Origin of the sequence: Halioglobus maricola, assembly GCF_009388985.1 — a bacterium.
GTDB lineage: Bacteria > Pseudomonadota > Gammaproteobacteria > Pseudomonadales > Halieaceae > Halioglobus > Halioglobus maricola.
The window spans coordinates 1,340,392-1,398,062 of sequence record NZ_CP036422.1; the positions used below are offsets into that span (position 1 = coordinate 1,340,392).

The window sequence follows — 57,671 nt, forward strand, 5'->3', positions numbered from 1 at the left end:
TCACGCCTGAGCGTTTCGCAGCCGCGGCCATATTGTTGGGCGTGGAGGGACGCAATGCCTGGGTAGTGGACGCCAATGGTTCCGCGCAACGACTCGCATTGGCTGAGTTAGCCCCGCTTTGGAATGGCGGCTATCGCTTTTTGTGGCGTGCTCCCACGGCGTTCGAACGCCCAATCGCTGAAGGTGACGCGAGCGATGCGGTCGCTGAGGTCGCGCTACTGTTCGCCCGCCTCGATGGGCAGGCGCGCCCGTTAACTGAGCGTCGATTTAATGCCGCGTTGAAGCAGCGGGTGGTGATGTTTCAGCGGGCGCAGGGGCTGGAGGCAGATGGTGTCGTGGGCGTACAGACTCTGCAACAGTTAAATTCTGCGCTGGGCATCGACCCGTCAGCGAGCACGCTGCGACAGCAACTGGCGGACATGTCCGCCGCGCAATGAGGTAAACCGCTTGTCTCTGATTCTGGATGCACTGAACCGCTCTCGCACGGAGCAGGGCGATGTGCCAAGCATCGCAACCCAGCACAGCGGTGAACTGGAGCACGATGCTGGCCAGCGTTGGGCGCTGTGGGTAGCGCTGGCGGTGGCGCTGCTCATCATCGTGGTATTGCTATTGGATCGTATTGGTGAGGACGCTCCAGTAGCGGTGCACGACATAAGCGAAGCGCCAATGGCGGCAAAGCCCGCACCCGTGTCGGAACCTAAGCCCGAACCTAAGCCCGAGCCCGGAGCACAGCCCAAATCCGAGCCTCAGCCTAAAACCTTGCCCAGGCCTGAGCTGCGTCTGCCAACTGCTCCCGCGCGAACCGGGCCCGCAGTGCCAGCCCTGGCACAACAACCGCAGGCGGAGGTCAGTGCGCTCTACGCCCAGCGGGAATCCGCCCCCAACGCGCCGACTGTCGCGGCCGCAGCTGAGCCAGCGCCAGCAGTCGACCCCGTCGTGTCTGACAGTGTACGTGAGGATGTTATCGATCTAGAGGCGATGCTGGAGCTGGCGGAAGATGAGTTAGAGAATGCGCGCCTGGAGGAGCATCCGGCGCCTTTTCTGGAAGCCCTGTCCCAACAGGTCAAGGACGACATACCTACGCTCTATTATCATCGCCACGATTATTCCGGCAAGCCGGCCCAGTCGCGGGTAACGCTTAATGGCAAATCAATAGCCACCGGGGGTAAGACTAACGGTTTTAAAGTTGAAGAGATTCTTGCCGATTCGGTGGTGCTCACCTATGGCGGCACCACCTTTCGCCTGAGGGCGCTCAATAGCTGGGTCAATCTCTGATCAGAGACCCAGATAGGCTTTCATGATGCCGAAGATTTCTGGCTGGCGCAGATAGGGCGGCACCAAACCTTCTCCCTCCTCGTTTGCATACAGGGGTACAGCCGCTCCAGTGTGTTCTTCCATTATAAAATTGCTGGTGGCGTAGTTCACCATCATGGCACCGCCTTCGGGTGTCTCGATCACTGACACGTGGCCGGGGCTGTAGATGGGGATGGGATACTTGGCGAACATGCTCGGAAAGGCCAGTAACTGCGCCGCTTGGGAATGATCCGCCGTGACAATGATGAGGGTGCGCGGGTTTTTGTCAGCAAATGCCAAGGCGCTGGCCAGTGCTTCGTCCAATTGCTCCACTTCTCCGATCGAACCACAGGGCTTGCGCTCGTGTGACTGTTTGTCGATCGAGGCGGATTCGATGGTGAGGAAGAAACCTCTGTCGTTATCCTGTGCGAGGTGGGTCAGAGCGGCATCTGTCATCTGCTTGAGCGTGGGAACAGCGGCGAACTCCGGGTTGGGCTCGCACTCCATGCTCTCGGGCAAGGTCACGTCTCCCAGGTAGTCGTGAACGTAGTTAAGCAGGCTGGGCTCTGGCTGTTCTGATATCCGGCCGCCTTCGCCCTGGAGGCGCACCGGCATGGTGCTGGGAGAGAACAGGCCAAGCAATGGCTTTCCGGGGCGGGCGGCAGTGAGCTCATCCGCATTTTGCAGGATCTGGTATCCCTCGTCCTGGGCAACTTCCAGCACGGTTTTGTTCTGGCCTTCGGCCATTGGCGTGAAGTGCTGGCTGCCACCGCCGAGCAGAACGTCCACACCAGAAACCGCAAGCTGCTCTGAGATTGAGCCTGGCCCACCATTCTTTTTCATGTCCTGTGGGCAGCCGCCAAGATCAATACCTTTGTATTCGACTTTCTCGATCTGGTCCGGGTTTTCACAGAATCGCAGAGCGACATGAGCCGCGAAGGACGAAGGTGTTGCGTCGGTAATACTGGCCGTGGACACAATGCCAGTGCGATAGCCTGCCGTCTGTGCCAATTCGATAATGGTGGGAATATCCTGATCACTTCCGGCGGTGGTGCCAATCCGCGCCGGGCTGGTTACAACCCCGGTTGCCATGCTGGTGGCGGTGTTGGCGGAGTCGGCGACATAGAGCGGCTTGCCGTTAACCTTGTCCTCCACGGTCAGGATCTGGGAGGCCCCCCTAACGGGCATTTTATCCAGCAGCAGTTCGCCGGTTGCACCCTTGAGATAGTTGCGTGCGATGGTGACCTGCTGCTCGTCCATGCCATCGCCTATGATCAGAATGACGTGGCGCGGCTCGCTGACGGCCGGAGCATCCTGGGCGAGACTGAGGGTGGAGCTAAGGGCCAGGGCGGCCGCAGTGGCAAAGACAGTTTTGTGCATGTTCGATCCTTAGAAGGCAGCGACATTTACTCGGTTAGCAGAGTGATATCAGGCGGAGGCTATTGATACCACAAAGTCTGTGTTACTGCCTCATTATGGCACTGGAAACGGGCCGTGGTCGCGATATCCAACCGCTGATGCCTGATAGTGGTGCCTGTGCACCAAAATGCATGCAGTGACGCTTAAATTTCGCCCTGTTATGTGGCAGGATCAGACCTCCGCTGGAACGGCCGCCGCAGGCCAGGTGGATGGAGAGGCGCGCAGCGCCGCAACAAAAATAAAGCAAAGGTGATTTTCATGAAGATGATGACTGCCATCATCAAGCCCTTCAAGCTGGATGATGTTCGCGAGGCACTACACCAGATCGGCATAGCCGGAATGACGGTGGAAGAAGTTAAAGGTTACGGCCGCCAGAAAGGCCATACAGAACTCTATCGAGGCGCCGAGTACCTGGTGGAATTTCAGCCCAAGGTCAAAATCCAGATTGCGATTGCTGATGCTCAGGTCGATGCGGCTATCGATGCAGTTTGTGAGGCCGCTAGCACCGGTAAAATTGGCGACGGCAAGATATTTGTCGCACCGCTGGAACAAAGTATTCGTATTCGTACCGGTGAAACCGGCGAAGAAGCACTCTGAGGACAATAACAATGCGTACCATGAACAAGCTGGCGTTGCTCGCTGGCACTGCGCTGTTCGCCAATGCGGCCAGCGCCAGTGAAATCAACCAGGCTGACACCGCCTGGATTTTGACCGCCACCGCCCTGGTCCTCTTTATGACCATTCCGGGCCTTTCGCTGTTTTACGGCGGCCTTGTGCGGGTCAAGAACGTTTTGTCGGTGCTCATGCAGTGTTTTGCACTAACTTGCCTGATGTCGCTGCTCTGGTTTGCTTTGGGCTATACCATCGCTTTCGGCTCTGATGGGGTAGAGCAGGGCGCCTTTATCGGCGACTTCGGCAATATTTTCCTGATGGGCATATCAATCGACAGTGTGAATGGCAGCATTCCATCAACCCTGTTTGCCACCTTCCAGATGACGTTTGCCATCATTACCCCAGCGTTGATTGTGGGCGCGTTCGCTGAGCGCATGCGTTTTTCCGCGATGCTGATTTTCAGCTCTATCTGGCTGCTGGTAGTTTACGCTCCCGTGTGTCACTGGGTGTGGGGTGGCGGCTGGCTCGGCAATATGGGCCTGCAGGATTTCGCTGGCGGCACTGTGGTGCATATCACCGCGGCCGTGGCAGCTTTGGTGGCAGCGATGATGATGGGGCCACGCAAGGGCTATGGCAAAGTGGCCATGCCTCCGCATAACCTGACTCTGACAGTCGCCGGTGCCGGCATGCTGTGGGTGGGCTGGTTCGGCTTTAACGCCGGCTCCGCCGTTGCAGCAGATAATAGCGCAGCCATGGCCATGCTCGTCACTCACCTTTCTGCGTCAGCCGGAGCGCTGGCCTGGATGGCGATGGAGTGGATCCGTCATGGTAAGCCTTCTGTGCTGGGTATTGTCACCGGTATGGTCGCAGGCCTGGGTACAATCACCCCGGCATCCGGTTCTGTCGGTCCTGCTGCGGCTGTAGTCATCGGCCTTTCTGCGGGCGTTGTGTGTTATTTCGCTACTAACTGGATCAAGAACACTCTCAAAATCGACGACAGCCTCGATGTGTTCCCGGTCCACGGTGTCGGTGGCATCCTCGGTACACTGTTGGCCGGTGTGTTTGCTTCACAGCAACTGGGCATTTTCAGTGGCAACGGTTTCTCCGATGGTATCGAAAGCATCGGTGGCCAGATGATGGTGCAGGCCACTGGCGTGGTCGCGACCTTTGTGTATACCGCTGTCGCCTCCTGGATCATCCTCAAGTTTGTAGATGTGATCGTTGGTTTGCGCATCGATGAGGAAGAGGAGACCCAGGGTCTCGACCTGGTGCTTCACGATGAGCGCGGCTACGACTTGTAGTCCGCAGCCATGTTGCAAAGTAGGGCGGCCCCAGGGTCGCCCTTTTTTATGTCACACAGTATGCCGGACGATAAAGCTCCATAGCACCATGGTGGTAGATATATAGAGCGCAGCACCGAGGTCGTACCAGCGTTTGCAAACGAAGACTCCAACCAAGGCCACAAGGGCGTAGTGGCCCACGAAGACGAGGTAGAAGGTGTCTGGCAAGCGGCCATCTCTGAGTCCACTGATGAGCATGTCCAGCAGGCACATGACCACGAAGCTGATCAGGAACCAGCTTCGGTTTTGCTCGAAAACATCGCGATAATTGGCATCATCCGGTAGATTGGGTGGGTACAAGATAATGGTGAGCATGTACATCGCGGTGGTCCAGATCACGACCAGGAAGAAGGTGGCGAAATTCCAGTTGTCGAACTCGCGCCACAGCAGGAACACCCACCAGTTCAGTACCAGAATAAAAAAGATGGTCACTGTCCACGCTATGTGTGCGGCGTCCATTCTGTTCAGCGTTTTGCTGTAGAAGGCGCTCCCAAAGCTGGCAAGCAGGTGAGTGAGCCCGAGACCGATAACAATGGACACGAGCACCGACAAGAATTCGAAGTCAGACACGACAAGAGGCCCCCTATTTCACGTTCAGTAAGTATAGACACGATCAAAAGCTGTGCTGCAGCGGTTCTCACTATCATGGCAATGCTTGCCGCCGGCGGATGTCATCGTGTGGAAGATCCGACGCTCTCGTTTGCCGATGTCGAGTTGTCTCCGCCGATGCCGTCAGATGCGGTGTCTGCTGATCCCTTGCGGCAGGTGTTTTTCGGTGATCTTCATATCCATTCCAGCTATTCCTTCGACGCATATACCATGGGTGTGCGGGCCTATCCGAAAGATGCTTATGTCTACGCCCGCGGTGGCAAGATACTTCATGGGGTGGGTTACCCGGTGCAGATAGACAGGCCACTGGATTTTGCAGCGGTCAGTGATCACGCTGAGTATCTGGGTATTGCACGCCGTAAAGCCGAACTCGAAGAACCGGCAAAGGCAACGGAATCTCACGACACAGCTCTGCGCGCGGCGCTGCAAGGTTATGCCTACGAGTACCTCTGGCGTTTTATGAGAGAAGGTATGCGATCTTCATCGGGTGAAGCGCGTGCACGTAATTTCGGGGTGCCAGAACTTGCCGGTGCAAGTCGAGACGCGTGGGAGGATATTGCCCGTGCTGCATCAGAACACAATGTGCCGGGTAGCTTTTCGACGTTCATCGCTTACGAGTGGTCGTCGATGCCGGAGGATCAGCACCTGCACAGGGTGGTGTTATATGGTGACGAGAAAGTGCTTGCAATGCCGTGGTCGTCGCTGGAGTCTGAAAACCCGGAGGACCTCTGGCGAGAGCTTGAACGGCAGCGAGGTTCTGGTCACTCGGTGATCGCGATACCCCACAACAGTAATCTCAGTAATGGGCTTATGTTTTCCGATCGAAAGTATGACGGTACACCCTTGAGTCGTGAGCTTGCCGAACTCCGCTCTCGGATAGAGCCAGTAAGCGAAATATTTCAGGTGAAGGGGCAGTCCGAGACTCACCCTGATCTGAGCCCCTCCGACGAATTCGCTGACTTTGAGCTGGTAGAGCAACCTGTAATGGCGGACGCGCCACAACGCGAAGTTAAAGGTAGCTATGTTCGCGATGCCCTGCGACTGGGAATGGAGTTGCAGCACGCACAAGGCTTTAACCCCTACCGCTTCGGTGTCATTGGCAGCACCGACAGCCATAATGCTACCAGCCCGGCCAATGAAGCGGATTACCATGGCAAGTTGCCGCTACTCGACGGAACGCCCGGCCTTCGGTTGGGGGCGTACTCCCCTCAGGTGCATGAGCGCACCACGATGCATCGCTGGAGTGCAATGGGGTTGGCGGCGGTATGGGCGCAAGAGAATACCCGCGCTTCACTGTTTGCAGCGATTCTTCGTAAAGAGACTTACGCTACGAGCGGATCGCGTCTTCGTCTGCGGTTCTTCGCGGGCTGGGACTATCCAGAGGGGATGGCGCAAAGTGCGAGGGCTATCGATGTGGCTTATGCTCAGGGTGTCCCGATGGGCGGGGTACTAAATGGAGGTACGGGCCAATCACCGGATTTTTTCATCTGGGCAGCAAAAGATCCCGAGGGTGCGAACCTGGACCGGGTTCAAGTGATCAAGGGATGGGTAGATTCAAGCGGCAACAGTCATGAGAAAGTGTATGACGTTGCCGCGTCAGGTTTACGCGAGCGGGATGCCAGCGGGGGGCGGCTCGCCGCTGTCGGAAATACAGTCGACGTGGTGCGCGGCCGTTATACTAATAGTATTGGCGATGCCGAATTGCGCACAATCTGGCGGGACCCGGACTACAGGCCAGAGCAGCAGGCATTCTACTATGCACGTGCGTTGGAAATTCCGACGCCTCGCTGGTCGACATATGACGCGGTAAAGTTGGGGATGCCTGTGCCTGATCCGGCCTGGATACAAGAGCGGGCCGTCAGTTCCGCCATTTGGATTAAGTCATTGCAGTAAGCATGCGATTTTTAGAGGACTCGTCGCGTTGGTTTTATCGTTGAAAGTGCAGGCAGGCCCTTACGGCACGATTCTAGAGGAAGGTCTGTCGCCTAGTTATACTTCGGAAGAAGGTCTCGAGAAAATGATCGGTGGCAATAAGATGCGCGCTCTCCAGCAACTCTGGGATGGTGTACCGGAAAGTCAGCGGGAAAGGCAGTACGCAGAGCGGATGCAACGGCTCAAGAAGTTACTTGAGCGGTGCCCGTCGTGATGAACTGGAACCACCACCATGCCGAGATCAACGGCATTCGAATGCACTATGTGGATCAGGGTGAGGGCCCGCCTGTAGTGCTTTGCCACGGCTTCCCGCACATCTGGTTCAGCTGGCATCGGCAGATGGAGGCCTTGGTGGCGGCAGGTCACCGGGTCATCGCACCGGATATGCGGGGCATGGGGCAGACGGACGCGCCCGCTGCGCCCGACGCCTACGACGTGGATACGATCACGGCTGACCTGGTTTGCTTGTTGGACCATTTAGGGATACCGAGCGCAGTGTTCGCGGGGCTGGATTTCGGGGCTTTTGCGATTTACGACCTGGCTTTGCGCCATCCTGAACGAGTCACAGCTGTTATTGGTCTGGAAAATCCTGCAGCGCCGCACAATCCTGATGAACCGCCGTTGGCCGAGTACAAGCGCATGGGTCAACAACACTTTCTGCACATCGAATACTTCCGGGAGCCACCTCGGGCCGATGAAGAGCTCGCAGCCCAGCCACGGCGTTTTCTGCACAAGGTATTTCATACCTTGAGTGGCGCCGGAAATTACTTTGACTGCTTTAAGCATCCACCCGGCACATCCTATATTGATGCGATGGCGGAGCCGCCACCCTTGCCCTGGCCGTGGCTCTCCGAGCAGGAAATGGATGTGTTTGTGAGTGAGTACAGCCGCTCAGGTTTTACCGGCGGGCTGAACTGGTATCGCTCGATGGATTTGAAATGGGAGCAGCGCAGACCTTACGAAGGCGTGCAGAGTGCAGTTCCAGCCTATTTCATTGGCAGCGAGCACGACGTTGACCTGGAAGGATTCCATGGCGACGACCCCATTTCCTTGATGCGGGCGATCTTTCCTCACTTGCGCCGGGTGGAGATGATTCCTGGTGCCGGGCACATGGTGCAATTGGAAGCGTCCAGCGAGGTCAACGCGTTCTTGCTGTCGTTTCTTGGGGATATTGGGGAAGAGAGTTGAAACTCAGCTCAGTGAGAGGCTGAACTCCAGCTTCCCCAGGGCTGAGCACTCCTGCTCCAATTCGCTGGCGGTAAGCGGGTGGCTTTCCAGCCAACCTTCTGGAAAACCAAGTGCCAATGTCATCTTTTCTGCAACGATACCGAACGCGGGTAGTTCTTCCAGAAATTCTACGTGCTTTAGACGCATTGCCAGGCGCAGTATTACCAGCAAGTACAGTGCCCTGCGGCGTTCCTGTTTGGGAAGTTCATCGATCAACTCCGTGGGTACTTTGCCACGTTGGCCCTGGGTTAGCACCGCAAGGCTTTCCTGTTCCTCCTGTGAGAAACCCGGCAAGTCGGCATTGCGCAGCAGGTAGGCGGTGTGTCGATTGAAGTGCTTGTGTGAGATCGCCATGCCAATCTCGTGGGTGCGCGCGGCCCAAAGGAGTAGCTCCCAATCTTCATCGGCCAACTTCCATGGGCCGCGGCACGCTGCAAACAGGATCTGGCAACGTCTTTCCACAAGTTCGGCCACGTCTTGATCGACACTGTAGCGCTGCATCAGGGCGTTGACTGTCCGTTCGCGCACATCCTCATGGCTGAGCCGGCCCATCAGGTCGTAGATTACCCCTTCGCGCAAGGCGCCTTTAGAGGTGCGCATGTGCTCGACGCCGAGAATGTCGAACAGTGCAGTGGTAATGGCTACACCGGCTACGATCACGTTGCGACGATTGTCTGTGAGACCGTCCAGTTTGATCTCATCAAATTGTTCGAACTTGAGTAGTTTTTTCTCGAGTTTATCGAGAGATTTACGGGTGATTCCTCCTTCGCTCCAGCCGTGTTCGGCGACGATCGCATTGATAGCATTGAGCGTGCCGGATGATCCCACTGCTTCGGCCCAGTGTTTTGAGCGATAGTGGCGGCGAATATGGGAGACTTCCACCCGCGCCTGGTCGTAGGCCTTGCGGTAGTTTTTCGCGCTGATATGGCCGTTGGGGAAAAAGTCTCGGCTGTATGACACGCAGCCCATCTGCAGGCTTTCGAGTCGCTTGGGTTCGAAGCGTTCGCCGATGATAAATTCGGTGCTGCCACCGCCGATGTCCACCACTAACCTCGATTGAGCGTCGTCAGCCAGTGTATGGGCGACTCCGAGGTACACGAGTCGCGCCTCCTCGTGGCCGTAAATCACATCTATTCGGCAGCCTAGAATGTCTGCGGCGGGGAGGGTAAAGTCCAGGCGATTCCGCGCCTGGCGCAGCGCGTTAGTGCCGACGGCGCGGATACGGGTCGGTTCGACACTCGAGAGCAACTGAGCAAAGCGTGCGAGACAGGCGAGGCCGCGTTCGACGGCTTCCTCGGAGAGTTGGTGATTTTCCAGGCCGGCGCCCAGCTGTACTTTCTCTGCCAGCACTTCCTGGGTGCGAATCTCACCGTGCTCAATCTTGGCGATAATCAGATGAAAGGAGTTGCTGCCAATATCGATTGCGGCCAGCAGGCTGCCATCGGGAACGGTGTCTTTATGTTCTTCAGCCAAGTGGGTTCGGCCCTTGCTTGCGGTCCATCCCACTATGGTAATGGATTAGGGCGCTATGATCACCCGTGGTGTGCGCTCGGGCATGCGGGTAGTCAGTTCGTAGCCGATGGTCTGGGCATGTGTGGCCACCTCGCCTGCGGTCAGCTCAGGGCCCCAGAGCACAACCTCATCACCGATGCTCACGTCGTCGAGGTCTGTAACATCGATGGTAATCATATCCATGGAGACGCGACCTGCCAGCGGTGCGCGTCGCCCATTCACCAGCACGGGAGTGCCATTGGTCGCCAGACGCGGATAGCCATCGCCGTAGCCGATACACACCGTGGCGATTTTTGAGGGCCGCTCCGCGGTCCAGGAGGCGGCGTAGCCCACCGCTTCTCCCGCTTCCACATCGCGTATCGAGATGACTGCAGAGGCGAGTGTCATCACTGGGAGCAGAGCCTCGGTATTGGGGTGCGGTTTGGGAAAGGGGGAGTTGCCGTAGAGCATATAGCCGGGGCGAATCCACTCGTAGTGAGCATCTGGCCAGCCCAGTACGCCTGGTGAGTTCGCGGCGCTGCGGGGGCCGGAAAAATCGGCAGTAATTTTATTGAACAAGCTTATCTGTCTTTCAGTCTGGTTGTTGTCGAGTTCGTCTGCGGAGGCAAAGTGGGTGCAGGTGACCAATTCGCCGGTGCGGTTGGCGCATGCCATGAGGCGCTCGTGAAACTCAGCGGCATCTTCTGCTACCACGCCCAGCCGGTGCATACCGGTGTCGATCTTCAGCCAGCATGTTACCGGCGTCGCCAGCTCGGCCTGCTCCAGCCATTCGAGCTGCTGTCGATTGTCGATCATCAGCCAGAAGTTCTGCTCTGATGCCAGTGGCAACTCATTGGCCTCGAACACGCCTTCCAATAGCAGAATGGGGCATGTGATACCGCCGCTGCGCAGTTCCAGTGCTTCTTCGATGCAGGCGACGGCCAGTGCATCGGTGAGCGGCTCAAGCGCGCGGGCAATCGTGAGAGCGCCGTGGCCATAGCCATTGGCTTTGACCACGCACATGGCTTTTGCTGCAGGCGCCAGTGAACGCGCGTGGGCCAGATTGTGGCGCAACGCGTCCAGGTCCAGCCTGGCCTGGTTAGCCCGCATCAGAAATCAAATTTCTGCGCGGAGTAAAGGCTCTGGGCTGCAAGCCAAACATCGCCCACCTGGCCGTCGGCAACCGGCTTGCCATCAATTTCAATTACGGGTGCGATCTCCTTGGAAGAGCTGGTGATCCATACCTCGTCAGCGTCTTCCAGTTCTTCCCGGTTAATGACACGCTCCTGCACCGGGATGCTGCCGTCTTTGCGCAAAATCGCTAGTAGCATAAGGCGCGTAATTCCCGGTAGTTTCTGGTGATCCAGCAATGGCGTTGAGACAATGCCGTTCTTGATGACGAACACATTGCAGGCAGCGGCCTCGGTAAGCTCACCGTGTTGGTTGAAAAGGATGGTTTCGGAGTGGCCTGCGGCGTGGCTCTGCTGGTAGTGCATCACGTTGCCCAACAGGGCCGTAGACTTGATGTTGCAGCGTTTCCAGCGCAGGTCCTCTGCGGTGGTAACCGTGTAGGGTGTCGCGGCACTCTTGTTCGCGATCGGAGCCGGTGGTATCTCGAATGCGAAGGCGAACAGAGTCGGTTCAATATCTTCCGGGTAGGCGTGCGAACGCTTTGTATCTGCGCCTCGGCTCACGTGAAAGTATATCCCCAGATTGCCGCTACCGTTGCGCTTGATCAGCTGGTCGGCTATTTCGCGCCATTGGTCCTGATCGACCGTCAGTTTGATCTCGATGGCGTCCAGGCCATCCTGCATTCGCTCCAGGTGCGGTTTGAAACCCACGAGCTTGCCGCTATAGGAGGGCACCACTTCGTAGATGCCATCGCCAAACAGGAAGCCGCGATCCATGGGCGAGATGCGGGCTTCGTCCATCGGCATGTAACTGCCATCCAGGTAAACAATGCTCATTTAAATTACTCCTACGCAAATCCACTGAGTTCGCGTAATTCGCGAATTATATTTTGACCTTCTTCGGCCTCGAGGCCGTCCTCGGTAAGCGTATTTTCGCGGGTGACCCCGTCTACGCTGCCATGGCCGGACAAGTAATTGAGAATGGCCAACGGCGAAATTTCAGCGAGCAGGTCGCGTTCACTCCAGCGCCCAAGCAGGGCAATAATGCCGTAGGCACCCCAGTTTGAAACGTCGGCCACCAGTAGTTCATCACAGGTGGTGGCAGAGGCCTTGATATCCAATGTAGCGATGGCTTCGCGGATATTGCCCATGCCGATCTCATTACCGCCGTCGCCAATCGCGATGGTGGGGCAGTCTGAGAGGTCCATGTAGGCATCAAAGAATGCGCTGCGAGGCGTGATGTCTTCGCCGCGCATATTGTAGTAGCGGCCGTCATCGCTAAGGCCGGGGCGCTCTATTGAAACTATTGCTGCGGGCGCGAGTTCTTGCAGGCGTTCGCGTGCCTCTTGGCGGGACGAGGGTACGTCACGCGCATTCAGTTCTAACACGGTGTAGTCATTTTTCAGGCAGTGCGCCAGAGGGTTGCCGCAAGCAAAGACCGGCGTTGCTCCCAGAGCGAGCAACGCGTTGTAAAGTGCGATAGCGCCGACCGGGCCGTCTGTCTCGAAGGTGTCGGTGACTGGAAAACCGGTGCCAATTATCACCGTCCCATCGATGCCCTGCAGTCGCCGTGCGGCGCGCAGGTAGTAGCCCGGCTCCAGCGCCGCCTGGGCCGTTTTCATATTGCGAAGGTTGCGTGCCACCAGTGCGTTTTCGATGGCGATGCTGAGTTCGAGATCGCTCACTGGCGGCGCTCCTTGAAGGTGAGGCGCTGCTGAAAGCTTTGCGCAAGATGCAGGGCATTGTGCGCCGCGTGAGGCGTAATAGCTGCGAAATGTACATCGCCACCAGGGCGCAGTTGTGCCAGGTGGGCGCAGTCCAGTGACAAGGCAGAACCAATTTTCGGATAGCCGCCGATTGTCTGGCGGTCGTTCAACAGGACGATAGGCTGACCGTCAGCTGGAATCTGAATTGCGCCGAAGCAAATGCCCTCGGAGAGTATGCCCTCAATGTCGCATTCGATAGCGGGGCCTTCAAGCCGGTAGCCCATGCGGTCGCAGCGGTCGCTCACGGTGAAGCCATGCGAAAAGAAGCGGCGCTGCTGGTAGCGGTCGAAGTTATGCTGCTGATAGCCGGGAATAACGCGCACGGTCGCTGTATCTTGATAGCGAGGCTGCTGTGTTTCGTTCAGGTACAGGCGCTCACGCTCGCGTACTTCTGCGCAGGGCAAGGCGTCGCCAGCGCCTAATTTTTCTCCGTTCAGGCCGCCGATATGCTCGCGCACCACGGTGGCAGTGCTGCCGAAGCTGGGCGTGATTTGGAAGCCCCCGGCCACGCCGAGATAGGCGCGGCAGCCGCGTTCGGCAAACTCTAGATTGATACTGTCACCTGCCTTTATCTGCAGGACTTCCCAGCGGGGCTGTTCGATATTATTGATACGAAGATTCATCACAGCGCCTGTCAGGCAAATGAAAGTGTCGACCTCACTTTCAAGCTGTAAGCCACCAAAACTCACCTCAATTGCGGTGCTGCCCGGAGAATTACCGAGCAGGCGATTGCAGGTGTTAAACGCGTCGGGATCCAGCGGGCCGCCATTGGTGAGGCCGATTCGATGCTGACCCATACGACCGCTATCCTGGAGCAGGCTGAGAATGCCGGGCTGGATGACTCGCAAGCTCACAGCTCGCCACCTAGCGCCAGAAAACGTGCGCGTTCGATGGGCTCGAAGCGAACCCGGTCGCCAACGCTGACCGGCATGGTAGGTGTTGCCGTCGGGTCGAACATGCGTTGCGGGCAGCGACCAATGAGGTTCCAGCCACCGGGGGATACGGCGGGGTAGACTGCGGTTTGGCGGTCGGCGATGGCCACAGCACCGCGCGGAACCTTCAATCGTGGTGTTGCCAGCCGTGGCGCGGCGATACGCTCGTCCACCTGGCCCAGATAGGCGAACCCGGGGGCGAAACCGATAGCGTAAACACGGTAATCGGTGCCACTGTGGATATTGATGATTTCGTCCGTACTCAGGCCTGTGCTGTCTGCGAGGTGCTCCAGATCTTCACCTGCCTCGGGATGATAGTAAGTGGGGAGCACCACAGTAGTGCCCCCGTTTTCAACCGCTTCTGAAAGTTGTTCAAGGCAAGCCCACACACGATGGCTCACGCTCATGTGATCGGTGGTGTATGCATTGTAGATGATCAGCAGCGACGCGTAGGAGGGCACCAGATCAATCAGGTCTTCGCCAAGAATAGCTTCAACCGCGCTAGCGGCGGCTTGTACGCGCGCCGAAACGCCCGGACTGGTTTCGGTGCCGAGATAGAGCATCAGGGCGTTCTCGCCGGCGTTGTGCAGTTCCACGGTGCGTTACTCTCCGGCAACCAAGGCGCGAATATCCTGTATCGCCTTGACACCCTCGATGTTGTCGCCGTGCACGCAGAGAGTGTCTGCATGTAATGGCAGAGTGTGACCGCTCACGGTGGTGAGTGTGCCCTGCGTCTTCAGTTGTTTCACCTGGGCCAGCATCTTGTCGCGAGAGTGGACAGCGCCAGACTTGCGTCGGGACAAGAGCTTGCCATCGTCGTCATAACAGCGGTCGGCGAAAGCTTCGAACAGCAGGCTCAACCCAAATTCTTCGGCTTCCCTGCGATGCTCCGCGGCGTCCGGCGTTGCCTGCAGCATCAACTTAAGAGGTCTGTGGTAAGAAGAAACCGCCTGCATAATAGCCGCTCGTACTTCTCGCTTGGCCATCATGTCGTTGTACAAGGCGCCGTGGGGCTTTACATACGCCAGATTTAGCTCAGCGCTTGCTGCCATTCCGTCGATTGCCGCCACCTGATAGTGCACGCTGGCGATGATTTCCTCGGCGGAGAGTGCCATCGAACGACGGCCGAAACCCGCTAGGTCAGGGTAGGCAGGGTGAGCGCCAATGGTTACGCCATGCGCAGCGGCCAGCGCCAGCGTTTTTTGCATTGTGAGAGGATCGCCGCCGTGAAAACCACAGGCAATATTGGCCTGGTCGATATGTGGCATGACCTCGGCATCCAGACCCATGGTCCAGCTCCCGTAGCTCTCGCCCAGATCACAGTTCAGCAGCATCGTTCCTTCCTCAGAGCACAGCCAGTTGGCTGTTGCGTAAATCGGTTACCAGCATGTGTCCCGGGCTGTGGGTGATCGCCAGGGGCGGTCTGGCCGCTTCCAGCGCGACCTGTGGGGTGACTCCGCAGGCCCAGAATACAGGTAGTTCGTCATCGGCAATGGAGACCGCTTCGCCGTAGTCAGGCACCCCAAGATCGTCGATACCTATCAGCCCGGGGTCTCCAAGGTGAATTGGAGCGCCGTGAACCGACGGAAATCGAGTGCAGATCTGCACGGCGCGGATCGCATCAGCCGCCTTAAATGGACGCATACTCACTACCATCTTGCCTTTGAAAGGGCCGGCCGGGGTGCAGTCAATGTCAGTGCGATACATGGGGACGTTGACACCTTGGCTGATATTGCGCACCTCAAGACCATCGGCCAGCAGTGCCTCTTCGAAAGAGAAGGAGCAGCCCAGGGCGAACACCACGAGATCGTCGCGCCACAGCGCGGAGAGATCCGTTCTTTCCTCGCTAAATTCGCCATCGCGAAAGACGCGATAGCTTGGCACATCAGTCCGTATGTCAATATCCCCCAAAGGTGGTAAAGCGGTGTCCCCCGGGCTGTTCGACATGCCGACCAGCGGGCAGGGCTTGGGATTTGCCTGGCAGAAGCGGAGGAAATCCGATGCCCAGTCTGCCGGTAGAATCGCCAGGTTGCACTGCACGAAGCCGGGGGCGAATCCAGAGGTGTGACCGGTGAATTCGCCGCAGCGTATTGCCTGACGCAGATCGTAGGGGCTGATGTCCTGGCGCATTAAGTTCACTCGATATAAAAATAGCGGCATAAGTTTGGCACAGAATCGAATTTCTGGATAATGGCTCTTCTTTTCTTACCCATCTCAAGCCGGAATCAAACATGCTGCAACAGCTACTCCATGTACTCGAACCAGAATCCCTTGGGGACGACCGCTACCTGGGCCAGAACATGCACCCTAAAGGCTTTCGCATTTACGGTGGCCAGGTACTTGCTCAGGCGGTAAGTGCAGCACAGCAGACAGTCGCAGACGATCGCGCCATCCATTCCCAGCACGCTTATTTCCTGCGTCAGGGCAATTGCAGCAAACCTGTTCACTATGAAGTGGAACGGGCTCGCGATGGCGGCAGTTTCAGTTCGCGCCGCGTGGTGGCATTGCAGGACGAGAAACCGATTCTTGTATCTTCAATGTCGTTCCAGTTGCCCGATGATAGTTTCGATTACCAGCCCGAGATGCCGGCAGATCTCATTCCCCCTGAAGAGCTGCCTTCAGAGCGCCAGCGGGCACTGGAGAATGACGCCCTCAACGAAGATTTTATGATTACCGATGGAGAAGACCTCGACGTGCGCATGGGCGTGCCCATTAACTGGCGCGAACCTCAGCAGATACCCGGGCGCCTGTACAACTGGATGAAAACGACAGGCCCGGTCTCAGACGATCCTGCGGTTCATCGCACGCTGTTGACCTATTTTTCCGACACCATGCTCTTGGACGCGGGCCTGATTCAACACGGGCGCTCTTACAGGGATCGCGGTTTGCAAGTGGCCAGCCTTGATCACGCTATCTGGTACCACGCAGATTGCCGTGCGGATGAATGGCTGCTCCACACGGCGGATCTTGAGCGCAACAGTGGCGGCCGTACACTTGTTCGCGGCCGTTTTTATACCCGCGAGGGCCACCATGTGGCCACGGTGATGCAGCAGGGGCTTATGCGACAAAAGTAGCCTCTGCATCTGAGCCAAAAGGCCTATACTTAAATAAGAACCAAGTCAGATAAGGATTAGAGAGACGCCATGCCACATCCACGTCACACCGCCGAGTTATATCCGCACAAGCCCGCCTATATCATGGGTGATTCCGGGGAAATGGTGACCTATCGCCAGCTGGACCAGCGCTCCAACCAGGGTGCGCAGCTGTTTCGCAGCCTCGGCCTCAAGGCCGGCGATCACATTGCCCTCATGATGGAAAACAATGCTCGCTTTCTTGAAATCTGCTGGGCCGCCCAGCGTTCCGGACTGATTTATACGCCGATCTCCAGTCATCTGAAACGTGATGAGACGGCCTATATACTGGAAAATTGTGGTGCGAAACTGTTCATCGGTTCCCATAAGCTGATAGACGTGGTTCTTGAAGTGAGCAAGGTGGCTTCCGGGGTAGAGAGCTTTTATATGGTGGGTGGTATCGCCGACGGTTATGAGTCCTGGGAAGAAGCGGTGGACTTACAGCCAGTGACCGAGATCGATGACCAGCAGAATGGCGTGCCCATGCTTTATTCCTCCGGCACGACAGGGAAGCCAAAGGGGATATTTGTGGCACCGGCAGAGACTGATGTTGATGCGACACCGGGGCTGGCGAAAACCCTTGGTCAGGCTTTTGGTTTTGGTGAGGAAACCGTATACCTTTCTCCCGCGCCGCTCTATCACGCTGCGCCGTTGCACTACAACATGATGAGCATTTTCCAGGGTGGCACATCGGTGCTGATGGAGAAATTCGAGCCGGAACAGGCACTGCGTCTGATTGAGGAACATCGCGTTACCCATAGCCAATGGGTGCCCATTATGTTCGTGCGCATGCTCAAGTTGCCGCAGGAAGTACGAACCCGTTACGACGTCAGTTCCATGCAGTTTGCTATTCACGCTGCAGCGCCTTGCCCAATAGAGGTGAAGGAAAAAATGATAGATTGGTGGGGGCCGGTCATCGTTGAGTACTACGCTGCCAGTGAGGGCATAGGTGCCACTATTATCGATTCTGATGGCTGGTTAAGTCACAAGGGTTCCGTGGGGCCGGCGTTTGTGGGCGAGTTACATATCGTTGATGACGATGGCAATGAGCTGCCCGTTGGTGAGATCGGCACAATTTATTTCGGCGGTGATGCCGCCGTATTCAAGTATCACGGCGAGCCGGAAAAAACGGCAGGTGCCTACGACGCCAGAGGTTGGGCTACGACCGGCGATGTCGGCTACGTCGATGACGACGGATTTCTCTATCTCACCGATCGCAAGAATTTCATGATCATTTCCGGCGGGGTGAATATCTATCCTCAAGAAATTGAAAACATGCTGATCAATCACGAAAAAGTGGCTGATGTTGCGGTGTTTGGCGTTCCCTGCGACGAGTTTGGCGAGAAGGTGCAGGCGGTTGTCGAACCCATGAACTGGGTAGATGCGACTGACGAAACAGCGATCGAAATTATGGAGTGGCTGCGCGAGCGTATCTCACATATCAAGTTGCCCAAAGCGCTCGATTTCCACCGCGAGCTGCCGCGTCTGGATAACGGTAAGCTCTACAAACGGCACCTGATGGAAGAGTACAAGGGCGCAGCCCGCGCTGAAGATAAGCCAGACTAACTCGAAGCAGGCGCGGCGATTACCGCACTATCATTTTCAGCGGCTCGTCGAAATGGCAGGTAGAACACCGGCACAATAAACAGCGTAAACAATGTGCCGACGAGCATGCCGGCAGTGATGACCAGGCCGATGCTGAAGCGGCTTTCTGCGCCTGCACCTGAGGCCATCACCAGTGGCCAGACACCTAGCACGGTAGCGAATGTCGTCATCAGGATAGGGCGCAGTCGCTGGCTGGCCGCGACCAACACCGCCTCGCGTTTGTCGACACCCTGATCTGCCAGTTTGTTGGCAAACTCAACAATCAGAATACCGTGCTTGCTGATCAAGCCGATCAGTGTCAGCAGACCAACCTGGGTGTATATGTTGAGCGTGGCAAAGCCCAGCGCTATCGGTACGATCGCCCCGAAGATCGAAAGTGGCACTGTGACCAGGACAACGACAGGATCCCGAAAACTGTTGAACTGGGCGGCGAGGACCAGGAATATCAGCATCATCGACAGGCTGAACAGAATGGGAAAGGACGCCGCTTCCTGAACGAACCTGCGGGATGCGCCTGTATAGCCGGCGCGGAAACTGGGCGGGGCGATCTCCGCAAGTTTCTCCTCGAGAAATTCCAGCCCGGCCCCCAGTGAGTTGGGGGGCATGACAATACCTTGTACCGTCGTGCTGTTGAGCTGCTGGTACTGGTCGAGCGAATTGGGTTCTACCTGGCTCTCCAGCCTTACTACGGCAGACATCGGCACCAGGTCGCTGCTGCTCGTGCGAACATAGTATTTTTCCAGCTCTTCCCGGGTCATGCGGAAATTGCGGCTTGCCTGCGGTATGACCTTGTAGCTGCGGCCCTCCTGGGTGAATCGATTCACTTCCGCTTCACCCAGCATCACTGCGAGTGTCTCGCCGATTGATTGCATTGAGATGCCCAGGCGCGCAGCGCGTTCCCTATCCACATGCAAGACAATTTCCGGGCGATCGAAGTCGAGGCTCTGGGTTACAAAGGCAAACAGACCCGATTCGCGTGCCGCCTGCAGCAACTCGTCGCCGATGCGCTTCACCTCTGTATAGTCGGCTGTTGACGCGACCACAAAGCTCACTGGCAGGCCAGCGTCTGCGCCGGGGAGTGATGGTGATGGAAAGGCAAATAATTCCATGCCTGCCACAGTGGAGAGCTTGCCCTGTAGTTCGGTGATCGCTTCTTTCTGCTTGCGCTCGCGTTCGCTCCAGGGGAACAGAGTGATGCCGCCAAAGTTACTGCCGGGCTGTATCACCTGCCAGGAGTGGCTGAACTCCGGGATTTCTTTCCAGATATCGACGACCTGATCGAGATAGTAGTCGGAGTATTCAAGGTTGGCGTAGCGCGGCGCATTACCCACCATGAAAATGCCCCCGGTATCTTCCTCAGGCGCCAGTTCCTCCTGGGCTAGCGTGAACAGAATGGGAAGGCTGGCGAGCAGGCAGAACGCGAGTAGTAGTACCGCGCCGCGATTCCCCAGGCAGGCAGTCAGCACCCTGCGATATAGGGCAATCAATTGCTCGAAGCGATGATCCAGCCAGTCGGCGAATCGGCCCTGGTGTTCAGCGTCTTTGAGGACTCGAGAGCACATCATCGGGCTGAGGGTGAGTGCCACCACTCCAGAGATTACGACGGCACCGGCAAGGGTAAGCGCGAATTCGCTGAACAGGGCGCCGGTGAGGCCGCCAATAAAGCTGATTGGCGCATAGACCGCTACGAGTGTCAGGGTCATTGCGATGACGGGTAGCGCCACTTCCCTGGCACCAGCCAGAGCAGCGTCCAACGGTGTGGCGCCATTTTCGATGTGCCGATGTACATTTTCGACAACCACAATGGCGTCGTCTACCACCAGGCCGATGGCAATCACCATCGCGAGCAGAGTGAGAAGATTCAGGGAAAAGCCCATAATCCAGATAAAGAATACGACACCGATCAGCGATAGTGGAATTGCGACTAGCGGAATCAGCACCACTCTGAATGAGCCTAAGAACAGGAAGATAACCAGGATCACGATGGCGACAGCTTCCAGCAGTGTTGCGGTGACCTCGGCCAGGGCCTCGTCGATGACGACTGAGCCGTCCCAGTCCAGCAGCATCTCCATGTCAGCTGGCAACATGGCCTCGAGGCGGGGCAGCAGTTCGTGTACGCCGCGTGAGACTTCCAGGGGGTTGGCATCCGGGGCTGGTGTGATCGACATAAACACCGCATCGCGGCCGCTGGACAGGGATTTGAATTGATTGGATTCGGCATCCAACTCCACGGTGGCAACATCACCCAGCCGGACCCGCTCATCGTCGACCTGGCGTACCACCAGGTTGGCGAAATCTTCAGAGGATTGAAGATCGGTACGCGCATCTACCGTTACACGCACGTACTCGCCTTCAGTGGCGCCCGCTGCGGAGATGAAATTGTCGCGGCGGATCGCATTGTTAATGTCGGTCGCAGTAATGCCAAAGGCGGCCATACGCACCGGGTCGAGCCAGACTCGCATGGCCAAGCGGCGGGAAAATATCCCGGCTTTGCCGACACCAGGCAAGGTGGCCAACTCCGGCTGCACGTTGCGCGAAAGAAAATCCGTTACCTGATAGGCCGACATTTGCTCGCTGTAAAAGCCAATATAAATCATGGCATCTTCGCCTGCGGCATTGGATATCACCGGGTCCTCGATGTCGCGGGGTAGCTCGCCGCGTGCCTCGTTTACCTTCGCGATGACCTCGTTGAGCACGTCGGTGCTGTTTTCGCCAAGGCGGACGTGTACGGTAATGGATGACACGCCGGAGGTGCTCTCGGATGCCATATACTCAATGCCTCTGGCCCCTGCAATGCTGACCTGTAGCGGATTGGTAACAAAGCCCTGAACGGTGCGAGCGCTTGCGCCCGGGTACACTGTTTGGATGTAGATTACGCTGCGTTCCAGTTCCGGGAACTCACGCAAGCCGACTTTCGAGAGCGACGCGCCACCCAGCAGGAGCAACAGGCTGCTGACCACGATGGCCAGCACTGGGCGCTGTATAAATCGATCGGTGAACCTCATTGGGTGAAGGCCGCCGGGTTCTCTTCGAGAACGACAGGGGCGCCTCGATAGAGTTTGTTCTGGCCTGCGCTCACTATGCGTTCACCGAGTTCGACGCCGCTGCGAATCGCGATCCGCCCATCGCGGACTTCGCCGCTAGCGACAACTCTCGGCATAACCTGTAAGCCTTCGCCCTGGTCACTAACGACGTAGACCGTATCCCCCTGTAGAGAATAGGTAACCGCGGTTTCCGGCAAGGTGATGACCTCGCGCGGCTGACCAAGGTCGATTTCAAGCTGAGCGAACATTCCCGGCAATATCCCTTCGCTCTCGTTCAGCGCGGCCTTCAGTGCGAGGTTACGCGTGCCTGTGTCGACAGCTGAGTCGACAGCCTTGAGGGTTGCTGAGAAGGCGCGTTCGGACGACGCGGTGCGCACTGAGATTACCAGGCCAGGGCGAAGGTCCGGAAAGTGGCGCGCTGGCACTGAAAAGTCTATCTCCAGTGCCGACAAATCCTGCAGGGTAGTGATCGATGTACCGGAGCTAATGTAGTCGCCTGTCTTCACCTCGATGATGCCGACTCTCCCGGCAAAGGGCGCCACAATGCGTTTGTTGTCTAGTTGGGCCTCAATTTCCGCGATGCTGGCAATAGCGATATCAAGGTCTGCCTTGGAGCGATCGAATTGGCTTTGGGGAATGGATTTTTGTTTGATCAGGCTTTCGTCGCGCTCATACAGCTGCTGTGCGAGAACCAGGTTTGCCTCTGCGCGGCCTCGACTCGCCTGTTCCAGGCTGTCGTTGAGGGTAAGCAACAGTTGCCCCGCCGCAACTTCCTGGCCAGAGACCACACTGATGTCGGTGACTTCCCCGCTCGTTTCAGCAGCTAGATTGGCACCGCGCACGGCGCGGATAGTGCCCACGGCCTCAAGCAGCGAAGGCCAGGTGTCAGCGCGAGCGGTGGCGACGGCGACAGTCGCGGGAGGAGGGCTGAAGTCCATACTCGCGAAGGCACTGAACTTGTTGTACAGATAGCCTGAAATGCCACCGAAGATGACCAGCAGGATGACCGCGACGTACAGGTAGGCGCGCAAATTGGACCCCTAGTTTTGTTTATTGATGATAACTATTTGTATTTTATGCGTTTTTGGCAGTTTTAACACGCCTCCAGGTGTTGTACGTGAATACCGGTGCAATTGGATTGATCGTGATCAAGGTGGCGAGAGCCCACAGCCCACAAACTGGTATGACAGAGCGGGGGAATGTTTTATGCTTGGAGCCCCACCTGGTGTCATTTTTATCGCAATAGAGGTATCCCGTGCGCAAATCCCGAAAGCTGAAAAAGCTCGAAAAGCAGATGTACCAAGCCGAGAGCTACGAGCAGTGGTGTGAAGCCGCTTCGGAGCACGACGAACTGAGTGGCGCCAAGCGCTGGCGCGAGGTTGACCAGACGACACAGTACGATTTCGCCCAGATTCGCCTGCGTCTGGACCGTTTGCGCAGTTTGCGTGCGCGCCATGATTATCATGGTCTCCTGTACACCCTGAACGAGGGAATTCACGGCAATATGGGTGGCATGGGCCGCGCCAGCCTGTACCGCCGGGCCAATTTCGGTACCAAACGCCTTGTCGAACAATACATTGATGAAATTGATGAATGCATGCGTCTGTTGGCAGAGTTGCCCGGCGACGTCATTGACGTACAGGAGAAGCTCGATTTCTTCTACCGCGCCAATATTTGCTTCGGTCGTTCCGCGCTTATGCTTTCGGGAGGAGGGGTTCTCGGTTTTTATCATCTGGGCGTTGTAAAAACCCTGATGGACCAGGGCCTGCTGCCGCGGGTGATCTCAGGTTCCAGCGCTGGCTCGATAATGGCCGGCGTTGTAGGTACCCATACAGACAAGGAACTGGAACACTTTTTCCTGCCTGCCAATGTGCATTTTGAGGCGGAACGTGAAGCGAGCGCTTTCACCAGCATGTTCTTTGGCTCGAACCCTCAGATCGATGTGGGTGACCTGGAGCGCCTGATCGCTCGCATGGTGCCGGACCTGACATTCCAGGAAGCCTATGAGAAAACAGGTCGCCAGATTAGCATTACCGTGGCGCCTTCAGAGCCGCATCAGCGCTCGCGCCTGTTGAATGCAATCACGTCGCCCAATGTGTTGATCCGCTCTGCCGTTATGGCTTCTTGCGCCGTACCCGGAGTGTTTCCGCCTGTTACGCTTATGGCCAAGAACATGCATGGCGAAGCTCAGACGTATCTCCCTACACGCAAGTGGGTGGATGGATCTATCGCGGACGATTTGCCGGCCAAACGCCTGTCCCGTTTGTACAGCACTAACCACTATATCGTCAGTATGGTTAACCCTATTGCCACCCCTTTCCTTGATCGCGATCAGGATCGCAGCGCTCTTGCGCGCGCTCTCGGTTCACTCGGCGCGGGGGTGGGTCGCGAGCTTTTGAATTTCTATCGAGGCATTGCCCAGAAACAGGGCGACACCTGGCCGCGCTTCAACTATATGCTCAATACCGTGCACGCTTTAATGGATCAGGACTACAGCGGGGATATCAATATCGTACCCAGCTTCAAGTGGTATAACCCCACCAAGTTGCTAGCGCACATCTCCGAAAACGATCTGATTGAGCTGATGGAAGGTGGTCAGCATTCTGCTTACCCGCAGGTGGAGCAGATTCGCCTGTGCACCCGGATTAGCCGTACCATGGAAGAGATCCTGCTGCGTTTCGAATCAGGCGACCTGCGCCCGGATGAGAAAGAATTTCATCGCCCCCGTGCATCTCGTCGACGCCCGCCGCCCAAACGTGCTGATCGCTCGGCACTGCGGGAACAGAGTGCCAGCGCAGAAAGCGAGAAGCCTGCACCGAAAAAGAAAAAGGCGGCTGCCAAACGAAAGGCTGTTCCCCGCAAGAAGGCCTCCGGAAAGCCGGCCTCCGGGAAGCCGGCCTCCGGGAAGCCGGCCTCCACAAAAAAGCCTGAGCCACCCGCTGAAGCGGCGTAAGCCTGCTATAGTAGGGTGAAAGGCTCATAACACCGGAGTATACCTATGCCAGGACCTAGCGTTATAAGTGATTGCATGCGCCGCAATCCCCTGACGATTGGCAGTGATGCCCACCTTGTCGAGGCAATAGAAACCATTGTTGAGTACAAGCTCACTGGTCTTACTGTGACTGACGCCCAGGGCAATGCCGTGGGTATTCTCTCTGAACTCGATTGCATTAAAGCTGTGCTGACTGCGGTGTATAACGATGGCGATCCCGAGCACTCTCTGGTCAAAGATGCGATGAGTACGGATCTATCTACCTGCTCACCCCAGGACGGGATTGTTGAAGTTGCCCAGTCAATGCTGGACACACGACAGCGTCGCAGGCCTGTGCTGGACAATGGCAAACTGGTCGGTCAGGTCAGCTCCAGCAACATTCTATGGGCGCTGATGGAGCATTCGCGGCGCAAGGTTCATCTCACGCCCAAATGATGGGATGTCTGGGGCAGGTTTGCCCGGCTTCAGCCAATCCCTCTTCCGGCATCTGCCCAGTAGGGCTCTCTGAGGATCTTCTTCAGAATTTTGCCCGAGGGATTGCGCGGTAATTCTTCGACGATTTCCAGTTTTCGCGGGATCTTGTAACCGGCAATGTGCTCCCGGCAGAATGCCACCATCTCCTCGGCCTCGAGACTCGCATCCTCTGCCAGCACTACGAAAGCAAGTAGTGCCTCGCCAAACTTTTCATCCGGTACGCCGATCACGGCGACGTCCTGTACTGCCTCGTGTTTCGCGAGCGCATTTTCTACCTCCACTGGATAGATATTCTCGCCGCCACTGACCACCATGTCTTTCATGCGGTCTTTTAGGTACAAATAGCCTTCCTCGTCCATATAGCCCGCGTCACCCGTGTGCACCCAGCCGTCGGTGAGATTGGCCGCAGTGGCCTCGGGAAGATTGTAGTAGGAGAGCATGTTTGTATCGGAGTGAAGCCAGATCTCCCCGATGTCCCCCGTCGGTACTTCTGCGCCTGCCGAGTCGACAACCTTGGCCTTACCTCCCACTGAGGGGCGACCGCAGGAACGCAGTAGTTCGGGGCGACCATCCAGCGCTTTGCGATGGTCGTCGGCGGTGAGGTTCACCACGGTGCCGGTGGTTTCGGTCATGCCGTACATCTGGATGAAGTCGCACTGGAAAATGTCCAGCGCGCGGCGCAGGACAGATTCCGAAATAGGCGATGCTCCGTAAAAAACCTGCTTCAGTTTGCTGAAGTCACGTTGTTCAATGTTGGGCAACTGCAGTACCGCCATAATCATAGCGGGCACCATAAAAATGTTGTTAACGCCGTGTGTTTCGATGTCGTCCACGATGCGTGCTGGGTCGAACACCCGGTGCATCAGGGTGTGCATGCCGTGGCTGACGTTGTAGACGATCGAGCCTGTGCCGCCAATATGGAACATAGGAGCACATAGAATGGTGGAGTATCCGGGGCTGGGCCGATGCGGCGTTGCCGCGGTATTCATTGCGGCCAGAGACAGCATATTGAAGTGTGAGCTGACCACACCTTTGGGGTTGCCTGTGGTGCCGCTGGTATAGAGCTGGACAAAGGCAGAGTTTGGGCTGATTTCCCGCTCGGGATTGGTCGCGGGGAAATTGGCACTCCATGTATCGAGTATGAGCGTGTTCTCAAAACCCTGGGAAATCACGCTTATGTTGCTATCGACCTGGCTGCGAAGTTCGCCAAGAGTGTCACCCATGCCGTCGAGCGCGAGCAGTGCGCGACAATTCGCATCATCAATGATATAGGCGAGTTCGGCTGGCGCCAGGCGGTAGTTGAGAGAGACGCTTACGGCGCCGATTTTACTGGTCGCCATATACAGTAACAGGTGCGCGAGATCGTTTTCACCGAGAATACCCACGCGTTCGCCCGCATCTACCCCAAGGCTGAGCAAGCCATGTGCCAGGCGATTGGCGCGCGCGTTCACCTCGCCGTAGCTATAAGTGGCACCCTCAGAAGATAGGCAGTGAAGGTCAGGCATATTGCGCCCGTAGTACTCGAGGTAGTGATGTACCAGCATGGTCGTTATCGGGCCTGTTATTAGCGAATTTTGTGGCTCAAGAGTTTGGTGGTGCGGGCCCCAAGTGTCAATCCATCTGGCGTTACATTTGTAGTGCCAGAAGTTGCCGAAGCGCGCTACACTAACGATAAATAATGCAGACTGCTTCAGCCCGCGGCTAGCAATTTTCAATAATAGAGGAATAAACATGAGTGATAGCGACAAGCTTGGTCACGCTATGACCGTTCAGGAATTTACCGATGCCTTGATCCGTGTGAGTCTCATCGCATTGATGGTCATCTTGTCGTTTCAGGTTTTCAGCCCCTTTATGAGCCTTATGATCTGGGCCCTTATTCTGGCGGTGACGATCTACCCTCTGCACCAGAGCCTCGCTCAAAAGCTGGGCGGTAATCAGGGTCGGGCTTCGACAATTATTGTGTTGATTGGATTGTTTGGCATTGGTATCCCCATGGTCTTACTGGGGAGTTCAATCGCCGAGCACGCCACCTCAGTTGCAGACCGTTATCAGGCGGGAACGCTTCATCTGAAACCGCCGAAAGAAACAGTGGCGGACTGGCCGGTGGTCGGAGAGGATGTCTATAAGGCATGGTCAGCCGCGTCTGCTAACCTTCCCGCGTTTATTGAAGCGAACAAGACCTCCATCGAATCGCTGGTCAGTAGCGGAATGGCCGCTGCCAAGAGCACCGTTGGCACGGTTTTCCTGTTCCTCGGAGCGCTTATTGTCGCCGGTATTATGATGGCCTTCGGCGAGAGTGGCAGTGCTGCCATGGACAGCATTATCGTCCGCATCGTGGGACCAAAACACGGTAGTGAGGTGCATACCCTGGCAACCATGACAACCCGCTCAGTGGCAGCGGGCGTGCTCGGTGTGGCCTTTATTCAGGCCGTGTTGGTTGGCGTGGGTTTCCTGGCTGCAGGAGTCCCGGTTGCCGGGCTACTGGCCCTGGTGGTGTTGCTGCTGGCGATCATGCAGCTGCCGGCTACCCTGGTGATTATTCCAGTGATTATCTGGTTATTTAAGGCCAGTGATCACTCTCAAGTGATGAATATTATCTGGTCAATATACCTGCTGGCTGCCGGCCTTTCGGATAACTTCCTCAAGCCTATGCTCCTCGGTCGCGGTGTTGATGCGCCCATGCCGGTGATATTGCTGGGCGCCCTGGGTGGCATGATGTCCATGGGCTTTGTCGGCCTGTTCGTTGGCGCCGTGGTGCTGGCGGTGGGTTATCAGCTGTTCATGAAGTGGGTTGCCATGCACGAGGCAGAAGAGGCGGCGGAAGCGGCAGCGGCTACCGAGGCTGAGGCGACTGAATGAGCCGAACGGCGAAAGCGCTGGCCACGGGATGTGCCCTGCTGGCGCTGCAGGCCTGCACCACACTGGGGCCAGACTATGAAGAGCCCACAGTAGATTGGCTGCAGACCTGGGAAACAGATCTATACGGTCAGACATTGTCCACCTCGGGCGAGAGCGACGACCTCAGTTTCTGGTGGTCGGCTCTTAACGATCCGGTTCTCAATGAGTTAATTGCGACCGCGAGGACTGAAAACCCCACGCTGCGTCTTGCCGGCTTGTCCGTACTGGAAAGTAGGGCAGTGCTCGGTGTCGCCAGCGGCTTGCAATATCCTCAGGTGCAACGCGCCAGTGGTTCCTGGGCTCGATCTGATAGCTGGCCTACGGAGGGAGATAACTCTGGTGATCGCTCTGACCTCAATGCCTACAACGCCGGCTTTGACGTTGCCTGGGAAGCCGATTTCTGGGGTAAGTATCGCCGCGGCGTAGAATCCGCCGATGCCGCTTTCTTCGCTTCAGTTACTAATCAGCAGAATGCCCAGGTACTTCTGGCAGCGCAGGTAGCCCAGGCGTACTTTGCCTGGCGCACCACAGCACGGTTGATCGATATCGCCAAGGAAAACGCGGCGTTGCAAGAGCGCAGCCTGGATATCACCACCAAACTGTATGAGAGTGGCCAGTCGGCTGAGCTGGATGTGCAGCAGGCTCGCACTCAGTATCTGGCGACACTTTCTTCTATTCCGAATTTCGAGATCAGCCTGCAACAGATTGCTAATGCGCTGGCCATTTTGTTGGGCCGCGAGCCCGGCAATATTCCCGAGTTGGAGGGTGTGCCGGCGACGCTGCCAAGTCTGAACCCGATCTTCATTGATGCTTACCCGGCGGCCTTGTTGATGCGCCGACCCGACGTGCGCACTGCTGCCTGGACTGTCGCCGCCCAATCTGCACAGATTGGCGTTGCCAAGGCTGACTTGTACCCTTCAATTTCGCTGTTTGGCACCATCGGTTGGTCGGGTAACTCCTTGGACGCAACGAACGATACTCTGACCACGGGCTTTGGCCCCAGTTTTACCTGGAACCTGTTTAACTACGATCGTATCGAGAATCAGGTAAGGATCCAGGACGTGCGTTTACAGCAGACTATTGAGGCATACCAACTCACGGTGCTGGCAGCCGCATCGGAGATCGATAACGCAGCCATCAGTGTCGTCAAAACCCGCGACCAGCAAGAGCTTCTAGCTACAGCGCTGGAAGCCGCAGAACGCTCCCTGGTGCTTTCTACCAAGCGTTATCAGGAAGGCTATTCAGATTTCCAGCGTGTGCTCACGGCCCAGCAGTCTCGCGCTGCTCGCTCTTCTGCTTACGTTGCCAACCAGGGCGAGCACATCAGCTCTGTGATTGATTTTTATAAAGCTCTCGGTGGTGGATGGAAGCCGGCAACTGCGGATGACCTTGTCCCGGCTGAGCTACGTCAGATCATGGAAGAGCGAACAGATTGGGACGGGATGTTGGATGATCCTGCGCCCGTGCCCGCGCAATAAGACAACTAGGTTAGGTGAAGAATGAGTGAAACCAAGGGCAAACCAGAGCAGCAGCCGAGCGACGAGAGTGCTGGCGAAGGTGTAAAGAAAGGCGGCATCGCGATTGTCGTTGTGATTTTGCTTAGTCTCAGCTGGTACCTCTCCTCGGATCGTTACACACCTTATACAACGCAGGCGCGTGTGCAGGGTTACGTGATTGGAGTTGCTCCGCAGGTGTCGGGTGTGGTCACCGAAGTACTGGTGGAAGGTAACCAGCGCGTTGAAGCAGGAGAGCCGCTATTTCAGATTGATACTTCCCAATATGAAATAGCGCTGACCAAAGCTCGTTCGGACTACCAGAATGCGCTGAGTCAAGTAGATGCGGGCGATGCCGCGGTTGAGGCAGCGAGGGCGAACCTGAGTGCAGCGCAGGCCAATCTCGAGAAGGCCCAGAAAGATACAGACCGGCTCCAGCGTCTCTATGATGAGGATCCGGGGACGATTTCAACCCGGCGTCTGGAGGTCTCCCAGGCGACGTTAGACCAGTCCAAGGCGGCGGTGGTTGCTGCCAGAGCAACAATACAGCAGGCAATTAACGCCAAGGGCGGGGACTCCTCAGAGGAGATGAATACCATTCTGGCCATCGCCCGCACGGGCGTGGAGAAGGCCGAATTGGATTTGGCCTACACCACAGTAACGGCTACCGATCGCGGTGAGATTACCGATTTGAAAGTTGATGTGGGTGTATTTGCCGGCGCAGGTCACCCAGTGATGACCCTGATATCACTCAGCGATGTCTGGATCCAGGCTGAATTTACCGAGAACAACCTGGGTCATATGACCCAGGGAACTCCAGTGGAAATTGTATTTGATTCCCTACCTGGCCAGGTATTTCATGGCCAGGTCAGCAATATCGGTCTGGGTATAGCTTCCAGTCAGCCCACCCAGCCCGGTACATTGCCCAGTATCGACAATAATCGAGACTGGTTGCGCCAATCCCAGCGCTTCCCGGTAAATGTGAAGTTCGACCCCCGACAGAACGAGGCGTTGCTGGGCCAGTTACGTATTGGTGGCCAGGCCGCAGTGATAGCCTACAGTGAGGGCGCCTGGCTGACTAAAATGCTCGGCCATATTTACATCCGATTTATGAGCATCATGTCCTACGCCTACTAGGGCGGGGTGATCACCATGCATATCGGCGCAAGGCGCGTATTCCGGCTCAGCTTCAATGTTTCGCTGGCCCTTGTGGCAGGGTACTCACTGGCCCTGAGTATGCCGTTTATGGCGCCCTTGTTCGCCTTTATGCTGGCAGCTCAACCCAAGCCACCGCCTGGCTTTAAAGGCCTGATAGTGACACCGCTGTTGGTGGCAATATTTCTCGGCGTAGGCCTGTTGATTACCCCGATGCTGACGCATTACCCGTTTGTAGGTCTGTTGCTGGTGTTTCTGGGTTTATTGGTCGCGAACTACGCAACGCTCAATCTAGGCAAGGGGCCGGTAGGTGCATTGCTTGTTGTCGGGCTTACGCTGATCACGATGATGGGCCAGCTAAGTTATGCGCTCGCGATGTTGCTGATTCAGGAAATGATGATCTGCATCGCGATTGCCATTGTCTGCCAGTGGGGGGTTTATCCCTTTTTCCCGGAAACAGATGCCGCAGCTCCTGAGCCACCGACGCCTGAGCCTCAGGAATCCGCTTGGCTTGCCGCCCGGGCGACGCTGATCGTCTTTCCCGCCTATCTTCTGGGCTTGACGAATCCCACGTTCTACGCGCCGATAATTATGAAGTCAGTTGCCCTCGGACAGCAGGCTGAAGAGACGTCGGTAAAAGGTGCTGGTGCAGAACTACTCGGCTCCACGATGATGGCGGGGTTTTTGGCAGTAATTTTTTGGGGTTGCCTGAAGCTCACGCCCAATTTGTGGATGTTCTTTTTGTGGATGCTGATATTTAGTGTGTTCATTGTTTCGCGGCTGTATGGAGTGGTGCCAACTCGGCGTGCACCTTCCTACTGGCAAAACGTGTTAATTACGCTGTTAATCTTTGTCGGGCCAGCAGTGGCGGACAGTGCGAATGGCAAGGATCCAACCACGGCCTTTTTGGTTCGGTTTGGCCTGTTCCTGTTAGTGACCCTATACGCCTGGGGTGCTCTTGTTTTTCTGGATAATCTCAAACGGCGTCAACAACAGAAAAAACTGTTAATGGAGGCACCCTAATGCTCAATCTGATTATTGGAATGGGGGTCATGGTTATTTGCCTGTTCGTTCAGGCTTTACTGGTCGTTTTGTCGATTGGTTTTTACGCTAGACACCGGGATCCGGAAAGCGGCCCATCGTTTTTCAGCACGCTTGGCGTGATTAGCGGTGTCATGCTGGTCTTGGTGATGGGGAATTTTATTCAGATCGCTATTTGGGCAGCGCTGTTCATTCAACTCGACGAGTTCACCGACTTTTACACCGCGTTCTATCATTCTGCAGTGAACTTCGCCACGTTGGGCTACGGTGATATCGTGATGAGTGAGGAGCATCGTATTCTCGGACCGTTGCAGTCGGTGAATGGTGTGCTGATGGTGGGCGTGTCTACGGCAGTGATGATGTCGTCGCTGCAGGATGCATTGCGGCGCATCCGTGAGTCACGTGAGGGCGTTGAAGGCTGAGTAGTGAGGCTGGTCTATTGCCAGTTGTCCGGCTACGGTTTGCCTCAGGTGCTCGGCTAAGCCCGGCGTTTCCAGCGGTAGTTTCTCGCGCAGTTTGTTGACTAATTCCCAGCGCAGCGCTCCCAGTTCGCCGTCCCCCAGTAAGGTTTCCAAGCGCTTGTGTTCAGACAGCGCCAGTGCCTGGCCGTGGAGTAGCTCTCGCTGGGCAATGCCTAGAGAGTTCGCAGCAACCTTGGCCAGAAAGGCAGTGCGGCCGGTCTGATTTTCGGCCACGTCTTCCCTCAGAAATTTGCGTACGCCTTCCAGCAATTCAGCCGGCATCGGCAGCTGATCTCCGTGGTCTGTCATCATTTTGCCGGGGAGGTCGAATTCCCCCGGGCACAACAGGTTCACACAATCCATTTGGCCCTCAGAGGAGCGCCTGCCGATGACCGGACGTTCGAGGCTAGGCGTCTCGCCAGAGCGCCAGGTAGCGGCCATCGCCAGCGTGGTAATCGACCACCAGAAGGAGCCGAATACTTGCCAAAAGGTCAGGTCGGCGCGGCTGATCTCTTCACCAGAGACGGCATGGTAGCCCTCGAGAAGGTCTTCGATAGTGCCGAATCCTCCTACCGTAAGATCCGTCTGTCCGAAGCGCCAGGAGTTGACGCAAAGCCAGCCAAGATCGCGTACAGGGTCGCCTATCTGGGTGAGTTCCCAATCCAGCACGGCCCGTATGCCGTTCTCGTCAATCATCAGATTGCCATTGCGGAAATCGCCGTGCACCAAAGCGTTGCGCGTGTTCGCAGGCAGGTTGTCCAACAACCAGCGTGCGCTGAAGTCGATCATCGGCTCGGGTACGTTGAGTGCTTTGTAAATATCCCAGGTATCGTTAATCAGGGCTTCGGGGCTGATCGTGGGCAGCAAGGCGGTCAGTTGTTCATCTACCTCGATCGCGTGTATGCGGGCGAGCGCTTCGCCACACTGTCGTGCGAGTCGTGGGCGAACCGCGGCGTAAGCCTCCGAGCGCACGATGCGCTGGCCGAGTGTTTCGCCCTCGAGCCACTCCATCAGGTAACCGTCACCGAGACAGTCCTCGGCCTGGAGGAGATAGACCAACTCAGGAACCGGAATCTCGGCACTGGCTGCCAGTCGCAGCAGGTGAGCTTCCGTGCTCAGCGCTAACTGTCCAGGAACAGATTTGCCAGCGAGCGTCGGTGGGCAGCGGCGCAGGGCGAGTAGACGCTCTCCATCGTCAGTTTCCAGTTGGATCCGGAACGTCTCCTGACTGGCGCCGGCGGTGAGTTGTTTGCAGGAAAGCAGCGATTTGAAACCGGCGACTTCCCTGGCCAGAACCAATTCAAGCTGTTCGTGCATTGACCCGTCGCCCGGCATCAACTAACCCCTTTGGGTTTTCGCTGGTTCATAAATCCGAACAGGTATCCAGCCACACGGCGCATCTGAATCTCATCAGCGCCTTCGGTGATTCGATAGCGGCGGTGGTGGCGATAAATGTGCTCAAAGGGTTTATAGCGTGAGTAGCCCATGCCGCCGTGCACTTGCATGGCAGTATCTGCGGCTTCACAGACCAGGCGATTGGCCTGGTAGTTGCAGATGGATACCTTGTCGGAGACGGAGAAGGCACCGTCGCGGTCCATCAGCCAGGCGGTTTTGTGGATCAGTGCCCTGAGCATTTCGCAGCGGGCCTGGAGATCTACCAGCGGGAACTGGATGCCCTGATTGGTCGCCAGCGCTTTGCCGAAAGGCTTTCGTTCCCGCGCATACTGGACCGCCTCATTCACGCAGTATTGTGCAGCGCCGAGGCTGGAAGCAGCCTGGCGAATACGATTTTCGTTGAAGAAGTGCTGCACGATCTGCAGGCCGCGGCCCTCACCGCCGAAAATAGATGATGCGGGGACCCGCACGTCGGTAAAGCTGACATGGGCGTGATCCGTGGGCATGTTGAAGGTCCACAGATACTCCTCAACCTTTACACCGGGTGCATCCATCGGAACCATGAAGGCGGTGATCCCCTGCGCACTGCCAGGCTCACCGGAGGTGCGTGCCATTACCATGTCGCACTGCGCAATGTGCACACCGGTATTCCAGGTTTTCTCGCCGTTGATCACCCAGTGATCGCCGTCCTTCACCGCGCCGGTTTCCATCCAGGTGGCGTCAGAGCCGTGGGCGGGCTCGGTAATACCAAAGGCAAAGGCCGATGTGGCGTTCTTGAGACCATCCAGCCATTCGGACTTTTGTTCTTCAGTGCCGTACTCGAGCATCAGAAGCAGGCCGATATTATTGCCCACTACAGAGTGTTCGTTCTGCAGGTCGTTGTGCAGCCCCAGGCCTTTGGCTGCAAGGTGCTCGCGAATAATCGCCATGCCCAGGTTGCTGCCGTTGCGCCCGCCGTGCTCCTCAGGGAAGGGATAGCTGAAGATGCCTGCTTCAATCGCCAGCGCTTTGGCCTTGGCCATCAGCGCTTCCCATTGTTCATTGGGTAGGCCTTCTCTGTCCCAATCTGTCCGAGCGTCCTCGCGTCGATGGTCAAAGAAGCGGATGTTGTCGTCAGTCTGCTCGAGAGGCGTGATCTTGGTGTGAATGAAGTCGTCAACTTCCTTCAAAAAGTCGACTATGTCCTCTGGAATATCGAAGTTCATCTTCCACCTTCCTCTCTATTTTTTAGAAAATCAGGCGGCCGGGACGGCCGCCTTTCATCGGATGGAGCTTACGCGAAGGTCTCGCCAGATGCGATTTTCTCGGCCACGATAGCGGGACAGGTGAACCGCTCGCCATATTGTTCGGCAAGTTCAGCACAGCGCTGCTGGAAGTTCTCCAGACCGTAGGTGTTGACGAATTGCAGGAAACCGCCAGTCCATACTGGTGCACCGATGCCCATGATAGAGCCGATATTGCCGTCGGCGACTGTGCGTAGCACATTGGTTTCGAGGCACTTCAGGGACTCGATCACCTGGCGGAACAACAGACGGTCCTTGATTTCATCGTCGGCTATCTCGTAGCTTTCATCGTAGAACTTGTCGACGACGCCGGGCCAGATAGTTTTGCCTTCATCCGTGTACTCGTAGAATCCACCACCGTGATAGCGACCACCGCGACCATTCTGGGTAATCATGAAATCAATCATGGTTTCCTGTGTGGTCATGTCGCCGAAGAAACCGTACACACCCATTTCTTTGTGGGTTTCAGCGGCTTTGCGCCCCAGCTCGAGACTCACTTCGTCTTGAATGGTCAGAGGGCCCACGGGCATGCCCACGGCTTTGCCAAGGTTGTCGATGCGTACTGGATACACACCATCATTCAGGAGCTCCATACCTTCGCTCAGGTAGGTGCCGAATGTGCGCGAGGTGAAGAAGCCCAGTGAGTCGTTAACGACGATAGGGGTCTTCTTGATCTGGCGGGTGTAGTCAAATGCCTTGGCGAGAGCCAGGTCACTGGTTTTCTCACCACAGATGATTTCGACAAGCGGCATTTTATCGACAGGAGAGAAGAAGTGGATACCGATAAAGTTATCTGGCTTCTCGGAAGCCTTGGCCAGCTCTGTGATAGGCAGGGTAGAGGTATTTGAGCCCCATACGCCGCCTTCAGCGAGGTACTTCTCGGTGCTGGCAGTGATCTTGTTCTTCAGCTCGATGTTCTCGAACACAGCTTCGATGATCAGATCGCAGCCCTGTAGATCGGCATCGTCCGCGGTCGGCTTGATCAATCCCAGAACAGCAGCTTTCTTCTCTTCTGTCATACGGCCGCGAGCAATACGCTTGTCGAGCAGCGCCTCGGTGTAGGCCTTGCCTTTTTCCGCACCTTCAATCGATATGTCCTTGAGAACAACTTCGATACCTGCCATGGCCGAGACGTAGGCGATACCCTGGCCCATCATGCCGGCACCGAGAATGCCTACTTTCTGGGTGGGCTGTGGTGGAATGTCTTTCGGGCGTGATGCGCCACCGTTTATCTTGTTCATCTGGAAGAAGAACGCGGTGATCATATTCTTCGCCTGAGGTGTGGTGGCCAGGTAGGCGAGGCCACGGCTTTCAACGCGCAGGGCAGTGTCGAAGTCGACCCGCGCTGCTGCAACGGCGCAATCGAGAATCTGTTCGGGCGCAGGGAGCAGGCCGCGGGTTGTCTTGGACAGCATTGCTGGGGCCGCGGAAAGCATCTGCGCCAGCTTGGGTGAGCTGGCATTGCCGCCGGGAATACGGAAGCCTTTGCGGTCCCATGGTTGCACGGCGACTTCTTCGTTTTCCTTGTTTTCCAGGATCCAGGCTTTCGCGCGGGGAACCAGCTCATCGATGGACGCGACGGTCTCGTTGATCATGCCGGCTTCCAGTGCCTGCTCGGGTGCAACCTTCTTGCCTTCCAGCAAATAGGGCAGGGCGGCCTGCAGGCCCAGCAGGTTGACCATGCGCACGACACCACCGCCTCCAGGCAGCAGGCCCAGGCCCACTTCAGGCAGGCCCAGCTGTACAGACTTGTGGTTGTATGCAATCCGATAGTTGGTGGAAAGGCAGATTTCGAAACCACCACCGAGAGCCGCGCCATTGATAGCGGCAACAACGGGTACGGGTAGTTTTTCAAGGCGGCGCAGGCGATCTTTGGTGACCTCCAGCACTTCCATGAATTCGGCCTCGTCGCCCTTCTTGGCCTGAACGAGGTCGTTCAGGTCGCCGCCGGCGAAGAAGGTCTTCTTCGCAGAAGCGAATACGACGCCACTCAAGCCGTTTTCAGCTTCAAGCTTGTCAACGGTGGCGTTCATGGCTTCGCGATACTCATCGTTCATCGCGTTTACCGGGCCAGTCATATCCATGGTGACGGTTACGATGCCATCGGCGTCTTTTTCGTAATTGAATGTGCTCATTTTCTTAATCCTGTTGTGATCCGACGTGGCGTTAAACGCGCTCAATGATGGTGGAGATGCCCATGCCGCCGCCTACGCAGAGCGAGAGCATGGCGCGGTTCAGGTTGCGGCGCTCCAGTTCGTCGAGCATGGTGCTGACCAGCATGGCACCGGTGGCCCCAAGAGGGTGGCCCATGGCGATGGCGCCGCCATTTACATTGGTAATCTCATGGTCAATGCCCAGGTCTTTCATGTAGCGCATCGCGACGGAGGCGAAGGCTTCATTGATTTCCCAAAGATCGATATCGGAGGGTTTCAGGCCGGCTTTGTCCAGGCACTTCTTGGCAGCGGGCCCGGGGCCAGCCAGCATGATGACGGGACAGGTGGCGAGAACGGCGGTGGCCAGAATGCGGCCGCGTGGGGTCAGTCCCAGGTCTTTGCCTGCTTTTTCACTGCCGATGAGGACGGCAGAGGCGCCGTCCACGATGCCGGAGGAGTTGCCGGGAGTGTGCACATGCTCGACTTTCTCCAATGTGTTGTACTTGCGCAGAATCACGTCGTCGAAGCCGATCGATCCCATCATTTCGAATGAGGCTCGGAGTCCGGCCAGGCCTTCCATGGTGGTGTTGGGCTTGATGAAGTCGTCTTTCTCAAGAATGGTCAGGCCGTTCTTGTCCAGCACGGGCATTACCGACTTGTCGAAGTAGCCGTTGTCGCGGGCGTGAGCGGCACGCTTTTGAGACTCCATGGCGTAGGCATCGACATCTTCGCGGCTGTAGCCGTCGAGGTTGGCGATGACATCTGCACCGATGCCCTGGGGGACGAAATCGGTTTTGAATTGGAAGGCGGGGTCAGAACCCATGGCGCCACCATTGGAACCCATGGGCACGCGGGACATGCTCTCCACACCGCCTGCAACAACCAGGTCTTCCCAGCCGGAGGCGACCTTCTGGGCCGCGATGTTTACGGCCTCGAGACCGGAGGCGCAAAAGCGGTCCAGCTGTACGCCGGCGACAGATTCATCCCAGTCAGCATTCTGCACAATCATCTTGGCAACGTCAGAGCCCTGCTCTCCCACAGGAGCGACACAGCCCATGACCACATCATCAACATAGGCGGTATCGAGGTCGTGGCGTTGTTGCAGGCCGCGGAGCAGGCCGGCGCCGAGATCGATGGGCTTGACCTCGTGCAGGGTGCCATCCTTCTTGCCTTTGCTTCGCGGGGTGCGCACCGCATCGTATATGTATGCGTGATTGGTCATGCTGATACCTTCTTGGCTGATGTTTGAATACAGGGATTTGTTGTGGCGCATATTCTGGGGGTAAGCAGGGCATGGCACCATGACATGCGGCATCATCGAAATAGGCATTACCAGACAATTGGCGTATAGTTCCGGAAAATTTGAATCAGGTTCCCTACTGCCATGCAGGCTGCGTCGGTTTCCAACGAATACGTAAAGTCATTGCTAAAAGGCGCAATAAAGCGAGGCTACGACCCCGGTGAGATTCTGGCGAACCAGGGGCTCCCCAGGAGTATTCTTACGAATCCGCGATTCCGGATATCGACATTGCAGTTCGCGGAACTCAATCAAGCACTAACTGAGCTTATGGACGATGAGTTGGTCGGGTTGGCAGCCAAACCCAGCCCTGTCGGCACCCTGGCGTTAATGAGCCGCGCCTCGTTGAGCTGTGACACCTTTTGGGAATCGCTCCAGGTCTGGCGGGAATGCTTGAATCTGATGGACAACAGCATGTCTGCCGAGACAATGACCACGGCCAAGGGCGGTCTGATAGCGATGCAGTGTGAAAAAGCCGCGGACATCAATGACAATTATCTCATCGAATCCCAGCTGTCGGGTTGCCATCGCTTTCACTGCTGGCTGGCGAACGATTTTGTCCCGATTGAACGCGTTGATCTGGCTTTTGCCGAACCTGCCTTTAGTGCGGAGCACCGCTACGTGTTTTACGGTGCTCCCGTGTATTATTCCCAGCCGCACAATGCCATGTATTTCGGGCGGGAGTCGCTCGAGATAAAGAACCTGCGAGATCGCGATGCGCTGGAGGAACTGCTGTCCAGTCCGCTGGCGCATATGATGCGTCTGCCACGGCAGAGTAGCTCGCTCTCCATCAAGGTGCGGCTATGGATGGAGAAGAGCTTTCGGGAAGGGCGTGGAACGGCCCAGATGGATTTGGCCTGTTCGGATCTGGCCATGACCGAACAGACCATGCGCAGGCACTTAAGAGCGGAAGGAAACACGTTCCAGCAGCTTAAAGAAGATACCCGCAGGGACATGGCAATCCATTTTATCAAGCACTCCGACCTGAGCATTGAGAAAATCGCTTTTCGGCTCGGGTTCGCGGAAGCCAGTACTTTTATTCGCTCGTTCAAAAGATGGATGGGTGTTACGCCGCTGGCTTATCGCAAACTCTGACAGGGGTTTGTTCTATAGAGCAGGAATCACCCAAATTCTTGTGCAAAAATAATGGCGAAGGCAACGCCGAAAATTTCCCTTGGAGGGACGATGACGATCCTGCGTAACGTAATCTTCGCTTTGGTTTTTATTTTATTGGTAACGATCGCCGCGCTGAATCTCTGGGGTATGTTGACCCTCGGCACCCTGAACCCATCTGAGACCGCCGAACGCGATCCAGCAGCCAATCGTGTGGTGATGGTGTTTGGTGCTACCGGGTCTGTGGGTGATGGCTTGCTCAAGGCCGCTATGCTCGCCCCGGAAGTCGAGACAATCTACGCGGTAACGCGACGTATGTCGCCGCGCCTCGAAGAGGGGGCCGCAAGCGGTCGGGTCAAGGTCATCATGCATAAGGATTTTACTGACTACTCCACGCTGACAGAACAGCTGGCCGAGGTGAATACTGTCCTTTGGGGCCTGGGCACCACGTCTGTGGGTGCAGACCCGGAAACTTATCGTTGGATTCATGTGGATTTCCCCGTCTCATTTGTCGAAGCCTGGCTGGCAACCCGCACCGCGGGGCCGATGGCCTTCCACAATGTCACCGGTATGGGTACGGGTGAAGCAGAGGATGCCCAATGGGCTAAAGACAAGGGATTCGCTGAGCGTCGAGTTTCCGAACTCGCTGAAGGTACAGGCCTTCGCACCTTTGGCCATCACTCCGGGCTAGTCCGGCCCACCAGCGAGAATGCCAACTGGCTTACCTACATCCTTGAATGGCTGGCGACGCCGGGCCACCTGGTCATTCGCGGTGTCGATCTGGGCAGGGCGATGTTCGAGATCAGCGCAAGGGTGGAAGAGGTTCCCAATGGGGCTGTGATAGATAACCTGGACGCGATTCGCTACGCAAAAATCTACAACGCTCGAGTTGAGTAGGCGCGGGGCTTGTTACTTTCCCAGCGCCTTTGCAATATGCTCTGCGACCAGAGCGGGATCTTGCATGGGGATAAAGTGATTCATCTCCGGGAGGTAAACCTCTTCACAGTTGGCCAAGCTCTGTGCCAATTCTGGCCAGGTCGGGGAGCCGGCAAGATCGGTAAGATCTATACCCTTGTATTCAGCACGTAACAGGGTGATCGGCAACCGCAGCTTTGGCAGGTCTTCGAGCACTGCATCGCTGTAGGCCTGGCTGACGTAGACCGAGGCCTCATTCAGTGGGTCGCAGGCTAACTGGCGGTATTCCTCCTCCGATTCAGGATGCAGGGCATAGTCGCAGTAGTCGCGCAATACATCTCTGTCCCAGGTTGAAAACGGCTCTTTGTTGGCGAAGCGAGAGAACATTTCATTCGCATCCTGCCATTGGTTTTTACGCCGGCTTACCGGGTGATCCTTGGCACTGAAACTGGCGGAAAATTCCTGTGCGACTTTATAAGTTTCTGGCGCTGTGATTACGGGGTCAATCAGCAGAATTTCCCGAAAGTGGTCAGGTAGCGCCGCCGCCGCGCGTGCGATGAGATAACCGCCAATCGAGTGGCCAACCCCGATGACATTGCTCAGGTCGAGGCGTCGAACCAGTTTAATGATGTCTTCGCTGAGTACGTTCCAGTCTACCTCGCCAATACTGCCACTGCGGCCGTGATGGCGAAGGTCAACTGCGTAGATGTGCTGGCCTGGCAGTCGGCTGACCACCTGGTTCCAGCAGCGGCTGTGAAAGCCTGTGGCGTGGAGGAGCAATACCGGATGGCCGGAACCCGGCCATTCGGTCACTGCAAGTTCTACATCACCAATATCGAGGTGATATTCCCTTGTTTCCATCACCGAGCGGATCAGATCCGCTCGATGATAATGGCCGGAGCCATGCCGCCGGCTGCACACATGGTCACCAGGCCGAACTGTTTGCCCTGGCGCTCCAGTTCGTCCAGCGCGGTGTTGATCAGCAGGGATCCGGTGGCGCCGATCGGATGGCCCAGAGCCATGGCACCGCCATTGATGTTGACCTTGTCGCGGTCCAGGTTCAGGTCGCGCATGAATTTCTCGGATACCACGGAGAAGGCTTCATTGATTTCCCAGACGTCGATGTCGTCGACCGTGAGGCCGGCCTTGGCCAGCACACGCTTGGCGGCAGGTACCGGGGCGTTCAGCATCAATGTGGGGCAGTCGCCCTGGTTGGCCATAGCGACGATCCGTGCACGAGGCTTCCAGTCCTGCGCTTTGGCATAGTCAGGCGAGGCCAGCAGCAGTGCACCGGCGCCATCGACAACACCGGAGGAATTGCCTGCGTGGTGGAAGTGCTGGATATCGATATCGGGGTAGCGGGAGTTGACCAGCTGGCGATAGGTGAGACCTGATTCATCCAGCGGGTAGTCGGCAATCGGCGCGAAGGATGCCTGCAGTTCTCCTAGGCCTTCCAGAGTGGTCTGGGGGCGGGGAAACTCTTCCTTGTCCAGCACCAGTTCGCCATCGATGTTGTACACAGGTACCAGGCTCTTGGCGAAGCGGTCTTCTGCTATTGCGCGAGCGGCTTTCTGTTGGCTGTCGTAGGCGTTTTGGTCCAGTGCTTCGCGGGTGATGCCTTCCATTGTGGCAATGGCATCCGCGCAAACACCCTGGTGGGGCTGGGGGTGCATGGCGCGCAGCTTCATATTGCCGTTGTCCATAAACATGGATGGCGTAGCGCCTTCCTCGCCGTAGGTGGACATCATCTCGGCGCCGCCGCCAATTACCACATCTTCACTGCCTGACATGATGTTCATTGCGGCGAGATTCACAGACGTGATACCAGAGCCGCAGAAGCGGTCCAGGGTGACACCGGAAGAGGTGATATCGTAGCCGGCTTCCAACGCAGCCATGCGCGCGAGGTCGCCGGACTGGCGTCCGCGCTGGGAACTGGTGCCGAAAATGATGTCGCCGACATCGGCCGTGTTCAAGTTGGTGCGGTCACGCAGTGCTTCCAGTACGATGGCACCCAGATGTTGCGGGTGCTCGTTGGCCAGGGAGCCTTTACCTTTCTTGCCAATACCGCGAGGTGTGCGGCAGGCGTCAATAATCCATGCTTCGGTCATCTGTCTGATTCCTTATTTGCCTTTCCAGTTAGGGGCGCGTTTTTCGGCGAAAGCGGTGGCGCCCTCGATGGCGTCTTCGCTGGTGAAGACGGGGTTAACAATATCCTGCTGGTTTGCCCACATATTGTCAGCGGTCCAATCGCCCGACTCGACGATAACCTGTTTGCTCAGTTTGACAGCCAGCGGTCCGTTGGCACTGATCGTAGCGGCCAACGCTTTGGCGCCTTCCAGAGCGGTGCCTGCCGGAACCACGCGATTGATCAGGCCTATTTCGGACGCTTTCGCTGAATCGATGAAGTCACCGGTCAGAGCCATCTCCATAGCCAGTCGCGGGGGCACTTGCTTCGGTAGGCGGACGAGGCCGCCTGCGGCGGCTGCCAGGCCACGTTTGACTTCAGGAATACCAAATTTAGCGTTGTCGGCGGCAACAATCAGGTCGCAGCTAATCATCACTTCCAGGCCGCCGGCGAGCGCAAAACCCTCAACGGCAGCGATCAGTGGCTTCTTCGGGGGCGCTTCTACAAAACCGCAGAAACCGCGACCAGGCAGCATGGGCAGCTCACCGGTCACGAATGCCTTGAGGTCCATGCCCGCACAGAAAGTGTTGTCTGCGCCAGTAATGATGCCGACGCGAATGTCGTCGTTGCTGTCCAGTTCATCCATGGCAGCGGCAACGCCCTCAGCCATGGCTTTGTTGACGGCGTTTTTTGCTTTGCCGCGGTTCAGGGTGATGGTCATTACGCCATCGGCGACGTCTACGAGTACTGCTTGTTCTTCAGACATTGGTTTTCTCCTTTGCGGTGTAAATCAGTCGATTAATGCGGCTGTGAGTTCGGCCAGTGGTTTAACCATGGCGCCTCTTGCCTTGGCCTCTTTGCTGGATGCATTGCCCTGGTGCGCGCGCATGGCGACACCTTGCAGAATGGCTGCCAGACGAAATAGCGAGAAAACAATGTAGAAGTTCCAGTTCTCGATCTTGCCGCGGCCGGTGCGTTCGCAATATTTGGCGATGTACTCTTCGTCCGAGGGAATGCCCAGCGCGGCCCGGTCGGCCCCCTGCAGACCCTGGATGCCGCCCATGCCGGGTAGCTTCCAGGCTGCGCACTGGTTGGCGAGGTCCGCCAAAGGGTTGCCTAGGGTAGAGAGTTCCCAGTCGAGCACTGCGATGGCGTGGTTCTGTGAAGCGTGGAACATCAGGTTGTCCAGGCGATAGTCGCCGTGGACGATTCCCAGGCGACCATCGTCTTCGGGCATGTTTTGCGCCAGATAATCGATCAGGCGGTCCATGTCAGGAATCTTTTCCAACTCGGAGGCGCGATACTGTTTGGTCCAGCGGTTGAGTTGGCGTTCGAAATAGTTGCCGGGGCGACCGTAGTCGCTAAGGCCGACTGCATCGATATCGACGTTGTGCAGGGCCGCCATGGCGGCATTCATGCTGTCGAAGATTTCAGCCCTGTCGCTATTGCTGGCGTCAGGCAGCGCGGGATCCCAGAGAATCCGGCCATCCAGATACTCCATAACGTAGAACATGGAGCCGATGACTGATTCGTCCTCGCACAGGGTGTAAGTGCGAGGTACCGGTACATCAGTGTCATAGAGAGCGCTGATGACGCGGAATTCCCGGTCTACAGCGTGGGCGGATTTCAATAGCTCGCCCGGTGGCTTGCGGCGCAGCACATAGTGCTTGTCACCGGATGTCAGTTTGAACGTGGGGTTGGATTGGCCGCCAGCAAATTTTTCGGCGGTCAACGGGCCTTCCATGTCGGGAATGTGGTCAGTCAGGTATTCCCTGAGCTTGGAGATATCGAGATCTTGTGTGCTCATATTTTGCTCTTTGTCGCTAGGAATTGGCCGAGAAAGCCGTCACGAAGTCTGTGGTCTGACGGGGCAGGTGCCAATGACGCAGTGAGACAATAAAATAGACCACAGGTGACAGCTTCGCGAGACCGGCTCTGTTAAGCTGGTCGTATAGTTTGAGCGATATCTAATTAGTGATTGATCCTATCGACCCAGAACAGCGCGAGCGGGTACTCGAGCGCACCGAATATTTCATTGCCTCTGCAGAGGAGGTGCTGGAACGACCGTTTGACCGTATCCCGGTGCATTTTGACCTCCGCGGCACCACAGCAGGCATGTTTCGTGCCGATGGTCGTAAGCGGGAGATCCGTTACAACCCGTGGATATTTGCCAAGTACTGGGATCTCAACTTCGAGGGCACAGTGCCCCATGAGGTAGCCCATTATATTGTGCACGAGGTTTACGGGCCGCGCCGTGTGAAGCCCCACGGTCAGGAGTGGCGGGCGTTAATGGATTATTTTGGCGCCGACCCGGAGGTGACTTTCAAGCTGGACGTGGATGATATCCCACAGCGGCGCCAGCGTACTCACCCCTATCGATGTGATTGCCGCGAGCACCAGGTTTCTACCACGCGGCATAATAGGATGCTGAAAGGTACCGGGCAGTACGTCTGTCGATATTGCAGTACCCGGTTGGTGTATGCCCCCGACGATACTTTGCCTGAATTTTCGCTGGCAGGGTCGCCCTAGTTTACAAGATCCATCAGTACACCACTGAATGCTTCTTCGTTGTCCAGGTTGTCAGCGACCTCTACAACTGCGCGATCGGCCGGCAGTCCCTGCTGGTTAACCAGGTATTCTTTGGTGGCTGCGGCCCTGTCTGTGGCGAGGTCCCTCAGCGTGCCGGGGTCGATCTGGATGCTGGCGAGTACCCGTCGATACTGGTCGGTGAGGGTCATATCCTCTGGCGGCGAGCCGTACAAGGTGACGTAGCGCGCCTTGACCGTATCGATCACCTCGGGTGCACGCCGGTCGATGTCTGCCTGCGTGAAGCCCTCGTCTATAAGTTCCTGCACGAGTACCGCCAGTTGTAGTTTTTCGGTGTCGGCGTCGGGATGAACCGAGCCAATCACGACCAGCGTAAGCCCGGGACGTTGCCGCAGCGCTTCTGCCAGCGTGTCCAGCTTGGCCTGGCCCCCCTCGTTGAGTTCGCGCTCGCCAGGCGCGAAGCCGAGCCGCTGCAGGTCTTGCTCGCTGCCGACCAGATTGGCGAGCAGCGAGAATGGAGCTGTTACTGCTTTGGTAATCAGGTTCATGAAGGCCTTGGCGATCACGCCGCCGATAGCGAATTCAGGATCGTCGATATCGCCCTCCACCGGCACTTGCAGGTCGATTACGCCATTGATGTCTGTCAGCAGAGCCAGTGCCAGTTCCAGTGGTAGGTCGACTGCCTTGTCACTGTCCACCTTCTCGCCCAGCTTGAGCTGGTCTATCAGCACCTCGTTGTCGCCCTCGATGTGCCCCTTCTGCAGGCTGTACTCGAGTTTAAGGTTGAGCAGGCCGCGCTCAATGGCGTATCCGGCATAGGTGCCGGAGTAGGGGGTGAGCAGCACCAGGTCAACGCCATCAAAGGTGAGGACCAGGTCGAGGTCCGGTGGCGTATTGAATGGGCTTGCCGTGCCCACCAGTTCGACAGGCGCGTAGCCGTCCACGGAGCCTTTTATGTCGACGTGCGTTTCTGCATCTGGTGCTGAGTTGATGTTCAGAACCTGGCCATTTACATCGCCGATAATGGTCCGGAAGGGAATCGGCAGCGACTCGTCCATAAAATCGACCGCACTGTCGGATATCAGGATTTCCGGAACACTGAAATCCCAGGGTTTGTCCAGATCGAGTTCATCTGCGATTTCCTGGGCCTGTTCGCCCACTTCTTCTTGCCAGACTTTGGAGGCATTCACACTGCCGTCTTCAGCAATGTGTACCCGTCCGGCGTAGTTGTGGATGAACAACTGTTGCAAGCTGGCTTCGCGGCCGGGGAGGTCTATGGCCAGGTCAACAAAGCGAACTTCGTCCCAGCGAGTTATTGCCTCTTCTGCGCCTGCGATTTTGCCCGAGAAATTCTCGATTTTGCTGCCCAGTTTGAGCTGGGTCGGGGCGAAATCATGAAGTTCTACATTGCCTTCGACACTGATAGCACCACTGGTGATCTGTGCTTTCAATGCTGCTGGAAGCGTCGGGTTGAACCAGCTCAGTGGCAGTGATGACAGCTTGTAATCTATCTGGGCACCGCCATCGGCGAGGGTGAGGTCACCGTTAACTGCCAGCGAGGCGGTATCGTTCAGTGTCAGATCCAGGCCGGCGGGGGAGGCGCCGGAGAAAGGCCAGTTCAGGTTGGCAAGGCTTGCAGAAAGAGGGGTTATTTTCAGAGTAGGGGGAGAGGTATATTCCGAGCGCCAGTTCGCGCCACTGTCGGTCAGGTCCAGCGTGGCAACAGAAACCTGCAGCGGGCTGGCGTCAGCGTCTTGTTCAGATTCTGCTGCATCGGTTTCCGTTTCCGGAAAATTGGTGGCGAACATGTCAGCCAGACTGAGCTGTTCACCTTCACTCCAGCCATCTATCTGAAGCTTGTCTGCGGTGATGGACTCGATGTCGAGGGTATTCGGGGCGCTGTCCAGTGTCACGCCCGTGATGTCCAGCCGCGCTAGTTGCACACCGGTGTCGGGCAGGGCAGTAGGATCGCGTGGGCGCAATTCCAGCGCTACCAATTCAGCCTTCGTATCGTTTACCCGATAACTCAGCTCATCCCGCCAGGAAACGTAATAATTTCCCTCCATACCAGCGCGACCGTCAATCAGGTCAAAATTGAGCCAGGGGCGCGCGAAACGCCACGCCGGCGCCAGGCTGAGGTCGCGGATTGCAAGCCAGCCCTCGCTCTCGGCAAGGGGTACCGAAATAGAGCCCTTCCAGTGCAGGGAGCCACCGGCTTCTGCATAGACATCGATCTGGTAGGGTTTGCCTTCCTCAGCGATAGTGGAGAGGTCTTTCACCGCGATCGACAGCCCGTCGTAGTGCGTTTGGAAGGGTTGCTCTCTCGCCTCGTCAATCAGGGTGATGCGTTCAGCTGTGAAGGACAGCTTGCGCACTGTGATCCCCATTAATTCCGCGTCACTTTCTGAAGGAGAACTGTCGTCACTGGCTAGCAGGTCGGAGAAATTGAATACTCCCGGCTCGACCTGACGCACTTCCAGATTCAGGCCTCGCAAGGCCACTTCGTCCAATACCAGCCCCTCGCTGATCAGTGTGCGCAGGGACAGGTTCACCAGTGCCTGGTCCAGTGTGGCAAATTCACCGCCGTCTGGCTGCCGTAGTTCAGCGTTGCGCATCTCAATGCTGAGGGTGAAGGGGTTGAAGAGGGTGATGTCGCTACTCAGGGTTCGACCGTATTGCTCTTTTACAAACCAGGGCGGAATGAAATTGACGGCTGGCAGGATTATCAGCACTGACAGTGCTATCCAGGCGATATATGCCCCGACCAATACTCTTACCACTTTGTTTCCCACGTTCTAGCCCCTCGCCCGATTCGCTACTAAATATAGCTGAAAATTGGCTGGCGAATATCTAATTTGTGCTGCTTTTTGCTGTGGCTACAACCCCTTGCGGTAGGTGTAGGGTGTGACTCCGGTCCAGCCCTTGAAGGCGCGGATAAAAGCAGAGGATTCAGAGAAGCCTGCGCGATGGGCGATTTCCTCGATGGAAAGTCCCTGTTTGCCAAGCAGGTGCAGGGCCGTATCGCGGCGCACCTGGCTTTTGATTTCCTTGAAGGTCGTGCCCTCTGCCGACAGGCGCCTGCGCAGCGTCTGCGGGTGAACTTCCAGCATTGCGGCGACGTCGTTCAGCTCAGGCATGTCGGTCAGGTTGTGGTGAACCAGCTCGCGCACTCGCGCTGTCCAGCTGCTCTGACTATAGGTCTCTGTCATCAGCATGAGCACCGGGTGGCGCAGGAAGCGACTGAGGCTCTGCTCGGTCTGGGTGACACGGCGTTCCAGCAGGCTTGATGAGAAGACAATTTCTGCTACTTCCTGCTCATAGGCCATGGGAGCTCCGAGGAACATGGCTCGATAGTCTTTCTCTTGAGCAGCGGGTGGATAGGGAAGGTTGACCTGTTGTATTGGTAGATGTTCCTGGATCAGCCAGCTGGCAAAGCGGTGCGCGTTGAACAGCACTAACTCAGTCATGTAGGGGGCTGCATCGGCATCGTTTTCAGTCTGGTGCACCTGTACTTGCAGCCTGACTTGATCCCCCTCAATAACAAGGTGGGGATTCGCGCCGAATTCGAACAGCTGGTAGAAGCGACAATAGCGGGCGATGGCCTGGCCCAGTGTTTCACAATTGATGACGGCGTGGCACATCATGGTCCAGGTGCCTATGGGCATTCGTCTGGAGGAGTAGCCCAGACCCTCGTCGCCCATAGCCAGCATGGTGTTCACCTGCAGGTCTGCGTGGCGCTCGATTGAGATCAACGCGTCTTCTTCCAGGAGCAGACGTGGGGAAATACGCGATTTGCGCAGCAGGCTGATCGGGTCCAGGCCCCGGGCGACTGCGTTTTTGAGCACGGCGCGGGCAAAATAGACAGAGATGGATAGGTCGCGCACGTTCTACGCCTGTTCCTTTATAACGGTACTTCTTATTCGCACAGGTTTGTTTTCCACTGATGCCACCCGATTTCGCCCGCCCTGTTTGGCCAGGTACATCGCCTGATCGGCCTCCTGGATCAAATGGTCAAGGTCGATATCACCTTCTATGCAGGCGACGCCGAGACTAATGGTTATTGCAATGCGCTGGCCATCCAGGTGCAGCGGCTGCTCGCCAATCATGGCGCGGATGCGCTCGGCAAGTATACGTGCGGCGTCGAGATCTGTCTCGGGGAGCACCAGCAAAAACTCTTCACCGCCAGTACGGGCGACGACATCACTGCCGCGACACAGGTGCTGGATGCTGTTGGCGACAAAGCGAATGACCTGATCGCCGGTGTCGTGTCCGAAATTGTCGTTCACCTTTTTAAAGTGATCGATGTCGGCGACGATAGCCGCGGTGGGGTGGCCGTGACGCGTGGCGTGGGCGAAACTCACCTGCAATGCATCTTCCAACCCGCGGCGGTTCAACAAGCGCGTAAGTGGGTCTTCCGTGGCCAGATGCGACAAGTGTTGCTGGTACTCAATCAGCACACTGGCGAGAAAGCCGATAGTGATTAGCGCGAAAGACCAACTGTAAATGCCGAAGATGACAGTTTGGGACATAGATGGATTGTTTTCGACGGCCAGGTAATAAAGCGCCACTGGCAGGCCGACCACGGTGAGCAATGCCGCGTAGGCGATAATGGCGTCTCCGACATTGCGCGTGCGAATGCTGCGGATGGCACAAAGGGCGCCTGCTGCGCCGACAAACAGCGTTACTGCGGCACAATGGGCATAGACCATATGTTCGCTGGGCAGGAAAAACATGCTCAGGGTCGCGAGCAGGCAGATCACGCCCAGAATAATCCGGCCCTGATGAATACCGGCCCGCTGCCCGGCGGCTGCAAAGAGGATATAGCTGTTGATCATTGCTGTGACAGAGGGGAGGTTGGCCCCGATCGGGGCGCTGGTGCTTTGTTGCAGGGTCACAGTGATCCAGCCGATCAACGCGGTCATAAAGTAGACCGTGTAGAGGCCCAACCCTGCTGGAGGGCTGTAGGAGTCACTGAGCACATAGACCACCAACATCTGTGCCAACGTCAGGGAAAAGATAAGCCCCAGGTGCATCGTGGCCCAATTTTCCGTAAAAATCTGCTCCATGCCTTTGAGTTCAGCTCGCTGTCAGTTCCAGTCAATAATTTTGTAGGGGGGGGTCATTGTTGCCCTCTTGGGGCCTCCCCATACTGTGCGCCGATCTATCAATTGAATTATAGGGGTTCCCAGCCAATGTTGCCGAGAGACTTTACCGAAGAACAAAACATGTTTCGCGATGCCTATCGTAAATTCCTTGCAGCGGAGATCGTGCCGCATATGGAAGAGTGGCGTGAGGCAGGTATTGTAGATAGAGAGGCCTTTCGCAAGGCGGGAGAGCAGGGCTTTCTGATGTTCTGGCCTGATGAGAAATACGGCGGAATCGGTGACCACGATATCCGCTATGACCAGATTATTATCGAGGAAACGACATACGCTCGCTGTGGCGACTGGTTTGCGAACCTGCATAGCCGCCTGGTAGGTCCTTACCTAACGCGATTCGGCAACGAGGAGCAGTGTGATCGGTTTCTGCCCAAGTGCATCTCAGGTGAAACCATCCTCGCCATTGCGATGACGGAACCTGACGCAGGTTCCGACCTCGCGGGCATGCGCGCAAATGCAGTCGAGCAGGATGATCACTGGGTATTGAATGGTTCCAAGACGTTTATTTCCAACGGTATCAATGCCGACCTTGTGGTTGTCGCGGCGAAGACAGACCCGGAGAACAACCCCCATCACATGACGCTGTTCCTGGTGGAGCGCGGCATGGAAGGCTTCGAGCGGGGACGCAACCTCAAAAAAATGGGTCTCAAAGGGCAGGATACTGCAGAGCTGTTTTTCAATGATGTACGGGTGCCCAAGGCCAATGTGCTTGGAGAGCCAGGCAAGGGCTTTATCTATTTGATGCAGGGGCTCGCAGAGGAGCGTCTGTTGGGCATGATGGGTTACCAGGCGAGTGCACAGCTGTCATGGGATCTGACTGCAGACTATGTCAAAGAGCGCAAGATTTTCGGCAAGCCGCTCAGTGCGTTCCAGAATACCCAGTTCAAATTGGCTGAGCTTAGAACCGAGCTCGATTTGACCCAGGTCTATGTCGATCGCTGCGTGGCGGCGTTCAATGCCGGCCAGCTCACCGCTGTCGATGCTGCCAAGGGCAAGCTTGTCACCAGCGAGCTACAGGTCAAAGTCGCTGCAGAAGGCGTTCAGTTGCACGGCGGTCACGGCTATATGGATGAGTATCCCATTAGCCGCCAGTTGACCGACTCGATCATTTCACCGATCTATGCCGGTAGCTCCGAGGTGATGAAGCTGATCGTCAGTCGCGACTGCCTCGGCGACGACTACGTACCTTTCAATACACGAAATTTCTAAATCGCGAATACAAAGAAGGAGAAACAATATGGATCTGAATGGAAAAGTTGCCATTGTAACTGGTGGCGCGTCTGGTCTTGGTCAGGGCACTGTCGAGGCTTACGTCGCCAAAGGCGCCAAGGTCGCCATCTTCGACCTCAACGCTGAGCGCGCCCAGGCAGTTATCGATAACCTCGGTGCCGACAACGTGGCATTTTGGAGTGTGAATGTCGCTGACGAAGAGAGCGTGAAGAACGCTGTTGCTGAAGTCGTCGAGAAATTCGGTGCCTTGCACATCGTCAATAACTTTGCCGGTATTGGCAGCGCTGCCAAGACCTACGGCAAGAAAGGTGTGTTCCCGATCGAGCAGTGGGATCCGGTTATCGCTATTAACCTTACCGGTACCTTTAACGTCTCCCGTTACGCCGCCGAGCAGATGTCGAAAAATGAACCGATCAATGACGATGGTGGCCGTGGTGTGATCATCAACACGGCTTCTGTAGCCGGCTATGAAGGCCAGATTGGGCAGGTCGCCTATTCTGCAACCAAGGGTGGTGTTATTGGTATGACTGTGCCCATGGCTCGCGACCTTTCCAGCTACGGTATCCGGGTTAACACGATTGTGCCCGGCCTGATCCATACGCCGTTGTTCGAATCCCTGCCTGAGCCCGCATACCAGTCATTGGAAGCCTCGGTGTGCTATCCCAAGCGTTTGGGTAAGGCCTCAGAAATTGCTCACCTGGCGGTGTTCATCGCTGAAAATGATTACCTGAACGCTGAGTGTATCCGCCTGGACGGCGCGATCCGCATGCAGCCTCGCTAAGGAGAACGACATGGGACCACTGAACGGCTATACCGTATTGGAATTGGCGGGCATTGGTCCCGCGCCAATGGGCGGCATGATTCTCGCAGACATGGGCGCCGAAGTTATTCGAATCGACCGTGCTGGCTTAGCGCCCGAAATGCAAATGAAGGACGTCAGCACACGCGGCAAGAAGTCCGTGGCGCTGAACCTGAAAGATCCAGAGGGCATTGAAACCCTGCTGCGGATGGTTGAAAACGCCGATGTGATCATCGATCCCATGCGCCCCGGGGTGTGTGAAAAGCTCGGCATAGGTCCGGATGTCTGCCTCGAACGAAATCCCAAGATTATTTTTGCGCGAATGACTGGTTGGGGGCAGGAAGGACCCTACGCCCAGGCGGCTGGCCACGACATCAATTACATTTCTATCACCGGTGCGCTGTATGCCATGGGGCGAAAAGGTGAAAAGCCGGTTCCTCCACTTAACCTTATTGGCGATATGGGCGGTGGCGGCATGCTACTGGTCAATGGCGTTCTTGCTGCTCTGTTGGAAACGGCGAGCTCCGGCAAGGGGCAGGTTATCGATGCGGCTATGGTCGATGGTGCAGCTCAGTTGATGTGGATGTTCCACAGTTTACAGGCGTTCGGTATGTGGAATGAGAAAGAGCGCGAATCCAACTTGCTTGATGGCGGTGCTCATTTCTACGACACCTATGAGTGTGCCGATGGCGAGTATATATCCATTGGCTCAATTGAGCCCCAGTTCTATGCACTGCTGAAAGAGAAGGCAGGCTTGTCCGAGGAAGAATTTGGCGACCAGAATAATCCGGCCAAATGGCCCGAGTTGAAGGCGCGATTGGAGGAGGTGTTCAAAAGCAAGACACAGGCGCAATGGTGCGATTTGATGGAGGCAACCGACGTCTGCTTTGCCCCGGTGCTGAACTTTGTCGATGCGCCCAAGCACCCCGCTAATGCTTCTCGTAATACTTACATCGAAGTCGATGGAATAACTCAACCTGCGCCCGCACCGCGCTTCTCACGTACACCATCGGAGGTGCGCGATGGCGGATCAGGTGCTGGAGCGGACACCGAAGCGATTCTCACTGCGATGGGTTTTGCTGAGGACGAGTTGGTAGCGCTTAAGAACAACGGTTCGATTGGTTGAGGAAAGTATATGAGTAATTATGAAGCGGTAACCGTAGAGCGAATGGGTGAAGTGGCAGTTGTCTCCTTCAGCCGCCCCGAAGCACTCAACTCTTTCAATGCGGCTCAACGACGGGATATTCTTCTCGCTGCTCGCGAAGTGAATAATGATGACAGCATTCGCGTGGTTGTGCTGGCTGGTGCAGGCCGCGGTTTTGGGGCAGGTGCGGACCTTTCCGAAATCCCTGACGACCCAAACTGGCGAGTAGACGACCAACTAAACCTTGAGTACCGGCCGGTTATGTTGGAGATCTATCGCGCGCCCAAACCCTGGATTAGTGCAGTGCAAGGCCCCGCAGCCGGCGTTTCCAGTGCCTTTGCCATGGTGTGCGACCTCACGGTGATGGCAGAGAATGCTTATATTTATCAGGCATTCACTGCGATCAGCCTGGTCCCGGATGGCGGTGCGACCTGGCATCTGGTGCGAACGCTTGGGCGTAAACGAGCCTACGAGCTTATCGCCACCGGTGAAAAGCTCGGCGCCGAGAGGTGTCTGGAATGGGGTCTGTGTAATCGTGTGGTTCCGACCGATGAACTTATGGACAGTGCTATCGCCTGGGCTCAGGAACTGGCTGCGAAGGCGCCGCTGTCGCTGCGCTATGCCAAGCAGGCTGTTGTGCAGGCCACGGAAGCGAATCTTGGTCAGACAATTTCTGACGAAGCGGAGCTTCAGCTCATTTGCCTGGCGAGCGAAGACGCCAAGGAAGGCACCATGGCCTTTTTTGAAAAGCGTACTCCTGAGTGGAAGGGCAAATAGCCCTTGCACCTTGGCAGCGGCCTCGGGTCGCTGCCTGAACAAAGCGTGTTAATATCTCGCTCGGGACAATAATGAGAGCGAGCTATGCGCCAACTACTTCCTGCCGTCGCCTTGATAGCGGCAACATCTGTTTCTGCCAGTGACAAGCAATTGCTGTGGGGCGATACGCACCTGCATACCCACAACTCCTTTGACGCGATAACGATAGGCAATCGTACTATCGGTCCCGCCGAGGCCTATCGCTATGCCAAAGGTGAGCCAGTGGTGCATCCGTATCATCGTGCGCGAGTTCAAATCGGTGAACCTCTGGATTTTCTGGTCGTGTCCGACCACGCTGAGTATCTGGGCACTATCCGCTACGTGTATGAAAATGGAGTTCCCACTGATGATCTGGGGATCGTCGACACACTTTATGCCTGGCTGTCGTCAGCAGTGGTTAACTTTGGAATCAGTACGAAGTACGGCCCCCTTGTGTTTGGCTCGCGCCTGCCCAAGTCCGAGGATCCCAAGATTGCCGGAGAGCGCGTTATTGAGGAGGGCATGCCGATGGGAGGGCTACCTCCCATGCCGGATGTCGAACGCTCGGTGTGGAAAGAAATTACCGATGCCGCAGATGAAGCCAACGCCCCGGGCGACTTTACGGCTCTGATCGGATGGGAATGGAGCTCCAATGCCGGTGGCGTGAACATGCATCGCATTGTCATCACTGATTCAGGCGCCCCAGAGGCCCAGCAATACCAGCCCTTCAGTTTTCTCAACAGCCCGTTCCCGGAGGACCTGTGGGCGTGGTTGAATGACACCAGCGCCAGTACTGGCGCCGACTTTATCGCGATTCCTCATAATTCGAACATTTCCAAGGGCTATATGTTCGATAAGAAAACGCTGCGCGGCGAAGACTTTACACCAGAATACATCGCACTCCGTGCGAAATGGGAGACTGTCACAGAGACAACCCAGATCAAGGGCGATTCCGAGACCCATCCGGAACTGTCACCTGACGATGAGTTTGCCGATTTCGAAACCTTCGATTTCTATATCCAGCAGGACGAGAGCCCTTACGTGGTGTCGCCTGGAGACTATGTGCGCTCTGCCTTGCGCGCTGGGCTGGAATTGCAGCAGGAGTTCGGCAGTAATCCCTTCCAGTTTGGCATGATTGGTTCTTCCGATGCACATTCCGGTCTTGCCGGCGCTGAGGAAGACAATTTTCATGGCAAGTTTGCCGCAGACAGTACACCTGAGTCCAAGCAGGGGCTGGTCGATGCGGGCGAGCGAAGAACACCGACAGGCTGGGATATGTCCGCGTCGGGTCTGGCGGCGGTGTGGGCTGAGGATAATACTCGTGAATCCATTATGCGGGCGCTCAAGCGTCGCGAGGTGTATGCGACCAGCGGCCCTCGCATTGCTGTGCGATTCTTTGCGGGATATGACTATGCCGAGGATATCTTTGAAAGCGCCGAGTTTTATTCGACTGCCGCAGCGAGCGGTGTCCCTATGGGTAGCGAACTGGCATCACAGGCAGAGACCTCGCCAGAGTTTCTGTTAGTTGCAGAAAAAGAGGCTGATGGCGCCAACCTCGATCGGATGCAGATTGTCAAAGGCTGGGTAGATTCCGATGGACGCAGCCATGAGCAGGTTTACAACGTTGCCTGGTCAGGGGAGCGCACACTTGAGGAAAACGGTCAACTGGCCCCCGTGGGCGATACAGTTAACCTTAGTAATGCCACTTACAGTAATACCATCGGCACCGAGCGCCTGCAGGTACGATGGCAGGACCCGGACTTTGAAGCGGGGCAGGAAGCATTCTATTATGCGCGAGTCCTGCAAATACCAACTCCCCGGCATGCCTTGTTTGATGCAGTTGCGATGGGTAAACCGTTGCCAGAGGGTACCGAGGCGACGCTGCAGGACCGAGCTTATACCTCGCCAATCTGGTATCGCCCAGAATAGTCTTGCACTGCTGATAGACCTGAGAGCCCCATTGCGCGAGAATCAAGACTGAGCTTGTGGGAGAGGGCCCTATGACAGCATCACTGGTCGCCGAGCTTGGCGACGGGATTTCCAGCATTGATGCGCTATATCTGCGCCCAGGCCTGGTGAGTTTTTATCTGTTGGAGCACAACGGTGAGTGTGCAGTTATCGATACTGGCACTGTGCACAGCGTACCCATACTCGAGAGTCACCTGGCTGCACGGGGTATAGCTGCAGAGCAAGTCCGTTACATCATTCCCACCCATGTACATCTTGATCACGCCGGCGGTGCCGGTGCCATGATGCAGCGTTTTCCTGACGCCACCTTGTTGGTTCATCCACAGGGTGCTCGACACCTTATCGATCCGGCAAAGCTGATCGCCGGTTCTATTGCTGTGTATGGCGAGGAGCTTTTTGCCGAACTATACGGTGATGTGATACCGGTGTCTGCCGAGAGAGTGATAGCCGTGGAGGACGGGCAAAGCTTCAGCGTTGGCGGACGGCCGCTGCTGTTTCGCCATACACCAGGACACGCTGATCACCATTTTTGCGTTTGGGATGAGCAAACTCGAGGTTGGTTTGCCGGTGATATGTTCGGAATCTGCTATCGTGAGTTTCGTTTACCCGGTGGCAATTTCTGCATGCTGTCCACAACACCCACCCAGTTTCGGCCGGATGCCATGCGCGACTCGCTGCGGCTTCTCGGGGCAGCCCAGCCCAAGCGGATTTTCCTCAATCACTATGGTGGTATCGATTACAGCGATGCTCAGCTAGCAACACTGCTCGATCAAGTTGATGGCTATGTCGATATCGCGGCGCGTTGCGAGGGCGACGCGACGGCCATGGAAGAAGCCATCATGGACTTTTCTCTCGCGACAGTGCTGGCGCAAAATCCACAATTGGACCCAGAGGCAGTGCGCGAGGGTTTTCGTTTCGACGCCCAGTTGAATGCCCAGGGCCTGGCAGTATGGCGGGCGCGCCAATGAGCGTACTTACGTGTAAAGACGGCGCCACCATCGCCTATGAACATAGTGCCGGGGGTGGCCCGGGTGTTGTGTTCCTCAGTGGTTTCAATTCGAATATGCAGGGCGACAAGGCACTGTTCCTCGATGAATGGTGCCGAAATCAGGGAAGACAGTTCACGCGCTTTGATTATTTCGGCCACGGCCAATCCAGCGGTGATTTTGTTGATGGAACGATCGGGCGCTGGATAGATGATGCATTAGCCGTAATCGACGAGGTTACTGAAGGCCCACAGCTATTGGTCGGTTCATCGATGGGGGGCTGGCTGATGCTGCAGGTGGCACTGGCCAGGTCTGAGAGAGTGCTGGCGTTGGTCGGTATCGCTGCCGCACCCGATTTTACTGATGCACTGGCGCAGGGCGGGCTCTCGCCAGACCAGATGTTGCAGATGGAGCTATCCGGCCAGTGCGCAATCGAAAATTGTTATGACGATGGTGAGCCATATCACATTAGTAAACAACTACTGGAGGAGGGAGCCGAGCACTGCCTGTTGACCCGATCAGAGATAGCTATCGATGTGCCTGTTCGGCTCATTCACGGCCAGTGCGATGACGATGTGCCCTGGGAACGCTCGCTGACACTTGCCAGCAGCCTGGTTTCTCAAGACGTGGAAGTGCAGTTGGTGAAGTGTGGCGACCACCGCCTCTCGCGGCCAGAAGATCTGGCTCGCTTGCAGCGTACCCTGGCAGCCCTGCTAG

Annotated in this window: 49 protein-coding genes (2 of these 49 only partly in view); 25 read left to right on the forward strand and 24 right to left on the reverse strand. The window is 56.6% G+C overall.

Translation table 11 applies throughout. The features are described 5' to 3' along the window. Together EY643_RS06060 and EY643_RS06065 are read left to right on the forward strand one after the other, a co-directional pair. On the forward strand, positions 1–437 hold the end of the coding sequence (locus EY643_RS06060) for an ExeA family protein (RefSeq protein WP_153240928.1). It extends 1,267 nt beyond the left edge of the window; the window shows 437 of its 1,704 coding nt (coding positions 1,268–1,704); its start codon lies off the left edge, out of view; it ends in the stop codon at positions 435–437. A 10-nt stretch (positions 438–447) separates the two neighbouring features. Further along, positions 448–1,275 carry a general secretion pathway protein GspB gene (locus EY643_RS06065; protein WP_152661354.1) on the forward strand — a complete coding sequence of 276 codons (828 nt, stop codon included), beginning with the start codon at positions 448–450 and terminating at the stop codon, positions 1,273–1,275. On the opposite strand, the gene EY643_RS06070 is transcribed toward EY643_RS06065, so the two are convergent. Then, positions 1,276–2,673 carry an alkaline phosphatase gene (locus EY643_RS06070; protein WP_152661355.1) on the reverse strand — a complete coding sequence of 466 codons (1,398 nt, stop codon included), beginning with the start codon at positions 2,671–2,673 and terminating at the stop codon, positions 1,276–1,278. 297 nt (positions 2,674–2,970) lie between these two features. Between EY643_RS06070 and EY643_RS06075 the strand changes: the two genes are divergently transcribed. Together EY643_RS06075 and EY643_RS06080 are read left to right on the forward strand one after the other, a co-directional pair. After that, positions 2,971–3,309, forward strand: a complete 339-nt coding sequence (locus EY643_RS06075; RefSeq protein ID WP_152661356.1) for a P-II family nitrogen regulator — start codon at positions 2,971–2,973, stop codon at positions 3,307–3,309. 20 nt (positions 3,310–3,329) lie between these two features. Then, on the forward strand, positions 3,330–4,625 hold the full coding sequence (locus tag EY643_RS06080) for an ammonium transporter (protein WP_170287483.1): 1,296 nt from the start codon (positions 3,330–3,332) through the stop codon (positions 4,623–4,625). Between the two features lie 51 nt (positions 4,626–4,676). Here the strand turns inward: EY643_RS06080 and EY643_RS06085 are convergent, their stop codons facing one another. After that, positions 4,677–5,234, reverse strand: coding sequence for a hypothetical protein (locus tag EY643_RS06085; RefSeq protein ID WP_152661358.1), 558 nt, complete (start codon positions 5,232–5,234; stop codon positions 4,677–4,679). 75 nt (positions 5,235–5,309) lie between these two features. Here EY643_RS06085 and EY643_RS06090 point away from each other — a divergent pair, with 75 nt between their 5' ends. Further along, positions 5,310–7,166: a DUF3604 domain-containing protein gene (locus EY643_RS06090; protein WP_240732840.1), complete on the forward strand. Its 1,857-nt coding sequence runs from the start codon at positions 5,310–5,312 to the stop codon at positions 7,164–7,166. A 252-nt stretch (positions 7,167–7,418) separates the two neighbouring features. Beyond that, on the forward strand, positions 7,419–8,393 hold the full coding sequence (locus EY643_RS06095; RefSeq protein ID WP_205743163.1) for an alpha/beta fold hydrolase: 975 nt from the start codon (positions 7,419–7,421) through the stop codon (positions 8,391–8,393). 3 nt (positions 8,394–8,396) lie between these two features. Here the strand turns inward: EY643_RS06095 and ppx are convergent, their stop codons facing one another. From ppx to EY643_RS06135, 8 genes are read right to left on the reverse strand one after another with little or no spacing between them, the layout of a single operon-like run. Beyond that, positions 8,397–9,905 carry an exopolyphosphatase gene (gene ppx, locus EY643_RS06100; RefSeq protein ID WP_152661360.1) on the reverse strand — a complete coding sequence of 503 codons (1,509 nt, stop codon included), beginning with the start codon at positions 9,903–9,905 and terminating at the stop codon, positions 8,397–8,399. A gap of 45 nt (positions 9,906–9,950) precedes the next feature. Further along, on the reverse strand, positions 9,951–11,033 hold the full coding sequence (gene alr / locus EY643_RS06105; RefSeq protein ID WP_152661361.1) for an alanine racemase: 1,083 nt from the start codon (positions 11,031–11,033) through the stop codon (positions 9,951–9,953). Continuing rightward, positions 11,033–11,890 carry an aminotransferase class IV gene (locus EY643_RS06110; RefSeq protein WP_152661362.1) on the reverse strand — a complete coding sequence of 286 codons (858 nt, stop codon included), beginning with the start codon at positions 11,888–11,890 and terminating at the stop codon, positions 11,033–11,035. Before EY643_RS06110 ends, alr begins: the two co-directional genes overlap by 1 nt. An 11-nt stretch (positions 11,891–11,901) precedes the next feature. Next, the gene (locus EY643_RS06115) at positions 11,902–12,738 is read right to left on the reverse strand and encodes a glutamate cyclase domain-containing protein (RefSeq protein ID WP_152661363.1); all 837 of its coding nucleotides are present in this window, start codon (positions 12,736–12,738) and stop codon (positions 11,902–11,904) included. Then, positions 12,735–13,673: a 5-oxoprolinase subunit C family protein gene (locus EY643_RS06120; RefSeq protein ID WP_152661364.1), complete on the reverse strand. Its 939-nt coding sequence runs from the start codon at positions 13,671–13,673 to the stop codon at positions 12,735–12,737. Before EY643_RS06120 ends, EY643_RS06115 begins: the two co-directional genes overlap by 4 nt. Then, positions 13,670–14,347 (reverse strand): 5-oxoprolinase subunit PxpB, encoded by a 678-nt coding sequence (gene pxpB / locus EY643_RS06125; protein WP_152661365.1) that lies wholly within the window; start codon positions 14,345–14,347, stop codon positions 13,670–13,672. Before pxpB ends, EY643_RS06120 begins: the two co-directional genes overlap by 4 nt. 6 nt (positions 14,348–14,353) lie before the next feature. Next, on the reverse strand, positions 14,354–15,085 hold the full coding sequence (locus EY643_RS06130; RefSeq protein ID WP_152661366.1) for a 5-oxoprolinase subunit PxpA: 732 nt from the start codon (positions 15,083–15,085) through the stop codon (positions 14,354–14,356). A gap of 10 nt (positions 15,086–15,095) precedes the next feature. Beyond that, positions 15,096–15,881, reverse strand: a complete 786-nt coding sequence (locus tag EY643_RS06135) for a putative hydro-lyase (protein ID WP_152661367.1) — start codon at positions 15,879–15,881, stop codon at positions 15,096–15,098. Positions 15,882–15,982: 101 nt separating this feature from the next. On the opposite strand from EY643_RS06135, the gene EY643_RS06140 reads away from it, so the two are divergent. Next, positions 15,983–16,825: an acyl-CoA thioesterase gene (locus EY643_RS06140; RefSeq protein WP_152661368.1), complete on the forward strand. Its 843-nt coding sequence runs from the start codon at positions 15,983–15,985 to the stop codon at positions 16,823–16,825. 69 nt (positions 16,826–16,894) lie between these two features. Next, entirely contained in the window at positions 16,895–18,448 is a 1,554-nt protein-coding gene (locus EY643_RS06145) for an acyl-CoA synthetase (RefSeq protein ID WP_152661369.1), read from the forward strand. On the opposite strand, the gene EY643_RS06150 is transcribed toward EY643_RS06145, so the two are convergent. Both EY643_RS06150 and EY643_RS06155 read right to left on the reverse strand, forming a co-directional pair. Beyond that, a complete protein-coding gene (locus EY643_RS06150) occupies positions 18,445–21,492 on the reverse strand; it encodes an efflux RND transporter permease subunit (protein WP_152661370.1) in 3,048 nt (1,015 codons plus the stop codon). The genes EY643_RS06145 and EY643_RS06150 overlap by 4 nt on opposite strands. Then, on the reverse strand, positions 21,489–22,562 hold the full coding sequence (locus tag EY643_RS06155) for an efflux RND transporter periplasmic adaptor subunit (RefSeq protein ID WP_152661371.1): 1,074 nt from the start codon (positions 22,560–22,562) through the stop codon (positions 21,489–21,491). Before EY643_RS06155 ends, EY643_RS06150 begins: the two co-directional genes overlap by 4 nt. Positions 22,563–22,786: 224 nt before the next feature. Between EY643_RS06155 and EY643_RS06160 the strand changes: the two genes are divergently transcribed. After that, positions 22,787–24,484 (forward strand): DUF3336 domain-containing protein, encoded by a 1,698-nt coding sequence (locus tag EY643_RS06160; RefSeq protein ID WP_152661372.1) that lies wholly within the window; start codon positions 22,787–22,789, stop codon positions 24,482–24,484. A 75-nt stretch (positions 24,485–24,559) separates the two neighbouring features. After that, positions 24,560–24,958, forward strand: a complete 399-nt coding sequence (locus EY643_RS06165) for a CBS domain-containing protein (RefSeq protein ID WP_153240930.1) — start codon at positions 24,560–24,562, stop codon at positions 24,956–24,958. 29 nt (positions 24,959–24,987) lie between these two features. On the opposite strand, the gene EY643_RS06170 is transcribed toward EY643_RS06165, so the two are convergent. Beyond that, entirely contained in the window at positions 24,988–26,541 is a 1,554-nt protein-coding gene (locus EY643_RS06170; protein WP_170287299.1) for a long-chain-fatty-acid--CoA ligase, read from the reverse strand. 187 nt (positions 26,542–26,728) lie between these two features. On the opposite strand from EY643_RS06170, the gene EY643_RS06175 reads away from it, so the two are divergent. From EY643_RS06175 to EY643_RS06195, 5 genes are read left to right on the forward strand one after another with little or no spacing between them, the layout of a single operon-like run. Then, positions 26,729–27,856, forward strand: a complete 1,128-nt coding sequence (locus EY643_RS06175; RefSeq protein WP_240732841.1) for an AI-2E family transporter — start codon at positions 26,729–26,731, stop codon at positions 27,854–27,856. Continuing rightward, complete coding sequence (locus EY643_RS06180; protein ID WP_152661374.1) at positions 27,853–29,373, forward strand: TolC family protein; 1,521 nt, start codon at positions 27,853–27,855, stop codon at positions 29,371–29,373. Before EY643_RS06175 ends, EY643_RS06180 begins: the two co-directional genes overlap by 4 nt. 21 nt (positions 29,374–29,394) lie before the next feature. Then, on the forward strand, positions 29,395–30,525 hold the full coding sequence (locus EY643_RS06185) for an HlyD family secretion protein (RefSeq protein ID WP_152661375.1): 1,131 nt from the start codon (positions 29,395–29,397) through the stop codon (positions 30,523–30,525). Between the two features lie 15 nt (positions 30,526–30,540). Continuing rightward, a complete protein-coding gene (locus tag EY643_RS06190) occupies positions 30,541–31,566 on the forward strand; it encodes a DUF2955 domain-containing protein (RefSeq protein WP_152661376.1) in 1,026 nt (341 codons plus the stop codon). Further along, positions 31,566–32,006, forward strand: a complete 441-nt coding sequence (locus EY643_RS06195) for a potassium channel family protein (RefSeq protein WP_152661377.1) — start codon at positions 31,566–31,568, stop codon at positions 32,004–32,006. Before EY643_RS06190 ends, EY643_RS06195 begins: the two co-directional genes overlap by 1 nt. Here EY643_RS06195 and EY643_RS06200 read toward each other — a convergent pair. The 4 genes from EY643_RS06200 to EY643_RS06215 form a co-directional block, all read right to left on the reverse strand. Then, on the reverse strand, positions 31,983–33,362 hold the full coding sequence (locus EY643_RS06200; protein ID WP_152661378.1) for a phosphotransferase family protein: 1,380 nt from the start codon (positions 33,360–33,362) through the stop codon (positions 31,983–31,985). The two genes, EY643_RS06195 and EY643_RS06200, sit on opposite strands and share 24 nt — an antisense overlap. Positions 33,363–33,379: 17 nt before the next feature. Further along, the gene (locus EY643_RS06205) at positions 33,380–34,645 is read right to left on the reverse strand and encodes an acyl-CoA dehydrogenase family protein (RefSeq protein WP_152661379.1); all 1,266 of its coding nucleotides are present in this window, start codon (positions 34,643–34,645) and stop codon (positions 33,380–33,382) included. Positions 34,646–34,713: 68 nt separating this feature from the next. Next, positions 34,714–36,858 (reverse strand): 3-hydroxyacyl-CoA dehydrogenase NAD-binding domain-containing protein, encoded by a 2,145-nt coding sequence (locus EY643_RS06210; RefSeq protein WP_152661380.1) that lies wholly within the window; start codon positions 36,856–36,858, stop codon positions 34,714–34,716. Between the two features lie 31 nt (positions 36,859–36,889). Continuing rightward, a complete protein-coding gene (locus EY643_RS06215) occupies positions 36,890–38,098 on the reverse strand; it encodes an acetyl-CoA C-acetyltransferase (protein WP_152661381.1) in 1,209 nt (402 codons plus the stop codon). 162 nt (positions 38,099–38,260) lie between these two features. Here EY643_RS06215 and EY643_RS06220 point away from each other — a divergent pair, with 162 nt between their 5' ends. Beyond that, positions 38,261–39,268, forward strand: coding sequence for an AraC family transcriptional regulator (locus EY643_RS06220; protein ID WP_152661382.1), 1,008 nt, complete (start codon positions 38,261–38,263; stop codon positions 39,266–39,268). Between the two features lie 90 nt (positions 39,269–39,358). After that, positions 39,359–40,183, forward strand: coding sequence for a Rossmann-fold NAD(P)-binding domain-containing protein (locus EY643_RS06225; protein WP_240732842.1), 825 nt, complete (start codon positions 39,359–39,361; stop codon positions 40,181–40,183). A 12-nt stretch (positions 40,184–40,195) separates the two neighbouring features. Here EY643_RS06225 and EY643_RS06230 read toward each other — a convergent pair whose 3' ends face one another. From EY643_RS06230 to EY643_RS06245, 4 genes are read right to left on the reverse strand one after another with little or no spacing between them, the layout of a single operon-like run. Further along, positions 40,196–41,062, reverse strand: coding sequence for an alpha/beta fold hydrolase (locus EY643_RS06230; RefSeq protein ID WP_152661383.1), 867 nt, complete (start codon positions 41,060–41,062; stop codon positions 40,196–40,198). Positions 41,063–41,073: 11 nt separating this feature from the next. Next, a complete protein-coding gene (locus EY643_RS06235) occupies positions 41,074–42,309 on the reverse strand; it encodes an acetyl-CoA C-acetyltransferase (RefSeq protein WP_152661384.1) in 1,236 nt (411 codons plus the stop codon). Positions 42,310–42,321: 12 nt separating this feature from the next. Continuing rightward, positions 42,322–43,092, reverse strand: a complete 771-nt coding sequence (locus EY643_RS06240; RefSeq protein ID WP_152661385.1) for a crotonase/enoyl-CoA hydratase family protein — start codon at positions 43,090–43,092, stop codon at positions 42,322–42,324. 24 nt (positions 43,093–43,116) lie between these two features. Beyond that, the gene (locus EY643_RS06245) at positions 43,117–44,133 is read right to left on the reverse strand and encodes a phosphotransferase (RefSeq protein WP_152661386.1); all 1,017 of its coding nucleotides are present in this window, start codon (positions 44,131–44,133) and stop codon (positions 43,117–43,119) included. A 167-nt stretch (positions 44,134–44,300) separates the two neighbouring features. Here EY643_RS06245 and EY643_RS06250 point away from each other — a divergent pair, with 167 nt between their 5' ends. Further along, positions 44,301–44,855 carry a SprT family zinc-dependent metalloprotease gene (locus EY643_RS06250; protein ID WP_152661387.1) on the forward strand — a complete coding sequence of 185 codons (555 nt, stop codon included), beginning with the start codon at positions 44,301–44,303 and terminating at the stop codon, positions 44,853–44,855. On the opposite strand, the gene EY643_RS06255 is transcribed toward EY643_RS06250, so the two are convergent. The 3 genes from EY643_RS06255 to EY643_RS06265 all read right to left on the reverse strand — a co-directional run bounded on the left by EY643_RS06255 (position 44,852) and on the right by EY643_RS06265 (position 49,939). After that, the gene (locus tag EY643_RS06255; RefSeq protein WP_205743164.1) at positions 44,852–47,653 is read right to left on the reverse strand and encodes a DUF748 domain-containing protein; all 2,802 of its coding nucleotides are present in this window, start codon (positions 47,651–47,653) and stop codon (positions 44,852–44,854) included. The genes EY643_RS06250 and EY643_RS06255 overlap by 4 nt on opposite strands. A 96-nt stretch (positions 47,654–47,749) precedes the next feature. After that, a complete protein-coding gene (locus EY643_RS06260; RefSeq protein WP_152661389.1) occupies positions 47,750–48,757 on the reverse strand; it encodes an AraC family transcriptional regulator in 1,008 nt (335 codons plus the stop codon). A 3-nt stretch (positions 48,758–48,760) separates the two neighbouring features. Then, a complete protein-coding gene (locus tag EY643_RS06265) occupies positions 48,761–49,939 on the reverse strand; it encodes a GGDEF domain-containing protein (protein WP_152661390.1) in 1,179 nt (392 codons plus the stop codon). A 126-nt stretch (positions 49,940–50,065) separates the two neighbouring features. Here EY643_RS06265 and EY643_RS06270 point away from each other — a divergent pair, with 126 nt between their 5' ends. The 7 genes from EY643_RS06270 to EY643_RS06300 form a co-directional block, all read left to right on the forward strand. Beyond that, on the forward strand, positions 50,066–51,241 hold the full coding sequence (locus tag EY643_RS06270; protein WP_152661391.1) for an acyl-CoA dehydrogenase family protein: 1,176 nt from the start codon (positions 50,066–50,068) through the stop codon (positions 51,239–51,241). A 28-nt stretch (positions 51,242–51,269) separates the two neighbouring features. Beyond that, positions 51,270–52,043 (forward strand): SDR family NAD(P)-dependent oxidoreductase, encoded by a 774-nt coding sequence (locus EY643_RS06275; protein ID WP_152661392.1) that lies wholly within the window; start codon positions 51,270–51,272, stop codon positions 52,041–52,043. 10 nt (positions 52,044–52,053) lie between these two features. Then, complete coding sequence (locus tag EY643_RS06280) at positions 52,054–53,187, forward strand: CaiB/BaiF CoA transferase family protein (RefSeq protein ID WP_152661393.1); 1,134 nt, start codon at positions 52,054–52,056, stop codon at positions 53,185–53,187. A gap of 9 nt (positions 53,188–53,196) precedes the next feature. Continuing rightward, positions 53,197–53,982: an enoyl-CoA hydratase/isomerase family protein gene (locus EY643_RS06285; protein ID WP_152661394.1), complete on the forward strand. Its 786-nt coding sequence runs from the start codon at positions 53,197–53,199 to the stop codon at positions 53,980–53,982. 84 nt (positions 53,983–54,066) lie between these two features. Then, entirely contained in the window at positions 54,067–55,929 is a 1,863-nt protein-coding gene (locus EY643_RS06290) for a DUF3604 domain-containing protein (protein ID WP_152661395.1), read from the forward strand. A gap of 71 nt (positions 55,930–56,000) precedes the next feature. Further along, the gene (locus EY643_RS06295) at positions 56,001–56,936 is read left to right on the forward strand and encodes an MBL fold metallo-hydrolase (RefSeq protein ID WP_152661396.1); all 936 of its coding nucleotides are present in this window, start codon (positions 56,001–56,003) and stop codon (positions 56,934–56,936) included. Next, positions 56,933–57,671 carry the 5' portion of an alpha/beta fold hydrolase gene (locus EY643_RS06300; RefSeq protein ID WP_152661397.1) on the forward strand. Its footprint extends 14 nt past the window's final position, so 739 of the gene's 753 nt are visible here — the first part of the coding sequence; its start codon is at positions 56,933–56,935; its stop codon lies off the right edge, out of view. The genes EY643_RS06295 and EY643_RS06300 overlap by 4 nt, the downstream gene beginning before the upstream one ends.

What these genes read in the sequence shown, in the direction of transcription:
- EY643_RS06285 (WP_152661394.1), top strand. Translation starts at nt 53,197, where the DNA reads ATGAGTAATTATGAAGCGGTAACCGTAGAGCGAATGGGTGAAGTGGCA.
- EY643_RS06095 (WP_205743163.1), top strand. Translation starts at nt 7,419, where the DNA reads ATGAACTGGAACCACCACCATGCCGAGATCAACGGCATTCGAATGCAC.
- EY643_RS06265 (WP_152661390.1), bottom strand. Translation starts at nt 49,939, where the DNA reads ATGGAGCAGATTTTTACGGAAAATTGGGCCACGATGCACCTGGGGCTT.
- EY643_RS06235 (WP_152661384.1), bottom strand. Translation starts at nt 42,309, where the DNA reads ATGACCGAAGCATGGATTATTGACGCCTGCCGCACACCTCGCGGTATT.
- EY643_RS06130 (WP_152661366.1), bottom strand. Translation starts at nt 15,085, where the DNA reads ATGCTGCTGAACTGTGATCTGGGCGAGAGCTACGGGAGCTGGACCATG.
- EY643_RS06165 (WP_153240930.1), top strand. Translation starts at nt 24,560, where the DNA reads ATGCGCCGCAATCCCCTGACGATTGGCAGTGATGCCCACCTTGTCGAG.
- EY643_RS06230 (WP_152661383.1), bottom strand. Translation starts at nt 41,062, where the DNA reads ATGGAAACAAGGGAATATCACCTCGATATTGGTGATGTAGAACTTGCA.
- EY643_RS06215 (WP_152661381.1), bottom strand. Translation starts at nt 38,098, where the DNA reads ATGACCAATCACGCATACATATACGATGCGGTGCGCACCCCGCGAAGC.
- EY643_RS06180 (WP_152661374.1), top strand. Translation starts at nt 27,853, where the DNA reads ATGAGCCGAACGGCGAAAGCGCTGGCCACGGGATGTGCCCTGCTGGCG.
- EY643_RS06210 (WP_152661380.1), bottom strand. Translation starts at nt 36,858, where the DNA reads ATGAGCACATTCAATTACGAAAAAGACGCCGATGGCATCGTAACCGTC.
- EY643_RS06290 (WP_152661395.1), top strand. Translation starts at nt 54,067, where the DNA reads ATGCGCCAACTACTTCCTGCCGTCGCCTTGATAGCGGCAACATCTGTT.
- EY643_RS06275 (WP_152661392.1), top strand. Translation starts at nt 51,270, where the DNA reads ATGGATCTGAATGGAAAAGTTGCCATTGTAACTGGTGGCGCGTCTGGT.
- EY643_RS06190 (WP_152661376.1), top strand. Translation starts at nt 30,541, where the DNA reads ATGCATATCGGCGCAAGGCGCGTATTCCGGCTCAGCTTCAATGTTTCG.
- EY643_RS06090 (WP_240732840.1), top strand. Translation starts at nt 5,310, where the DNA reads ATGGCAATGCTTGCCGCCGGCGGATGTCATCGTGTGGAAGATCCGACG.
- EY643_RS06280 (WP_152661393.1), top strand. Translation starts at nt 52,054, where the DNA reads ATGGGACCACTGAACGGCTATACCGTATTGGAATTGGCGGGCATTGGT.
- EY643_RS06110 (WP_152661362.1), bottom strand. Translation starts at nt 11,890, where the DNA reads ATGAGCATTGTTTACCTGGATGGCAGTTACATGCCGATGGACGAAGCC.
- EY643_RS06145 (WP_152661369.1), top strand. Translation starts at nt 16,895, where the DNA reads ATGCCACATCCACGTCACACCGCCGAGTTATATCCGCACAAGCCCGCC.
- EY643_RS06200 (WP_152661378.1), bottom strand. Translation starts at nt 33,362, where the DNA reads ATGCACGAACAGCTTGAATTGGTTCTGGCCAGGGAAGTCGCCGGTTTC.
- EY643_RS06270 (WP_152661391.1), top strand. Translation starts at nt 50,066, where the DNA reads ATGTTGCCGAGAGACTTTACCGAAGAACAAAACATGTTTCGCGATGCC.
- EY643_RS06075 (WP_152661356.1), top strand. Translation starts at nt 2,971, where the DNA reads ATGAAGATGATGACTGCCATCATCAAGCCCTTCAAGCTGGATGATGTT.
- EY643_RS06080 (WP_170287483.1), top strand. Translation starts at nt 3,330, where the DNA reads ATGAACAAGCTGGCGTTGCTCGCTGGCACTGCGCTGTTCGCCAATGCG.
- EY643_RS06135 (WP_152661367.1), bottom strand. Translation starts at nt 15,881, where the DNA reads ATGCGCCAGGACATCAGCCCCTACGATCTGCGTCAGGCAATACGCTGC.
- EY643_RS06205 (WP_152661379.1), bottom strand. Translation starts at nt 34,645, where the DNA reads ATGAACTTCGATATTCCAGAGGACATAGTCGACTTTTTGAAGGAAGTT.
- EY643_RS06175 (WP_240732841.1), top strand. Translation starts at nt 26,729, where the DNA reads ATGAGTGATAGCGACAAGCTTGGTCACGCTATGACCGTTCAGGAATTT.
- EY643_RS06240 (WP_152661385.1), bottom strand. Translation starts at nt 43,092, where the DNA reads ATGTCTGAAGAACAAGCAGTACTCGTAGACGTCGCCGATGGCGTAATG.
- EY643_RS06220 (WP_152661382.1), top strand. Translation starts at nt 38,261, where the DNA reads ATGCAGGCTGCGTCGGTTTCCAACGAATACGTAAAGTCATTGCTAAAA.
- EY643_RS06170 (WP_170287299.1), bottom strand. Translation starts at nt 26,541, where the DNA reads ATGCTGGTACATCACTACCTCGAGTACTACGGGCGCAATATGCCTGAC.
- EY643_RS06245 (WP_152661386.1), bottom strand. Translation starts at nt 44,133, where the DNA reads ATGAGCACACAAGATCTCGATATCTCCAAGCTCAGGGAATACCTGACT.
- alr (WP_152661361.1), bottom strand. Translation starts at nt 11,033, where the DNA reads ATGCGGGCTAACCAGGCCAGGCTGGACCTGGACGCGTTGCGCCACAAT.
- EY643_RS06225 (WP_240732842.1), top strand. Translation starts at nt 39,359, where the DNA reads ATGACGATCCTGCGTAACGTAATCTTCGCTTTGGTTTTTATTTTATTG.
- EY643_RS06195 (WP_152661377.1), top strand. Translation starts at nt 31,566, where the DNA reads ATGCTCAATCTGATTATTGGAATGGGGGTCATGGTTATTTGCCTGTTC.
- EY643_RS06070 (WP_152661355.1), bottom strand. Translation starts at nt 2,673, where the DNA reads ATGCACAAAACTGTCTTTGCCACTGCGGCCGCCCTGGCCCTTAGCTCC.
- EY643_RS06295 (WP_152661396.1), top strand. Translation starts at nt 56,001, where the DNA reads ATGACAGCATCACTGGTCGCCGAGCTTGGCGACGGGATTTCCAGCATT.
- EY643_RS06150 (WP_152661370.1), bottom strand. Translation starts at nt 21,492, where the DNA reads ATGAGGTTCACCGATCGATTTATACAGCGCCCAGTGCTGGCCATCGTG.
- EY643_RS06140 (WP_152661368.1), top strand. Translation starts at nt 15,983, where the DNA reads ATGCTGCAACAGCTACTCCATGTACTCGAACCAGAATCCCTTGGGGAC.
- EY643_RS06185 (WP_152661375.1), top strand. Translation starts at nt 29,395, where the DNA reads ATGAGTGAAACCAAGGGCAAACCAGAGCAGCAGCCGAGCGACGAGAGT.